The sequence below is a fragment of the Pseudonocardia halophobica genome (assembly GCF_027922425.1).
Taxonomy (GTDB): Bacteria; Actinomycetota; Actinomycetes; order Mycobacteriales; family Pseudonocardiaceae; genus Pseudonocardia; species Pseudonocardia halophobica.
Map to the genome: position 1 here is coordinate 1 of NZ_BSFQ01000026.1, position 57,225 is coordinate 57,225.

Genomic DNA, 57,225 nt, shown 5'->3' on the forward strand with positions numbered 1-57,225 from the left:
CCCACCGCCGCCGGGCTCGCCCTCGGGTTGGTCCGGGAGTGCGGGCGGGTCGGCGATCCCGAGCCCGTGCCCCCCGCCCGGCCGACGGCGCACGGCCGGGTCGCGGTGGTCGCGGTGCTGGGTGCCGCCGTCGCGGTGGTCGTCGGCCGGCCCGCGCTCGGCCCGGGCGGGCCCGTCACCCCGGCGCCCGCCACCCCGGCCGCGGCCGCCGCGGGGGCGGCCGAACCGGCGCCGGCCGGGATCCGGGACGCGACCGTGCTGCCCGCGCCGCCCGTGATGATCCCGGTGCTGGCCGAGGCGGTGGCGGGTGCGCAGGCCCAGGTCACCCGGACCCTGCGGGCCGCCGCGCACCCCGGCTCCCGCGCGGTCACGCAGACCCCGCCCCGCCCGCCCGCCGAGGCCCCGCTCCCCGGCCCGACCGCCGACACGGACGATCGGGACACCGAGGACGACACCCGGCACGGGACCTGGGAGAGGACCTGGGACGGGGACCGGCACGACCGCTGGGACGACTCGTGGGACGACGAGCACCGGTACGCCGACACCCACGGTGACGACGAGTGGGACGGCGACCGCTGGTCCTGAGCCCGCGCCGCAGCGGTCGGGCGTCTGGACAGCGCCCGCCACCGGGCCCATAGTGGGACGTCTCGCCGCGCGGGCCGTCCCCCCGAGCGGTCGGTGGGAACCCCTCGACGCGACGGGTGGTGACGGCCGGTGGTGCAGGTGGGCCCGCAGAACGGCAACGGCCTCGGGGGGCCGGGCGACGACGACCCGGATGCCGACCTGGGCTTCGTCGACGTCCCCCGGCTCGAGCTCGACCAGCTCCTGGAGCAGATCGTCGAGCGCGCCGAGGAGGTCATGGCGAGCCAGGGCAGGCTGCGCGGCCTGCTCCGGGCCCACCGTGCGGTGGGCGCGGACCTCGAGCTGCCCGTCGTGCTGCGGCGCGTCGTCACCGAGGCACGCGCGCTGGTCGGCGCCCGCTACGCCGCGCTCGGTGTGCTCGGCGCCGACGGCCACCTCGTCGAGTTCCTGCACGAGGGCATGGACGAGGAGGCGGTCCGCGCGATCGGCCGGCCGCCGCGCGGCGAAGGCCTGCTCGGCGCGCTGATCGACGACCCCCACCCGATCCGGCTCGCGTCCCTGCACGACGACCCGCGCTTCGCCGGGTTCCCGCCCGGGCACCCGCCGATGACCAGCTTCCTCGGGGTGCCGATCCGGGTCCGCAGCGAGGTGTTCGGCAATCTCTACCTCACCGACCGGCAGGCAGGCGGCGGCTTCAGCGCGGACGACGAGGAGCTGCTCCAGGCCCTGGCGACGTCGGCCGCGGTGGCGATCGAGAACGCCATGCTGTTCGCCGAGACCCGGCGCCGGCAGGCCTGGCAGGCCGCGTCGACGCAGGTCGCGACGGACCTGCTCGCGGGCGAGGAGCCCGCCGAGGTGCTGGAGGGTCTGGTCGCGACGCTGCGCGACCTCAGCGACAGCGACGGGGCGGCTCTGCTGGTGCCGGCCGAGGGCGCCGGCGAGTTCCTGGTGGCGGTGGCCGAGGGCGACTCCCTCGCCGAGGTGGAGAACACCCGGCTGCGGGCCCGGGACAGCGCGGCGGGCCGGGCGTTGATGGCCGGGATGGCCGTGGCGAGCTCCGACGCCCGCGCGGATCCGCGGCTCAGCGGGATCCCGCTGGGCCGGCTCGACGTCGGGCCCGCGCTGCTGGCGCCGCTGACCGCGGCCGGGGCCCCGCGGGGCGCGCTCGCGGTGTGCCGGCGCCGCGGCCGGGAGCCCTACCGGCGGGAGGACCTCGACGCCGTCGCCTCGCTGGCCGGGCACGCCGGCCTCGTCGCCGCCTACGCCCGCGTGCGGGTGGAGCAGGAGCTGCGCCGCAGGCTCGACGACCGGGACCGGATCGCCGACGACCTCAACACGTCGGTCATCACCGAGCTGCTCGCCGTGGCCACCGACCTCACCGGCCTCGCCGGCAGCGTGACCTCGCCGGTGCACCGCGCCAAGCTGCTGGCCCAGGCGGACCGCCTCGACCGCGTGGCCCGCGGGATCGGGTCGAGCGTGTTCGACCTCGACCGGCCGGAGGACCCCCGGGTCGGCTGACGCCGGTCAGCCCGCGGCGGGCTGGCCGAGCGCCGCGCGGGCCCGGACGATCGCAGCGCGCACGGCCTCGGCGGTGTCGTCGCGGTGCAGGTCGGTGAGGATGTCGCACACCGTGGCGAGCCGGTCCCGGATCCGCCCCGGCGGCACCGTCGCGACGGCCGCCCGCGCCTGGTCGAGGGCGGCGAGCCGGGCGGCCGGCGGGGCGCCCCGCCGGTCCAGGTCCAGGCAGAGCCGCACGAGCAGGGCGGCCCGCTCGGCCGCGACCCTGCTCGGGCGCACCGGCTCGGACACCTCGTGCATCGGACCTCCTCCCGCCGCCGGTGCGGCGGACGGCGGAAGCCTGACCGACGCGGCACGCCAACGACAGGGACCACCGACCCTCCCGGCAGGGCCGGGGGGACCCTGAGCCGGTACCCGGGCACGCCCGGGGGAGGGCGCCGCGGCGCTGGCTCCGGGGCCCTCGCCCCGCTAGGGTCCCGGTAGTCGTCAGCCTTGTGACGACGAGCGGGCGACGGGACGACGACGCGGAGGTGGGCCGTGCGCGCGGTGGTGTTGTCCGGCGGGCTCACCCACGACTTCCCCGCCACCACCGCCTGCCTGGAGACCCTGCTCGAGGAGGCCGGGTTCGCCGTCGAGGTCCACACCGGCACGGCGGGCGTCGACTCGGCCCTGGAGGCACTGCCCGGCGCGGCCCTGTTCGTCGTCAACGCCCTGCGGTGGTCCATGACCGGCCCCGGGACCCCGGACCGGTACCGGGACCGCGCCGCCGAGGAGGGCGCGAGCCCCTCCCCCGCGGCCCGCGAGGCCCTGGCCGCGCACCTCGACGCGGGCGGCGGTGTCCTCGGGATGCACACCGCCGCCCTCTGCTTCGACGACTGGCCGGAGTGGGGGGACGCGCTGGGCGGCCACTGGGAGTGGGGGCACTCGCACCACCCGCCCCTCGGCCCCGAGGTCGCCGTCACGGTGGCGGCGGAGCACCCGCTCGTCGCGGGCGTCGACGACTTCGCGATCGTCGACGAGGTGTACGGCGACCTGCGCACCCGGCAGGTCACCGGCCTGCTGCACGCGGCCACGCCGGGTACGGACGGGCCGCCGCGGCCGCTGCTGTGGGCCCGCGAGCACGGCGGGGGGCGGGTCGTCTACGACGCCCTCGGCCACCACCCGCCCTCCTACGAGGTCCCCGCGCACCGGGAGATCGTGCGCCGCGCCCTGCGCTGGACCACCCGTGGCTGACCCCGCCGGGCCGTCGTCCCCCACGCTGTCGCTCTCGGCGGGCAGCGTCCTCGAGCTCTCGCCCGACGGCGTGGTCCGCTGCGCGGCCGAGGCCGGGTTCCCGCTGGCCGGAGTGCGGTTCACCGATCCCCGCGCGCAGGCGCCGGCGGTCGCCGACGCGGTGCGGCGCACCGGTGTCCGGCTGCTCGACGTCGAGGTGGTGCGGCTCGGCCCCGCCGGCGTCACGGACGCGGACCGTCGGCTCGCCGACACCGCGGCCGTCCTCGACGCGGCCTTCCTGCTGACCGTCTCCGAGGACCCCGACGAGGGGCGGACCACGGCGTCGGTCGCCGCGCTCGCCGAGATCCTGGCCGGCTCCGCCACCCGGGTCACCCTCGAGCCCATGGCCTTCACCGCCGTCCGGTCCCGGGCGGCCGCCGAGCGGATCGCCCGCGCCGTGCCGGGCACCGTCGTGCTGCCCGACGCGCTGCACCTGCACCGCATGCGCGAACCCCTCGACGCGCCGTGGCCGGCCGAGCTCGTCGGCTACGCCCAGCTGACGGACGCCGGGCCGGGCGCGCACCCGGAGTCCGCGGAGCTGCTCGCCCACGAGGCGCGGCACGACCGGGTGCCGCCCGGCGACGGGGTGCTGGACCTGGCGGGGTTCCTCGCCGCGCTGCCGGCGGGCGTGCCGCTCGCCGTCGAGGTGCAGTCCGACGTCCTCGCGGCCGAGCACGCGCCGCTCGACCGCGCGGTGCTGCTGCGCAAGGCCGCGTCCGCGGTCGTCACCGGAGGGAGCTGAGGTGGGTCGTCCGATCGACGGCATGTCCGTGCTGGTCACCGGGGGTGGATCCGGCATCGGCGAGGCCGTGGTGCACCGGCTGGCCAAGGCCGGCGCCCGGGTCACGCTCTCCGGGCGCCGCGCCGCGAAGGTCGAGGCGGTCGCGGCCGCCGCCGGTGCGCAGGGGGTGGTCGGCGACGTCACCGTGGCGGCCGACCGGGAGGCCATGGTGGCCGCGGCGGTGGCGCACGGCGGCGGGCTCGACGCGGTGGTGCACGGCGCGGGGAACATGTACCGCGGCGCGCTCGAGGAGCTCACCGAGGAGGAGCTGCACGCCGTCTTCGCCTCCAACACGATCGGCCCGATGCTGCTCAGCGGGCTCGCCCTGCCGCACCTGCGGAGGTCGCGCGGCGCGATCGTGTTCTTCGGGTCCGTGCACACCCAGCGCGCCTTCCCCGGCGCCTCCCCCTACGCGGCCACCAAGGGGGCCCTCGAGACGCTGACCGGCGTGCTCGCCGCGGAGCTGGGGCCGCAGGGCGTGCGGGTCGGGTGCGTGCGGCCGGGTGGGGTGCTCACCGAGATCAACCAGCGCGCCGGGCTGTTCGACGACGCCCAGGCCGCCGAGCGCATGGAGTCCCTCGGCCCCGCCCACGCCCTCGGCCGCCCGGGCACCACGGACGAGGTCGCCGAGGCCGTGGAGTACCTGCTCGCCGCGGAGTGGGCCACGGGCGCGGTGCTCACGATCGACGGCGGCCTGAGCCTGGGCGTCACGAACGCCTAGCCGGGCCCCGAGCGCCGCACACACCCCGAGGAGGCCCGGCCGATGCGCGCCGCCGTGACCACCGCCCCCGGCACGATCGCGGTCGAGCAGGTGCCCGACCCCGATCCCGGCCCGGGCGACCCCGTCGTCGACGTGGGCGCCGTGGGGCTGTGCGGCACGGACCTGCACATGTTCCTCGGCGAGCGGCACGACACCGGCTTCCCGCTCCGCCAGGGCCACGAGGTGGGCGGCACGCTCGCCGCGCTGCCCCGCGGCTACGACGGCCCACTGCAGGTCGGGCAGACCGTCACCGTCGATCCCGCGATCCCCTGCGGGCGCTGCCGGCCCTGCACCCGTGGCGCCTGGCCGGCCTGCACCGCCTTCCGCGCGCTCGGTGTGGCGCTGCCGGGCGGCCTGGCCGACCGGCTCGTCGTCCCGGTCGGGCAGCTCCACGGCGCCGGCGGCCTGACCGCCGTCGAGGCCGCTCTCGTCGAGCCGTTCTCGATCGCGGCGATGGCGCTCGCCCGCGCCGAGCTGCGCGGCGACGAGCGGCTCGCCGTCGTCGGGGGCGGGCCGATCGGGCTGGCGATCACCGTGGCCGCCGCCGCGCGCGGGCACGCGGTGCTGGTCAGCGACCCGGTCCCGGCCCGGCGCGCGCTCGCCGCGGAGCTGGGCGCCGAGCGGGTCACCGCGCCGGACCCGGACGCGGTCGCGGACTGGACCCGCGGCGAGGGCGCCGACGTCGCGTTCGAGGCGTCCGGCACGCGGCCGGGGCTCGACGCCGCGCTGGCCGGGATCGGGCGCGGCGGGCGGCTCGTGGTCGTGGGGGTCGCCGCGCACGATCTCGTGGTGCCGGTGCCGCGGGTGCTGTTCGAGGGCGTGACGATCGTCGGCGCCCGGGCCGGCCTCTTCCCCGAGGCCCTCGAGGTCGTCGCCGCGCAGCGGGCGGCGGTGGCCCGGTTCGTCAGCCGCGAGGTCCCGCTCGCCGACGTGGCCGGCGCCTTCGGGTACGCGATCGAGCACCCCGAGGACGTCGTGAAGGTCCTGGTGTCGCCCTGAACGGGCTCAGGCGCGGCGCCCGCGGCGCGGCGGCGCCGACGCCCCGCCCGGCCCGCGGGCCAGCAGGGCGGCCGGGATGCCGTGGTCGGCGCGCAGCTTGCGCAGCGCGGGATCGGACTTCCAGAAGGTCTCGAAGTCCTCCGGCGCGAACTTCTCCGCGATCAGGTGCATGGCGATGTCGTGCCGCACGTACTCGACGGCCACCAGCACGACGGCCGGGTCGTCGGTGTAGACCCCCCACGCGTCCCCGTTCACGACCCCGCCGATCACGGCCTGCTCGCGGTCCGCGGCGACCACCAGCAGCCGGCAGCCGAGGTTCTCCAGGACCACCTCGGGCGAGGAGAACCGATGCGGGTAGGTGGTGCCGACGGGTTCGGGGTCCTCCCCGAAGGTCACGACGGTGACCTCGACGCCCTCCGCGTCGGCGCGGCGCACCGTGCTCTTCAGCGGCGCGATCTCGGCGGGCCAGCCGGAGAGGAACAGGTCGGTGCGTGCCGCGGCCACGACGTCCTCCGCCCGGGCGAGCAGGGACTCCCGGTCGGACAGGTTGTGCACCAACCGCACCTGTGACGGCGCCGCGACCTGCGGGAGCGCGGAGCTCAGGGCGTCGATCGACTGGTCGAACTCGCGGCGCAGGCGGTCCAGCAGCGCGGACGGCGGCAGCGAGATGTACCCGACGCCCTCCCCCGCCCGGACCTCGTACGCCGCACCCCGCGCGACGAGCTTCGCGAGCGTCTCGTACACCGTGGAGCGCGGGACGCCGGAGCGCTTGGCGACCTCGTAGCCGTTCAGCGGAATCCCCGCCGCGACGAGGGCGACGTAGGCCTTCGCCTCGTAGCCGGACATCCCGAGGCGCTGCAGCTCCTCGATCACGCTCTGCTGGGACATGTGGCCATCGTCCCATCCGGACCGTGCGGCCCGGGACTCCCCCGCGACCATGTCCGCTGCTCAGCCACCCTCGCGGGCCGCGGCCGCGTCGTCGACGCCGACCGAGTCCACCGACTTCGGCCGCGGCATGGACGCGAGCGCCGTCTTGGTGATGCCGCCGTCCACGGCGAGCGTCTGCCCCGAGATGTAGCCGGCCTTCGGCGAGCCGAGGAACAGCACGGCGTCGGCCACGTCGTCGGCGGTACCGAGCCGGCCCTGCGGCACCCGCGCCTGACGCAGCCGCCGGACCTCCTCGTCGGCGTAGATGGCGTCGGACATGCCGGCGTTGATGAGGCCGGGCGCCACACAGTTGACCCGGACCCCTTGGCCCGACCACTCGAGCGCCATGTGCTCGGTGAGCTTCACGATCCCGGCCTTGGACGCCGTGTAGGCGCCGGCGTTGGGCGCCGCGGCGATGCCGTTGATCGACGCCATGTTCACGATCGCGCCGCCGCCGGCCTCGATCATCCGCGCGGCCACGGCCCGGCCGACCAGGAAGGTGCCGGTCAGGTTCACGTCGAGCGCCGCCCGCCACTCCGCGGCGGGCAGTGTCAGCAGCGGGCCGAAGCGGGCGATGCCGGCGTTGTTCACGAGCAGCGACGGCGCCTCCGGCAACGCGGCGACGGCCGCGGAGACCGAGTCCTCGTCCGCGACGTCCACGACCGTCGGCACGCACGCCGAGCCGAGTTCGGCGGCCAGCGCGTCGAGGCCGGCGGCGTCGACGTCCCAGGCCGCGACCCGGTACCCCTCCTTGACGGCGTGCCGGGTGATGACGGCACCGATCCCGTTGCCGGCCCCGGTGACCACGGCCCATCCACGCGTCACGGCACACTTCCCCTCGTCGGACGTCCGCCCCCGCCGCACGCGGCCTCGATGCGGCGTTGGTTCCCTGACGACGCTAGCCCCCGGCCCGGCCGCGCGTCCACGTTTGCGGGCCGGAAGCGCCCCCGAGCGCGTAGTCGTCATGCTTCTGACGGCGTAGGGTGCGGGACGTCCCCGTCACGACGACGTTCCTGGGAGGCCCCGTGGGCGGCAGCATCCTGATCAGCGGCGGCACGCTCGTCGACGGCACCGGTGCGGCCGCACGGCCGGACGAGGCGGTGCTGATCCGGGACGGGCGGGTCACGGCGCTCGGCGCGCAGGCCCTCGCGGACGCCGGGGCGGGCGGGGTCGACGAGCGGATCGACGCCACCGGGAAGACCGTCATGCCCGGCCTGATCGACGCGCACACCCACCTCACGTTCGGCGAGCCCACCGGCAACGACGAGCTCTTCCACCACCGCACCGAGGCCTACAGCTCGATGCTCTCCGCCTACAACGCGCGCAAGGTGCTGCGGGCGGGCGTCACGAGCGTGCTCGACGCGGACTGCCTGTGGAACATCGGCTGCGAGCTGCGGGACGCGATCGAGGCCGGGATCGTCGAGGGCCCGCGGATGCGCGCGGGCGGCCAGGCGCTGATGACGATGCTCGGCGGCACCGCGGGTCGCATGATCAAGGACGAGGGCACGACCGGCTACGCGACCGTCGTCACCGGGCGGGACGTGATGGTCAACGAGATCCGCCGCCAGATCAAGTACGGCGTCGACTGGATCAAGATCATGGTCACCGGGCTGATCCCCTCCATGAAGGGGCCCGAGGTCAAGGTCTGGAACCTCGACGAGCTGCGGACCGTCTGCGACACCGCGCACGAGCTGAACACCAAGGTCGTGGCGCACTGCCGGAACTCGGACTCCACGCGGGACGCGGCGCGGGCGGGCGTCGACCTGATCTACCACGCCTCCTACCTGGACGACGAGGCGATCGAGGCCGTCGTCGAGGCGGGCTCGGCCATGTGCCCCACCTTCACCCTGCTCGGCAACCTCGCCGACTACGGCGAGAAGATCGGCACCGCGCCGGAGCTGCTCGACGTGTTCCGGGCCGAGATCGAGGTGACGGCCGCGCAGCTCACCAAGGCGCACGCCGCCGGCGTCACGTTCCTGACCGGCTCGGAGACGGGCTTCGCGGTGACCCCGGTCGGCGAGTGGCACGCCCGCGAGCTGGAGATGTTCGTGGAGTACATGGGCATGTCGCCGATGGAGGCGATCGTGGCCGCCACCCGCAACGGCGCCTTCGCCATGCGGACGGACGACGTCGGGACGCTCGAGCACGGCAAGATCGCGGACGTCCTGGTGATCGACGGCGACCCGCTCGCGGACGTGACGGTGTTGCAGGACAGGACCCGCATCCACGAGGTGATCAAGGACGGGAGGCGGATCGACCTGACCACCCCGATCCCGGAGCAGAAGCCCCGTTCGTCGGACCAGGTGCGGTTCCTCGCCGCCTGCCCGCTGACCCGCTCGCTCGCCCTCACCGAGGAGCAGCTCGAGCGGATGTCGCATGTCTGAGCCGGTCGACGGCCCCCGTGTGATCGACGTCCACGCCCACGCCGTGCTCGCCATGACCGAGGGCGCGGCGGGGGCGGCGGGACCGGAGCTGGGCACCTCCCCGGACGGCACGCCCTTCTACCGCGTCGGCGACTACCGGCTGCACGGCGTGCGGTACGCGGGCAGCCCGTTCATGGACGTCGACGTGCGGCTGGCGGCCATGGACGCCGCCGGGATCGACCTGCAGGTCCTGTCCCCGAACCCGATCACCTACTTCAACGGCCTGCCCGCGGCCGACGCGGCCGCGTACGCCCGTGCGCACAACGACGCCCTGGCCGAGCTCGTCGGCAAGCACCCGGGGCGGCTGCTCGCGACCGCGCAGCTGCCGGTGCAGGACGTCGCCGCCTCGGTGGCGGAGGCCCGGCGGGCCGTGCGGGACCTGGGGATGTCCGGGGTCTACATCGACACCGACCCGGCGGGCCGGACGCTCGACGACCCGGCGCTGGACCCGCTGTACGAGGCGCTGGTGGACCTCGACGTACCGCTGTTCGTCCACCCGTCGCCGCTGGGTGCGAACGGGCCCGCGGACGATCCGCGGCTGCGCCGGTTCGATCTCGACCTGATGCTGGGCTTCGCCTACGACGAGACCCTCGCCGTGGCGGCGCTGGTGTTCGGCGGGGTGCTGGAGCGGCATCCCGGGCTCGACGTGTGCGTGTCGCACGGCGGGGGCGCGGCGGCCTTCCTGTCCGGGCGCTTCGCCCGTGCCGTCGCGAAGCGGGCCTGGGTCGGCCAGGCCCTGCGCGACAACGGGTTCGACCACTACTACCGGCGGATCTGGTTCGACACCCACGTGCACGACCCGCAGTCGCTGCAGCTGCTGGTCGACCACGCCGGCACCGAGCGCCTGGTCTTCGGCACGAACTTCGCGGGCTGGGACTCCGGCGGGGACGACCACCCCGCCGGAGCCCTCGCGCAGACGCTGACGCGCAACGCCGCCCGCCTGCTGCGGCTCTGATGCTGATCCGGTGGAGCCGGGTGACGTCGCCGAACACGAAGGCATGGCGGCGCTCGGTCTCCTCGGCGGCGCCGTCGGTGAGGCCGAGGTGCCAGGCGCCGCACTCTGGGCCATCGACCAACTCGACGGCGTCGTCAACGAACAACCGTCGGCCCGACTCGATCGGCCAGCACCGTTCCCGGAGAGAGCTGTGGTGAGGTAGGACGGGAGACACGGCGGAGGGCCAGGAGGGTCGACCTGCGCCCGCTCGGCTCCGGTTCCGGTGGGTCCGGCCGCCGATGTGCACGGCTTCCGTCGCCGGAAGGAGCGTGGTCGGCATGGCTCGCACCCGCCGTCTGATCCTGAGCTCGCCCTCCGAGGTCTGGGCCCTGCTGTCCGACGGCTACCGCTACCGGGAGTGGGTGACGGGAACCCAGCAGGTCCTGGCCGTGGACCCGCACTGGCCCGAGACGGGTGCCCGCCTGCGGGTCCGCGTCGGCGTGGGCTCCCTGACCCTCGACGACACCTGCGTCGTCCGCATCTGCGAACCGGGACGGCGCCTGCAACTGGAAGCCAAGGCGGGCCCCTTCGGCGCCGCCCGCATAGTCATGAACCTGATCCCCTGGGGCGAGCACACCCTTTTCGTCCTCGACTGGCATCCCCTGCGGGGCCCTGGCACGAGGATGCACGGACTACCCGTGGACTACCTCGTCGCCATCCGCAACGGCATGATGCTGACCAAGCTTGCCCGGATCGCGGTGCGCGAGCACGGGCGCGCCGCAGCGGCACCGCATCGCGGTCACCGTCCATGACCGCAGGTACGGCCCGACGGAGGGCAGCGCCCTCGACCTGCACGCCGACCACGGCCGATCGCCCCGGGTCAGCGGGTGGTCGCGGCAACGGGCTCCAGGTACTTGTCCGGCCGGACGTCGACGTAGGTGGCGACCGGCACGTCGACGGTCACCGTGCCGGCGTCGCGGAACACGAGGCTGACCGGGACGCCGGAGCCGCTGCGCAGGGTCTCCCGCAGCCCCGAGAGCTCCAGGTGTGGCCCGGTCACCTGGCGGAGTGCCGCGACGTCGCCGGGAGGCAGCGGCACCTGCAGGCGCGGATCCGGCGGGGCATCGCCGTTCCGGAGGACGATCTGCTCGGCCACCTCCGCGCTGGCGCCGACGAGCACGTCCGCGGCCTTGCCGTCGTTCGCGATGGTCAGGAGGAGTGCGGCGTCGTCGCCGGCGATGTGCATGCTGCCGCGCCCGCCGGGGGACGCGATGACCACGTCGAGCAGCCGGAGCTGGCCGGCCTGCCCGTCGACGCCGGCGAGCTCGGTCCGGGCCTGGTCGAGCTTCGGCGGACCGGCCTGCGTCGAGCCGCAGCCGGCGAGCGCCAGCAGGGTGAGCAGGACGGTCCCGACGACTCCGGTGCGGTTCATGCCGGCTCCAGGGATCGGGCTCGAGTCGGGCTCGAGTCGGGCACGGGTGGGCTGGTGGGAGCGGGGTCACAGGGTGATGAAGCCGGTCCACAGGCCGACGACGCCGGTGACGCCCGCGGCCACGATGATGACGCCGAGTGCCATCTCGGTGACGGTGAACAGCCGGCGGCCCCGCTCGCTGCGGGCCTTGATGTAGAGCAGCATGGCCGGGGCGAGGATCACCGAGCACAGCAGCAGGAACTTCAGACCGGCTGCCTCGAAGAGGAACACCGTGTACGCGGTCGCGATCCCCGCGAAGATCGTCTCCTTCCGGCGGGTCCTGGCGTCGACGTTCTCGTAGGACTCGCCCGTGAGGCCGAGTTTGAGCGCGTAGGCGGCGGCGAGGAAGTAGGGGATCAGCGCCAGGCTGGTGGACAGGTCGAGCATGAAGTTCAGCGCGTCGGTCAGGACCAGTGTCGCGGCGAGGAGCCCCTGGATCGCCAGCGAGGTGACGACGAGCGCGGTGATCGGGGTCTTCTTGTCGTTCTCCTTGCCGAGGAAGGCCGGCAGGTCCTCGTTGCGGGCCGGGATGTACATCACCTCGGCGGCCATCAGGGTCCAGGCGAGGTAGGCGCCGAGGACGGAGACGATGACGGCCGCGCTGATGAACCAGCGGCCCCAGCTCCCGACGACGGACTCGAACAGGCCGATCATCGACGGCTGGCGCGTGCCGGCGATCTCCGGCTGCGGCATCACCGAGTAGCTCGACAGCGTGACCAGCGCGAAGATCGAGAGCACGCTCAGGAAACCCAGGACGGTCGCCCTGCCGACGTCCTGGCGCCTCCTGGCGTAGCGGGAGTAGACGCTGGCGCCCTCGATGCCGATGAAGACGAACGTCGTGATGATCATGGTGTTGCGGACCTGCTCGTTGAGCGAGCCGAGGTCGCCGTAGCCGGTGGCGATCCAGTTGGCGGAGAAGACGCCGGCGTCGAACGCCACGAACAGCACGACGATGAACACGAGGATCGGCAGGATCTTGAGGACCGTCACGATCCGGTTGATCACGGCGGCGTCGCGCACTCCCCGCGCGACAAGGTAGTGGAACAGCCAGACCCCGACCGTGGAGACCGCCACCGCGAGGACCGTGGCGCCGTCGCCGAAGGCGGGGAAGAACCCGCCCAGGGTCGCGGTGATGAACACCCAGTAGAAGGCGTTGCCGCAGACCGCACTCGCCCAGAAGCCGATCGCGGAGTTGAACCCGACGTAGTCACCGAAGCCGGCCTTGGCGTAGATGAAGACCCCGGAGTCGAGGTCGGGCTTGCGGATGGCGAGGTTCTGGAACACGAAGGCGAGCATCAACATCCCCGTCCCCGCGACCGCCCAGGCGATCAGCGACCCGAGGATGCCGGTCGCCACGCCGAACCGCGCCGGGAGCGAGAACACGCCCGCGCCGACCATGCTGCCCACCACCATGCCGGTCAAGGTGAGCAGGCTCATCTTCCCCGGCGCGTCGACCGGGGTGTCGGCTGCCGGCCCGGCGACCGAAGGATGCGTGTCGACCATGGTCAGCTCACTCCCGTCCTGGTGACCGGTCGGGCGGCACGGGCTCGACCTTCTCGATCGTGGAGCCGGCGACTCCGTCCAGCGCGCCCGGCCGATGCCGACGCACGGTGTGCGGGTCGATCAGAAGTCGACGGGGTCGCGGATGATCGGGCAGGTCATGCAGTGCCCGCCACCACGGCCGCGGCCCAGTTCCGCGCCGACGATCGTGATCACCTCGACGCCCGCCTTGCGCAGGATCGTGTTGGTGTGGGTGTTGCGGTCGTAGGCGAACACGACCCCGGGAGCCACGGCGACCAGGTTGTTGCCGCTGTCCCACTGCTGGCGCTCGTTGGCGTAGGCGTTCCCGCCGTTCTCCAACACCCGGAGCTCGGACAGGCCCAGCGCGTCGGCGACGACCTCGGGGAAGGATCGCTTCTCCTCGGTGATCTCGACCGGTTCCTTGTCGCCGGGTCGGAGGCTGAACGTGTGGATACCGTCGACGATCTCGCGGTAGGCCGTGGCGAGGTCCCGGTCGGCGAAGGTGAACACCGTGTCCAGGTGCATCGCCGCCCGCAGCTTGGGCATGCCCGCGACGATCACGCGAGTGGCCGCGCCGTTCTCGAACAGCGCCGCGGCGAACTGCGTGACGGCCTGCCGGGACGTGCGCTCACTCATGCCGATGGCGACCGCCCCGTTGCCGATCGGCATGACGTCGCCGCCCTCCATGGTGGCCAGGCCCCACTCGCGCTCGGGGTCGCCCCACCAGACCGGGGAGCCGGCGAAGTCCGGGTGGAAGGTGTAGATCGCCTTGTAGAGCAGGGTCTCGTCGTGCCGGGCGGGCCAGAACAGCGGATTGAGGGTGACCCCGCCGTAGACCCAGCAGGTGGTGTCGCGGGTGAACAGCGTGTTGGGCAGCGGTGGCATCAGGTACTCGCGTACGCCGGTCGACTCCCGGGCGAGGGCGAGGTACGCGGGACGGAAGTCCTCGGGCAGATCCGTCGTGGCCAGCCCCCCGATGAGGAACTCCGCCAGCCGCCGGTCGGGCAGCCCCTCGAGGAACTCCCGGGTGGCGTCGACCAGGCCCAGTCCGACCTCGTTGGCGACGATCTTGCGGTCCAGCAGCCACGTCCTGGCCTCGGGTACGGCCATCGTCTCGGTCAGCAGGTTGTGCAGCTCGACGACCTCGACCCCGCGGTCGCGCATCTTGTTGACGAAGTCGAAGTGGTCGCGGCGGGCGTTGTCCACCCAGATGACGTCGTCGAAGAGCAGGTCGTCGCAGTTGCGGGGGGTCAGCCGGGAATGCGCGAGACCCGGGGCGCAGACCAGCACCTTGCGCAGCACGCCCACCTCGGAGTGCACCCCGTAGGACGCCGAGGTGACGGGCGTCGACGCACTCGTTGTCGCGGGCTCCTCGCTCACTCCGGGCATGCCATCAGCTCCATGGTCGCTGCGTCCTCGACAGCGCGCGTACGCACCGCCGCCGTGCTCCGCTCCTGGGCCGATCCGGCCATCAGGCAAGCAGAGATCCCCGGTCGGCGCTCCCGCCGACCTTCCGCCCGACCGAACACAGTAGAGCCATCGGCCTGCATCAGGCCATATCCGAGCCGAAAGACGCTCCGCCCGGATCCACCGACGACCGGCGCTCCGGCCGGCCGCCGAGGGTCGGAGACACGCTCCGGTCGGTCCTAGTCCGTGCGCAGCGGGCGGCCGGCGGTCTCCCGGACCGCCAGCACCGCCGGCAGCGAGACCAGGGCCAGGACCATCACGTAGACCGCGCCGACCATGGTGCTGCCCGTGACCCCGCCCAGCCACGTCAGCAGGTACGGGGCCGATCCGCCGAACAGCGCCACGGACAGGTTGTAGGTGATGCCGTGGCCGGTCACGCGCACCTTCGTCGGGAACATCTCGGTGAGCGTCGAGTTGGTGACGGCCGCGTAGCCGCCCGCGAGGAAGCCGAACACCACGAGCCCGACCGTGATGAGCCCGAACGAGCCGGACGTGATCAGCAGGAACGCCGGCCAGGACAGCACGAGCAGCCCGACGCCGCTGATCAGCAGCACCGGCCGCCGCCCGACGCGGTCCGACCACCAGGACCCGAGCACCTCGGCGAGCAGGCACGCGGCCAGCGCGATCACGGACGGCGCGAAGGCCTGGAACCCGGTGAGCTGCAGGCTCTTCGACGCGAAGCTCGGCAGATAGCCGACGATCATGTAGAACGACGCCGCGTTCACCGCGATCAGCAGGAAGGACTTCACCAGCAGCCGGACGTTCTCGCGGCCGCTCAGCGCGGCCCCGATCGGGTTGGCCTCGCGCGCCCGCTCCTCCTTCAGCGCGAGGAAGTGCGGCGTCTCGTCGAGCCGGCGCCGGATGTAGAGCCCGATGACGCCCATCGGCAGCGCCACGAGCAGCGGCAGCCGCCAGCCCCAGGCCTGCATCTGCTCGGTGGACAGGACCAGCAGCAGGATCCCCGGGAACAGGCTGCCCAGCAGGGTGCCGACGACCGAGCCGACCGAGATCAGCCCGACGTACAGGCCGCGGCGGTGCAGCGGCGAGTGCTCGGCGATGAAGGACACCGCCCCGGAGATCTCGCCGCCCGCCGAGACGCCCTGCAGGAACCGCAGCGCGATCAGGAGGATGGGGGCCGCGACGCCGATCGACGCGTACCCCGGCAGCACCCCCATCAGCGTGGTCGCGACGGACATGAGCAGGACGGTGAGCGCGAGCGTGCGCTTGCGGCCGATCCGGTCGCCGAGCGCGCCCCACACGAACCCGCCGAGGGGCCGGGCGAAGAAGGCCACGGCGAACACGGCGAGCGAGGACAGCAGCCCCGTGGCCGGGTCGGCCGCCGGGAAGAACACCGCGGCGAGGGTGGTGGCGAGGACCGCGTAGGCGGAGAACTCGTAGAACTCCACGAACGAGCCCACGGTGCCGCCGAGGACCGTCCTCCGGACGGCGCGGGTCGTGGTCGGGTCGGGAACGGTGGCGGTCACGGGTGCTCCGGGGACGTCGTCGTCGGCGGGGGCGGGGGCACCCGCCGCACACGACGTTAGATACCTGACGACTACTCCGTCAACGGTCGCCGGCCACGCTCCCGGTGTTCAGAGCAACGCCTGGTACGCCCCGCCGTCGAGCGGCACCGCGGCCCCCGTGAGGTAGCCCGCGTGCACCGAGCAGAGGAAGGCGACGACGGCACCGAGCTCGGCCGGCTGCCCCAGCCGCCCGGCCGGGACCGTGGTCAGAGCCTGGTCCAGCGCCGGGGAGTCACCTTCGCCGTAGAGGCTGCGCACACGCGCGGTCTCGTGCAGGCCGGGCAGGACGGAGTTGACCGTGACGCCGTCCGCCGCGATCTCGCGGGCCAGCGTGCGCAGGAAGCCGGTGGCCCCGGCCGGGCGGCGTTCGACGGGGCGAGGTTCGGGTAGGGCTGCCGCACCGCGAGCGAGGTGATCGCGACGATCCGGCCCCAGCCCTGCGCGCGCATGCCGGGCACAGCGGCCTGGCACATCGCGATCACGGCGAGCAGGCTGCGGTCCACACCGGCGCGGTAGTCGGCCAGCGAGGCCGACAGCGCCGTGCCCGGCGCAGGCCCGGGACCGTTGACCACCAGGATGTCCGGCTCACCCGCTCGCCGGACGAACTCCTCCGCTCCCTCCGGCCCGGAGAGGTCGGCGACCAGCCACTCCGTCCCGCCGCCCAGCGCCCGCGCGGCGGCTTCGGCCCGTCCGGCGTCCGACCCGCAGAGGGTGACCCGGGCGCCCTCGGCCACCAGCGCGGCCGCGCTCGCGTAGCCGAGCCCGGCGGTCCCGGCGGCGACGGCCGCGCGCTTCCCCTCGATGCCCAGATCCATCAGCAGAGCTCCATCAGAAGATGTCGATCTCCTCGCCGGTGTCGGTGTCGTGCACCGTCAGCGCCCCCGACGGACAGGCGCGGGCGAGGTCGAGCGCCCGCGCGTCGCCCGGTTCGGGGGCGCCGGCCACCGGCGTGGCGATCTCCTCGTCGTCGAAGCGGAAGAGGTCGGGGGCGTCGGCCACGCACTTCCCCGAGCTCATGCACACGTCGCGGTCGACGTCGATCCGGTAGCTCATGCGCCTTCCCCCAGCAGGACGGGATAGGTGCCCCAGTAGGGCCGTGCGGTGGCGGTGTCGCGCTGCGGCGGATGACCGGGGTCGCGGCGCACCCCGGCCCGGAACATCCGCTGCACCGCGCCGGTGACCAGGCCGAACAGGTGCTCGTCCGGGTCCGTGCCCGGCCGCGCCACCACGCCCGCGGCCAGGTCCTGCCCGATGCAGACGTGCATGCCCGCGGCGAAGCTCAGCCCGAAGGGCGCCACGCCGGGCGGCGGGGTGCGGTGCGGGCGGAACTCGGCGGCGTCGGGACCGAAGAGCTCCGGGTCCCGGTTGAGCGCCTGCAGGTCGATGACGACCGTGGCGCCCTCCGGGATCTCGACGCCGGAGCGCAGGGTCACGGGCGCGAGCGCGCGCCGCATGCCGGTCGGGCTGGACGGGTTGAGCCGCACGGTCTCGTGCACCGCGCGCTGCACGAACAACGCGTCGGTCCGCGCCGCCCCGGCGTCCTCGGGATGCTCCTCGAGCCAGCCGAGGAGATGGTCGATGGTCCGCACGAAGGCGGTCGCGCTGGTGTGCGCGCCGGCGAGCAGGTAGAACGCGACCTCGCGGCGGATGACCTCCCACGGCAGGTCGAGCTCGTCCGCGTGCCGCAGCAGGGTGGTCAGGACGTCCCGCGGGACGTCGACCTCCTCGCCGGCGGCCTCGCGCGCCAGCAGGTCGCGGCGCCGGGCGGCGGAGGGGGCGAGGAACTCGGCGTCCCAGTCCTCCAGTGCCTGCGCGACGGCCGTGCGCAGGGCCTCCCGGTCCCCGGTCGCGTGGACCATCGTGGCGCCCTCGATGAAGCGGGCGTTGTAGTCGTAGAGCCGCCCGGTCTCCTCGGTGGTGCCCAGCGGCCGGTCGATCCCCGCGGTGAGCGCGGCCAGGTTGAGCATCAGCTCGTGCCCGAGGTGCACGAGGTCGACGCCGCCCGCGGCCTCGTACCGGGCCAGGGTCTCGTCGGTGACCCGCGGGAACAGCTCGCGCTCGTAGCGCTCGAACACCTCCCGGCGGAACATCCGGTTCTCCACGCGGCGCCGGTCGCGGTGCTCCTGCCCGTGCAGGTTGACCAGCACCCCGGACATGACGACCTCGCCGGCGTCGTACAGCGCCTGCCGGAGGTCCTTGCTGCGGTAGGCGTCGTGCGCGTCGGCGAAGGTGCTGAGGACGATCGGTGCGGTCTCGCGGGCGGTGGTGCTCACGCTTCCTCCTCGATGGCGGGGACGGTGGCCGTGCCCGCGGGCCCGGTGCCGAGCACCACGACGTCCGCCTCGACGCGGACGGGTCTGCGTACGGGTCCGGCCACGGTGCCGCCTTTCACGAGGTCCCCGGGGGCTGTCCGACCCTGACGTGTGCTCCGGACGGCGTCAAGACCCTAACGACGCCACGACCCGCGTCGCTCCCTCCCCGGCCCGCCGAGCTGCACGGGCTCCCCCAGGACCGCGTACCGGTGCTAGCGTCGTTAGGACCATCACGCCGAGGTGAACCGGGAACGCCGATGCAGACGATCACCCTCGCCGGCTACGCGGACGTCCGCGAGGCCTACCGCCAGCACGATCTCGAGCAGGCCCTGTACGACGCGGGCGGCGTGGTGATGGCGGACAGCCTCCTCGTGCTGCACGGCGCGGACCACCGCAGGCGCCGCCGGGTGGAGAACCGGCTGTTCCGCCGCGGCACGTTCCGGTACTGGGAGCGGGCCTTCCTGCGGGACGTCGTCACGGACACCCTGGCCCCGTTCGCCGCCGCGGGCCGCGCCGACCTGCTGGAGCTCGGCTACCGCACGATCATGAACCTCACCGCGATGGTGGCCGGGCTGGACAGGCCCACCGGCAGCGTCGAGGAGGTCGACGCCGCGGTCGACGCGCTGTACCGCTTCGCGAAGAAGTTCTCCGAGGGCGCCACGATCGTCCACACCACCCGCGATCCCGGAAAGGTGCGGGCCGAGGTGGCCGCGGCGTTGGAGGAGTTCGACGCGCTCTTCCTCCAGCCGTCGATCGCGCGCCGGGAGGCCCTGCTCACCCGGTTCGCCGCCGGGGAGATCACCGAGGAGGACCTGCCCCGGGACGTGCTCACCGCGCTGCTGCGCAACTGGGACGAGCTGGGGATCGACCGGGATGTCCTGCGCCGCGAGTGCGCCTTCTACCTGCAGGCGGGCTCGCACTCGACCGCCGACGCGTTCACGCACGCCGCGGACGACTTCTTCGCGTGGGCGAAGCGGGAGCCGGCCGCGGCGGACAAGGCCCGGCACGACCCGGCGCTGCTGCAGCGCTGCGTGTACGAGACGCTGCGGCTGCACCCCGCCAGTCCCGTCGCCCAGCGCCGGGCGCTCGCCCCGATCAGCCTGCGGGGCGGGACCGAGATCCCGGAGGGCTCGTTCGTGGTCCTCGACATCGCGGCGGCCAACCGGGACCCGAAGGTCTTCGACCGGCCCGAGGTCTACGACCCGCTGCGCGAGGTGCCCGCGGACGTGCCGCGGTGGGGCCACGCCTTCGGTGGCGGCATGCACGCCTGCATCGGTACCGAGCTGGCCGGCGGTGTGCCCGCGCCCGAGGGGCACCCGGTGAGCGAGTCCGAGCGGGTGCTCGGCACCGTCACCCTCATGCTGGAGGCGCTGCTCGCGGCGGGCGGGCGGCCGGATCCGGACGCCGCCCCGCAGCGCGACCCGCACTCGGCGCGCGACCACTTCGCGTCGTACCCGGTGGTCTTCGAGGGATGAGCGCGCGGGCGGTCGTCGAGAGGTTCCTCGCCGCGGTGGGGGCGGGCGACGCCGCGGCGGCCGCGGCCTGCTTCGCCCCGGACGCCACCTACGCGAACATGCCCCATCCACCGGTGCGCGGGCCGGAGGGGGTGCGGCGGCTGCTCGCCCCGATCCTCGACCGGTCCGAGTACGTGGAGTGGGAGATCGTCACGGCGAGCTACGCTGAGCACCGGGCCTGGCTGGAGCGGGTGGACCGGTTCCGGATCGACGGCCGCGAGTACGCCATCGAGTGCAACGGCGTGGTGGAGGTCGACCCGGCCACCGGGCTCATCGCGGCCTTCCGGGACTACGTGGACCTGCAGGTCTGGTGGGAGCGGCTCGGGGACGTGCTGGGATGACGCTGCAGGTCGGCGTCGGGCTGTGGACCGGGCAGGGCGCCGACGCCCGACGGAGCTACGGCGAGGTCGCCGAGCTCGCGGTGGCGGCCGAGCGGGCCGGCTTCGACTCCTTCTGGGTCACCGAGCACCACGGCCTGCCCGACGGCTACCTCCCCTCCCCGCTCACGGTGCTGGCCGCGCTCGCGCCCGTGACCAGCCGGATCTCCCTCGGCACCGGCGTGGTCCTCGCCCCGCTGCACCATCCGCTGCGCCTCGCCGAGGACGCCGCCGTGGTCGACCTGCTCAGCGGCGGGCGGCTCGTCCTCGGGCTGGGCATCGGGTACGCCGCCCACGAGTACCGGGCGTTCGGCGTGGACCCGGCGACCCGCGGCGCGCGGCTGGAGGCCCTGGTCGGCGCGCTGCGGCAGGCGTGGACCGGCGAGCCGTTCTCCTGCCCCGTCCTCGGGCTGGACGACGTCCGCGTCACCCCGGCGCCGGGGCGTCGGATCCCGATCTGGCTCGGCGGGTACGCGGCCGTCGCCGTGGACCGGGCGGGCCGGATCACCGACGGGCACCTCGTCGGGCGGGGCGAGCCGGCCATCGTGGACGCCGCGTCGGCGCAGCTCGGGAGCCCGCGCCCCGGGTTCACCCGGGCCGTCACCGTGGCCTGTGTGCTCGACGCCCCGGGCGGTGGCGCCGGCTCGGCCCGCGCGGCCTTCGCCGTCCAGCAACGGGCCTACGAGGCGATCCAGGCCGGGCGCACGGTGTACTCCCGCTCGGTCGCCGTCGGGGCGGACGTGGACGCGTACGTGCAGGTCAGTGGCGACGCCGACGCCGTCGTGGCCGGTCTGCGCGGCGTGCTCGCGGCACTGGGCGGCTGGCCGGACGTGCACCTCGTCCTGCGGCTGCTGTTCCCCGAGCCGCTGGAGGTGCAGCGGGAGCGGCTTGCGACGTTCGGCAGGGAGATCCTGCCCCGGCTCCGGGAGGGCACGTGAGGTTCGAGGACCGGGCCGCCATCGCCGACGTGATGGCCCTGTACTGCGAGCGGGTCGACGAGTACGACATCGACGCCGTCGCCGCGCTCTTCACCCCGGACTGCGTGACGGACTACGGGCCCGGCCGCGGCGGCCTGGTCACCGGGCGGGACGCGGTCCGGGACCGGATCGCCGCGGGTCAGGCGCAGTTCCGGCGCACCCACCACCAGCTCGGCCAGAGCCGGGTCACCTTCGACCCGGCCGACCCGGACCGCGCCACCGCCGTCACCTACGTGACCGCGAGCCACGAGGAGTGGGAGGGCCGGCAGTGGCGCGCCCACCTGCGCTACGTCGACGTCGTCGCCCGCACCCCAGCCGGCTGGCGGTTGGCCGAGCGCCGGGTGCACGCCGCGGTGATAGAGAACCGGCCGGAGATCGACTGGGTGTGGGTGCCGCGGCGGGAGCCGGCGTGAGACCTCGACGAGCCGAAGCGGCGTTAGGCTCCTGACGACCACAAGGGAGTCGCAAGGGCGCAGTTGTCGGTCAGGGCGCGGCATCCGGAATCGGGGCACGTGCCGATCCCCTTGCGACGGCCGGGTACCGACGTTAGGTTCCTAGCGTCGGTCGGCAGTGACCGGGGGCACATGCTCCCGGCCACCCACCACACGGCCGGTAGGTACAGGACGAGGAGGTCCGGATCATGGGCTCGATGGTCGGCGCGGCGGTGGTCCGCAAGGAGGACCCGGCCCTGCTCACCGGGCGTGGCACGTACGTCGACGACGTCCGGCTCCCCGGCACGGTGCACATGGCCTACGTGCGCTCCTACCTCGCACACGCCCGCATCCTGTCGGTCGACACCAGCGAGGCGGCGGCCATGCCCGGCGTGCTCGGCGTGTGGACGAACGCCGACCTGGAGGGCCTGCCGCCGAACCGGTCCGTGCCCGGCATGGAGCGGCCGTGCCTGGCGAAGGACCGGGTGCACTTCGTCGGGGAGTGCGTCGCGGTCGTCGTCGCGACGGACCGGTACCTCGCCGCCGACGCCGCCGAGGCGGTCCTCGTGGAGTACGAGGAGCTGCCGGTGATGGCGTCGATCGCCGCCGCGACCGCCGAGGACGCCGTGCCGATCATCGAGGGCACGGCCTCCAACGTGGTGCTGGAGCAGGTCCTCTCGGCCACGGACGCCGAGGAGGAGCTCGCCGCCGCCCCGCACCGGCTCGCGATCCACCTGCGCAACCAGCGCTGCGCCGCGGTGCCGATGGAGCCGACGGTGTGCCTGTCGGACTGGCAGAGCTCCGGCCTCACGATCTACGCCACCACCCAGACCCCGCACCACATGCGCAACGAGATGGCGCAGATGTTCGGGCTCTCGCAGCAGGAGGTCCGGGTCGTCGCGCCGGACGTCGGCGGCGGCTTCGGCGCCAAGGCCTCCTGCTACCCCGAGTTCATCCTCACCGCGGAGCTGTCGCGGCGGCTGCGGCGCCCGGTCAAGTACGTCGAGACCCGCAGCGAGAACCTCACCTCGATGGTCCACGGCCGGGCCCAGGAGCACGACGTCGAGGTCGGCTTCGACGACGAGGGCCGGCTGCTCGCCCTGCGCGTGCGGATCACCCAGGACTGCGGCGGCTGGCCCGACGCCACCGGCATCGGGCTGCCCACGCTCACCTCGTTCATGTCCGGCGGTTGCTACAAGATCCCGGTGATCGCGCCGAGCTTCCGCTCGGTCGTCACCAACACCACCCCGGTCGGCTCGTACCGCGGCGCCGGCCGGCCCGAGGCGTCGTTCATGATCGAGCGGGTGGTCGACCACGTCGCCGCCGAGCTCGGCCTCGATCCGCTGGACGTGCGGCGGCGCAACTTCGTCCAGCCCGGCGAGATGCCGTTCGCCACCCAGTTCGAGGGCATCGTCTACGACGAGGCGGACTTCCCCGGCGCGCTCGACAAGGTCCTCGAGCACGTCGACTACCCGCAGCTGCGCAAGGAGCAGGCCACCCGGCGGGACGACCCGTCGGCGTCGCTGCTCGGCATCGGGTTCTCCACGTTCGTCGAGATGGGCGGCTTCGGCCCCACCCCGCTGTTCGAGCAGTTCGGCTACGTCGGCGGCTGGGAGTCGGCCAATGTCCGGCTCAACGTCGACGGGTCCGCCGTGATCAAGGTCGGCACGAGCCCGCACGGGCAGGGCCACCAGACCGCCTTCGCGCAGATCGTCGCGGACGAGCTGCAGATCGACTTCGACCGGATCACCCTGATCCACGGCGACACCGCCACCGTGCAGGAGGGCATCGGCACGATGGGCAGCCGCGGCGTGCCCGTCGGCGGCTCCGCGGTGATGAAGGCCGCGATCAAGGTGCGGGACAAGGCGGCGCGGATCGCCGCGCACATGCTCGAGGCGGACGAGTCCGACGTCGAGCTGGTCGACGGCGAGTTCCGGGTCAAGGGCGCACCGGGCAAGTCCGTGGGCATGGGCGAGGTCGCGGTGCGGGCGTTCAAGCCCCACCTGCTGCCCGACGGCTTCGACCTCGGCCTCGACGAGACGGCCTTCCACGAGCCGCAGAACCTCTCCTACCCGTCCGGCGCCCACTGCTGCGTGGTCGAGGTCGACCGCGACACCGGCAAGGTGCGGATCGCCCGGTACGTCGCCGTCGACGACTGCGGCACGGTGATCAACCCGCTGATGGCCAAGGGGCAGATCCACGGCGGCGTCGCGCAGGGCATCGCCCAGGCGCTGCTCGAGGAGGTCTCCTACGGGCCGGACGGCCAGCCGCTGGCCGGCACCCTGGTCGACTACACGCTGCCCAGCGCCGTCGACCTCCCCCACTACGAGACCGACCACCTGGTCACGAGGACCAGCTTCAACCCGCTCGGCGCGAAGGGGCTCGGCGAGTCGGGGGCGACCGCCGCGCCGCAGGCCGTGGTCAACGCGGTGGTCGACGCGCTGTCCCACCTCGGCGTCCGGGACGTCGAGATGCCGTGCACCCCCCAGAAGGTCTGGCGGGTCCTCCAGCAGAACGGAAGCTGAGATGTCCCACCACAAGGTCCGGATCACGGTCAACGGCACCGCGGGCGAGGACGAGATCGAGTCCCGCCTCCTGCTGGTCCACTACCTGCGCGACACCCGCGGGCTCACCGGCACCCACGTCGGCTGCGACACCTCCAACTGCGGCGCCTGCACCGTGATGCTCGACGGGAGGACGGTGAAGTCCTGCACCGTGCTGGCGGTGGCCGCCGACGGAGCGGACGTCCTCACCGTCGAGGGCCTCGCCGGCGACGGCCGGCTGTCCCCGGTGCAGGAGGGCTTCCGGCAGTGCCACGGCCTGCAGTGCGGCTACTGCACCCCCGGCATGGTCATGGCGGCGACCGGGCTGCTGCTGGAGAACGAGGCGCCCGACGACACGGAGATCCGCGAGGGCATCGAGGGCAACCTCTGCCGCTGCACCGGCTACGACATGATCGTCGACTCCGTCCGCTGGGCGGCGGCGAACGGCGGCGCGGGCGAGGCCGCTTCGCGGCACGTCCACGGCGGCGGCGCCCTCACCCCCGACGAGGCCGGACCCGCACCGTCGGGCTCGCAGCCCGCCCCGGTCGTCACCCCCTGACGCCCCATCACCTGAGGAGGACCCCATGGCCGCAGTGCTGCGCGGGCTCGAGGGCAAGAACGTGCTGATCACCGGGGCGGCGAAGGGGCAGGGCTTCAGCCACGCCAAGGCCTTCGCCGACGCCGGCGCCGACATCGCCGCCCTCGACATCACCGAGCCGATCACCGACATCTACCCGCTCGCCACGGCGCAGATGCTCGACGACACCGTGCGGGCCATCGAGGAGAAGGACCGGCGGATCATCCCGCTGCCCTGCGACATCCGCGACGAGTCCCAGGTCGAGGCCGCCGTCGCGAAGGCATTGGACTTCTTCGACGGGCGCATCGACATCCTCGTCAACAACGCGGGCGTCGCAGCCTTGGACACCATCCAGGGCATGCGCTCGCACGTGCTGGACGCGGTGATCGACACCATCGTCAAGGGGCACATGTACGTCGCGAAGTACGTGGTGCCGAACATGATCGGCCGCCGCTCCGGGAAGATCGTCAACATCTCCTCCGGGGTGACCGGTTCGGGACACGCGCAGCTGTCGCACTACGTGGCCGCCAAGCACGCGATCCAGGGCCTGACCTCGGCCTGGGCCTTCGAGCTGGCCGAGTTCGACATCAACGTGAACTGCATCGCGCCCGCGACGATCCGGCCGGGCGAGGGCCAGGGCTCCGGCATGGTGCTGGGGCTGGCCGGCGAGGTCGACATGACCCCGGACGCCGCCTACGAGATGTTCTCCGCCGCCGGCAACATGCCCGGGCCCAAGTGGCGCACCGAGATGCAGAACATCACCGACGCCGTGCTCTTCCTGGCGTCGGACAACGCCGACCAGATCACCGGCCACATCCTGCGCGTCGACGCGGGGCAGGGCGCCAAGTAGAACCCATCACCGCAGTCGGGGGACGCGCATGACCACCACGGAGAACCGACCGACCAAGCCCGTCTTCGACCAGGACCAGGAGGCGATGCGCTGCCCGTACCCGCACTACGCGGAGCTGCGGCGCACCGCCCCGGTCTTCCACGACCCGGAGTACGACATCTACGTCGTGACCCGGCACGCGGACATCGAGAGGGTCAACACCCAGCCGCGGCTGTTCTCGAGCCAGAACCCGATGGGCCCCACGGTGTCCGGCGCGATCGCGGCGATCACCCGGGCGATGACGGACGTGACGCCGGAGTTCGCCGAGCGGGTCCGGGTGGTCATGAGCCGCGGCGACGTCCTGTTCACCCAGGACCCGCCGCACCACAGCCGGCACCGGCGGATCCTCAACAAGGCGCTCACCCCGCGGTCCGTGGCGCGCATCGAGCCGCAGATCCGGCAGATGTGCCACGCCCTCGTCGACCGGTTCGCCGGCGACGGGCAGGTCGACCTCGTCCCCGCCTTCTGCTCCCCCGCCCCGATCCACGCGTTGGCGACCCTGCTGGGTGTGCCGGTGGAGAACTCCGGGGACTTCCGGCGCTGGGCGGACGCGATCAACTCCACGATCGGCACCTCCATGACGGACGAGGAGCTGCTCGGCACGCTGGAGACGCAGATCGAGTTCTGGACGTTTTTCGAGAACGAGGTCGAGGACCGCCGGCTGAACCCGAAGGACGACCTGATCACCGCGGTGGTCCAGGCCCGCAACGAGGGCGACGCCCCGCTCACGCCCAACGAGATGGTCCGGTTCTTCAGCCAGCTCATCGGCGCCGGTGCGGACACCACGACCAAGCTGATCTCGTCGTTCATGATGATGCTCTGCGAGGACCCCGCGCTGATGACCCGGGTGCGGGAGCACCCCGAGGACCTGCCGCGGTGCCTGGAGGAGGGCCTGCGGCTGGAGTCGCCGGTGCAGGGCCTGTTCCGGGTCGCGACGGCCGACACCGAGCTCGGCGGGGTCCCGATCCCGGCCGGCGCGCACGTCTGGGTCGTCTACGCCTCGGGCAACCGGGACTCCGAGGTCTTCGACCGCCCGGACGAGTACGACGCCGACCGGGAGAAGCTCCGCTCACACCAGGCGTTCGGGCACGGGCCGCACTCCTGCATCGGGGCGCCGCTGGCCCGCGCGGTGGCCCGGATCGGGTTCGAGGTGCTCCTCGAGCGGCTCGACGACATCGCGCTCGCCGAGCCCGGGTTCGTCCCGCGCTACGACCCCAGCTACGTGATGCACGGGATGCAGTCGCTGCCGCTCACCTTCCGGGCCCGATGAGCCCCGACCCCGCCTCCGACCTCGCCGCCGAGCTCGCGGCCCTGCGGCGGAGGGTCGAGGTCCTGGAGTCGCATGACGCGATCCGGCGGCTGCGCAACAGCTTCCACGACTTCGTCAACACGGACCGGTGGGCGGAGATCGGCGGGCTGTTCACCGAGGACGCCGAGCTCGACTACGACTACCTCGGCCGAGCCTCGGGCCGCGCGGCCGTCGGGGAGTTCTTCGCCGCGATCCCGCGGCTGCTCCCCGCCGACGCGGGGGCGCCGTTCGTGCGGCAGTTCGTGCACGGGCACTCGGTCGAGGTGGACGGGGCCGCCGGGAACACGGCCACCGGCACCAGCCACCTGTTCGCCACCCCGATCTACCACGGCACGAGCTTCCTGTTCTCCGGGCGCTTCGCCGACACCTACGCCCGCGTCGACGGAGAGTGGCTCTTCGCCTCGGTCACGCTGGAGATCTGGTACTCGGTGCCGCTCGCCGAGGGGTGGGCGACCGGGGAGCGGCACCGCATGTCGTTGTAGGTCCCGGCCGCTCGGCGACTTCCTGTTTGGACTGCGCGCCCGCGGATACACCCGGCCATGGAGTCTCGCTCGCCGGCGGGTGCCGGGCGGGTCGGTCACCGGGCCGCGGCGGCGGTGCCGGCCCTGCTCGTGGCTCCGCTCCTGCTGATGGGGTGCGGCACGGTGTCCTCGGGCGCGGAGACCGTCGCCCGCGATTTCGTCGGCGCCGCGGCGGCGGGCGACGTCCGGACCGAGTGCGGCCTGCTGGCGCCCGCGACGCGGGACACGCTGGAGCACCAGCGCGGCGGCCCGTGCGAGACGGCACTGGCCCGTGTCGCGCTGCCGGGCGGCACGGTCGTCGGCGCCGAGGAGTGGGCCGACCGGGCGCAGGTCCGGACGACCGCGGACAGCCTCTTCCTCACCCGGACGTCCGGGGGCTGGCGCGTCGCCGCCGCCGGCTGCGTGCCGCGCGGCGAGGCGCCCTACATCTGCACCCTGGAGGGACCATGAGCGGCACCCGGGCACTCTTCCTGACCTACCTGCTGATCATCGGTCTCGGACTGGCCTGGTTCACGGCCACGGGGGTGCTCCACCGATGAGGCGCTTCCTCCGGGAGAACGCGCTGAGCCTCGCGTTCGGCCTCGGCTTCCTGCTCGTGCTCTGCGGGCAGGCCGTCGCCGGCCACGCGGACTACACCCAGCAGCAGCTGACCTCGGGCGGCGAGGACCCCGGCTTCTGGACGTACGTGACGTCGTCGAGCTTCGGGGTGGACGTCGCCGAGAACTGGCAGTCCGAGTACCTGCAGTTCTTCCTCTACACGATCGCGACGGTGTGGCTGCTGCAGCGCGGCTCGCCGGAGTCGAAGCCGCTCGGGGAGGCGGGCCGCGAGTCCGACCAGGAGCAGGCCGTGGGCCGGTACGCCCGGGACGACTCGCCGCCGGCGGCCGCGGCGGGTGGCCTGCGCACCAGGGTGTACTCGCGCTCGCTGGGCCTGGTCGTCGGGCTCGTGTTCCTGGCCTCGTGGACCGCGCAGACCGTCGCGGGGTGGGCCGCGTTCAACGCCGAGCAGCTCGCGGACCGCCAGGACAGCGTGTCCTGGGCCGGTTACCTGGCCGAGCCGGACTTCTGGAACCGCACGCTGCAGAACTGGCAGTCCGAGCTGCTCGCCGTCGGGTCGTTCGCCGTGCTGGCGGTCTTCCTGCGCGAGCGCGGGTCACCGGAGTCGAAACCGGTGGGCGCGCCGCACGACGCCACCGCCGACACCGGCTGAGCGGTCCCGCTCCCTCACACGACCCCGTGGAGCAGGTGCCAGGCCCGCGCGGCCACGTGCAGGTTGAGCCGCGTGTCCACGGCACCCAGGTCGAGCCCGCTGATCTCCCTGATCCGCCGGAGCCGGTAGCGCAGCGTGCTGCGGTGGATCAGGAGCGCGCGGGCGGTGGCGTCGTAGTTGCCGCCCTGCTCGAGGTACTGCCACACGGTGCGGACCAGCTCGGCGCCGTTCGTCGAGTCGTAGTCGAGGAGGGGACCGAGCCACTCCCGGACGTACCCGCGGACCTCGCCGTCGTCGCCGTCGACGGTGAGGACGCGGTAGATGCCGAGGTCCTCGTACCGGGTCACCCCGCTGGGCCGGCCGGAGCCGAGGCGCACGGTGAGCGCCCGCTGCGCCTCCAGGAAGGAGCGGGCGAGTCCGGCCGGGTCGCGGCAGACCGCGCCGACGCCGATCGCGCCCGCGCCGCTGCCGGCGCCGGCGGGCAGCCGGTCGGTCACGGCCCGGTGCAGCTCCTCCCACGGGCAGCGCCCGTTCGGCTCCTCGGGCTCGGGCGCCACCAGGACGAGGCCGTCCGGACGCCGGGTGAGCAGGGCCGTCCCGCCGAGGGCGGCCCGGGTGGCCTGCTCCACGGCGCCGACCAGGCCCTCCTGCGCCGGCCAGCGCAGCACCAGCACCCGGTGCGGGCCGGTGAGGTCGTGCCCGAGCGCTTCGGCCCGGGCCCGGGCGCCGGCGTCGTCGGTGCCGGCGAGCAGGTCGTCGACGAGGTCGCGGCGCAGCCGCAGCTCGGTCTCGACCAGGTTCCGCTGGTGGCTGAGCTCGACGGTCAGCATGAGGGCGCCGTGCTGCAGGACGAAGGCCTCGTACTCCCCCGCGTCGCAGCCGGGGTCGACGAGCGCGAGCACGCCCAGCACCTCGTCGCGCGGCCGGGCCACGGCCACCAGACGGTCGCGGTCGCGCACCGGGGCGGGGCTGCGGCAGGCCGCGTCGAGCAGGGCGGCGCGCCGCCGCCGCTCGGCCCGGCAGGGCTGCTCGGGACGCCCCGGCCCGGCCCAGGCCCGCAGCCCGCCGACGGCGTCCTCGACGGCCACGGGCAGGCCGGTCAGCCGATGGACCTCGGCCGCGATGCCCGCCTCCCCCGACTCCGCGGCGACCGCGGCGGCCAGCCGCTCCTGGGCGTCCCGCCGCCGCCGCAGGTCGGTGACGGCGGCGGTGAGCCCGGCGTTCGCCTCCGCCAACGACGCGTTGGCCCGGCGCATCTCCCGGGCCGCGGCGTGCTCGCGGCCGCGCAGCCGGGCGGTGCCGAGCGCCAGGTTCGTCTGCTGCACGAGCATCCGCAGCACGTCGAGGTGCTCCCGGGGCGGCATGTCGTCGCACGCGACCACGAGGTGCCCCTCGTGGGCGTCGAGGGCGCGCAACGCGAACGCCCTGGCCCAGCCGGTACCCGCCTGAGCGGCGACGTCGCCGTCGGCGTCGCCGAGCTCGGCCAGGCGCGCCGCCAGGTCCGGCCGGTCGACGCGGTGCCCGTCCGGGGAGCGGGCACCCCCGCGGCCCTCGTCGAGCAGCGTGGCGACCGGGCTGCAGGAGGTCAGCGCGGCAACCGCGGCCATGGCGCGGTCGACGATCTCGTCCTCGTCGAGCAGCTCCGTCAGGGCCGAGGAGAGGGCGACCAGCCGCCGCAGGTTCGCGTTCTCCCGGCGCAACGCCCGGTCGCTACGGCAGCACGGCATCACGCGCCTCCTCACCACGGCAGCGGGTTCGCCTACCCCCGGGCGGGCGGATCATGCGCGGGTCGCGGGCCCTGATCCCGCACCGTCCCGCCGGGCCCAGGCCCCGCCCGCGGTTTGGCGTCGCGGGGCCGGTGCCCCGCCGGGCCCGCCGGGGCGACCCTTGTCGTGTTGCGGCCGCTCCCCGGCCGCCGGCCCCCGGTAGGAGGTGGTGTCCGTCGAGATGCTCGCCAGGCAGCCAGGTAGGCGCCGGTCGGTCGAGACGCCCTTCGACCGGCCGGCGCCTCTGCGTGCGGGCGGCGTCAGCCCGAGAGGAACCGCACCGGCATCCGGCGGGGCCCGGTGATGAAGGTCGAGCGCTGCCACTCCACGGGACCCGTCGGCTCGAGCCCGGGCAGCGCGAGGATCTCGCGGAGCATCGCGTCGATCTCCATCCGGCCGACGTGTGCGCCGAGGCAGAAGTGCGGACCGCCGCCGAACGCGAGGTGGTCGTTGGGGGTGCGGCGCAGGTCCAGCCGCTCCGGGTCGGGGAACCGGGCCGGGTCCCGGTTGGCGGCCCCGTAGTACAGGACGACCTTGTCGCCGGCCGCGATCTCCCGCCCGCCGAGCACGGTGTCGCGGGTGGCCCGCCGGCGCATGTGGACGACCGGGCTCACCCAGCGCAGCAGCTCCTCGACGCCGGTGGGCAGCAGCCCGTCGGGGTCGGCGCGCAGCTCGGCGAGCTGGTCGGGGTGCGCGAACAGCGCCTCCATCCCGCCCGCCACGAGGTTGCGGGTGGTGTCCCCGCCCGCGTCGATCAGCAGCAGGAAGTACAGGGCGAAGTCCAGCTCGTCGAGCGGGCGGTCCCCGGCCGAGGCGTGCACGATCCGGCTCGCCAGGTCGTCCCCGGGGTGCGCGCGCTTGCGCTCCCACAACGCGTGGGCGTGCGCGAACATCTGCTCGACGGCCTCGGCACCGGTCGGGCCGGCCCGCTCCTCGTCCGGGCTCGCGTGGATCGCCTCGGTGAGGTCGTAGAGCGCGACGCCCTCGGCGTGCGGGATGTCCAGCAGCTCGGCGATCACGTACGACGGCATCAGCCCGGCGAGGTCGGTGACCAGGTCGCACTCGCCGCGCCCCTCGACCGCGCCGACGATCTCCCGGGCGAGCTCGCGGATCCGGGGCCGCAGCAGGCGGGCGGCCCGCGGCACGAAGTCCCGTGCGGCGATCCGCCGCAGCCGGGTGTGGTCGGCGCCGTCGGCCATCAGCATCATCTTGTGCACGCCGTCGCCCGGCTCGAGCGGGTCCGCGATCATGATCGTCGGCTCGGAGGAGAACGCCTCGGCGTCCCGGCCCACCGCCCGGACGTCGGCGTGCCGGGTCAGCGCCCAGAAGCCCGGACCGTCCGGCTCGGCGTGGCGGTGGACCGGGTCGTGCTCGCGCAGCCAGCGGTACTGCCCGTGCGGGTGGCCGCCGGCGAACGCGGCGGGATCGAGCAGGTCCACGAGGGGTGACGTCGTCGGCACGTGATCGACGGTATCCGGCCGGGCGCGCCGGGAGAAGGCTCTTTGATGCAGGTGTTTGACCGCGCCGCGCCCGGCTCGTAGCGTCCGGGTCGGGCACGCCGCGACGGGGCGGCGTGGGAAGGCGGTCCGCGTGATCACGACGTTCGACGACTACCCGCTCCACCAGACGGCCGAGCCGGTCGCGGTCCCCGGCACGGGCGACCGGAACTACTACGACCGGTACTTCTTCAACGGCTACGACCCCGACGGCGGCTTCTTCTTCGCCCTCGCGCTCGGCCTCTACCCGAACCGGCGGGTGGTCGACGCGTCGTTCAGCGTGCTCCACGACGGGGTGCAGCGCTCGGTGCACTCGTCGGCGCGCGCCCCGCTCGACCGGGCCGCGGCGACGGCGGTCGGACCGATCACGGTCGAGGTGGTCGAGCCCCTGCGTGTGCTGCGGGTGCGCGTCGACGCCCCCGACCAGGCGCTCGCCGCCGACCTCGAGTTCCGGGCCCGCACGCCCGCCGTCGAGGAGCCGCGGATCATCCGGCACACCGGGGTGACCCCGACGATGGACTACACCCGGCTGACCCAGTGGGGCACGTGGGAGGGCCGGTACCGCAGCGGTGACGCCGAGCTGACCTGCACCGGCGCGCCCGGGACGCGCGACCGGTCGTGGGGCGTACGGGCGGTCGGCGAGCCGGCCGGCGGGGCGCCGCCGACCGAGCCGCCGCAGTTCTTCTGGGTATGGGCGCCGCTGCACTTCGACGACCACTGCACCCACCTCGCGCTGGTCGACGACGCCGAGGGCCGGCACGTCTACGAGAGCGCCTGCGTGGTGCCGCTGCTGCCCGGGGCCGACGAGTCGACCCCGCTCGAGCACGCCCGGACCGCCGACGTCGAGATCGAGTGGGAGCCCGGCGCCCGGCTCGCCCGGGCCGCGACGCTGCGGACCGCGGGCTGGGACGGCAAGGAGCGGACCACCCGCGTCACCCCGCTGCTCACCTTCCGGATGCGCGGCATCGGCTACTTCCACCCCGCCTGGGCCCACGGCGTGTGGCACGGCGAGCAGGAGACCGGCGGCTCCGAGTGGCGCACCGCCGACCTCGACCCGGCCGCGCCGGAGAACGTGCACGTCCAGCAGCTGGTCCGGGTGGAGAGCGACGGCCGCAGCGGGATCGGGGTGTTCGAGCACCTCGCCATCGGGCCGCACCGGCCGTCGGGCTTCACCGGCACCTTCGACGCGCCGGCCGCGCGGTGAGCACCGCGGAGCTGCCCGCCCCCGTCGCCGATCCCGCGGCCGTCACGCCCGAGTGGCTGACGGGCGCGCTCGGCGGCCCGGCCGGGGTCACCACCGTGCGGGCGGAACGGATCGGGACCGGCCTGGTCGGGCAGAGCGTCCGGTTCCATCTCACCTGGGACACGCCCGGCGCCGGACCGGCGACGGTCGTCGGGAAGTTCCCGTCGCCCGACCCGAAGAGCCGCGAGCGCGGCCGCGCCGGCGGGGAGTACCGGCGCGAGGTGCGCTTCTACCAGCGCCTCGCCGCGGGCGCCGGGCTGCGGCTGCCGGCCTGCCGGCTCGCCTCGTACGACGAGGCGACCGGCGACTTCACGCTGCTGCTCGACGACCTGGCCCCGGCGCGGCAGGGCGACCAGCTCACCGGCTGCACACCGGACGAGGCGGCCGCGGTGCTGGCCGAGGCGGCCCGGCTGCACGCGGCGTACTGGGCCGACCCGCGGCTCGACGCCGAGGACTGGCTGCGCCGCCCCCACCCCGAGCGGGAGGCGACGGGTGCGCTGCTCACCCGGTTGTGGCCCGGCTTCCAGGCCGAGTACGGCCCGGACCTGCCGGCGGGCGGCGCGGAGCTCGGTGCCCGCTTCGTCGAGGCCCTGCCGGCCTGGGCCGAACGGGACACCGCCCCGCGCTGCCTCGCCCACGGGGACCTGCGCGTCGACAACGTCCTGTTCGGCGCCGGGAGGCCGGTGGTCGTCGACTGGCAGACGGTGGGGCAGGCGAGTGCGGCCAGCGACGTGGCCTACCTGCTCGGCGCGAGCCTCACCGTCGCCGACCGGCGCGCCCACGAGGACGCCCTGCTGGCCGGCTACCACCGCGCGCTCAACGCCCACGGGGTGCGGGACTACCCGCTCGCACGGCTGCGCGAGGACCACCGCCGGGCCACCCTCTGCGGCGTCGGCATGACGATCGGGGCGTCGATGCTCGTCGGCGTGGACGACCGCGGCCGGCGGATGTTCGCGACGATGGCCGAGCGGCACCTCACCCACGCCCTGGACCTGGGGGCGGAGGAGTTCCTGGGCTGACCGGGGCAGAGCAGGCCGGGCGCCGAGCTCCGCTCGGGAGGGGGCGCCCGACGGGCACGGCACGACACGTCCGACCGGCGTAGGCAGATGTACGTACGGTCATCGCCCGTCGCCGGGGCTAGCGTTGTGCGCCGGGCCACCTGCGGCGGCTCGACGGATCCCGAAACCATGCGCACGCGCTGCACCGGCGATGACGGGCCGACGACCCACGCCCGAGCGGGTCACCTCGTCGGTCCGTGCGCCGCGGTCGCGGCGGCCGCCCCACCGCGGTGCTCCGGAAGCTCGACGTCACCGACCGGTATCAGGCGAAAACGGGTTCGCCTCCCACCGGGAGACGGGCTCCGACCGGAAGGACCGCGACATGGACGTCACGAGAACGAGCCGGTACGAACGGTACGACGGTGGCTCCCCGGCGGCCGAGATCCCGATCTTCGAGGCGATGGCCCGGGAGATCATGCGGGTCCAGGAGCGGAACAGGCGGCGGGCCGGCCTCCGGTCGGTCCGCCGGGCCTTCCACGCCCGCCCGCTGCTGGGTGTCGAGGACGCCCGCCTGGAGGTCGGGCCGGCTCTCGGCCCCGACCTCCGGCAGGGCTGCTTCGTCCCGGGCGCCACGCTGCCGGTCACGGTGCGGCTCTCCGCCGCGAGCGGGATGCCGCGCCCCGACACCGAACCGGATCTGTACGGCCTGGCCGTACGGGTGCACGCGGACGGGGTGAGCCACGACCTGCTCATGACCAACTTCGAGGTCTCGCCGGCGGCGAACGCGCGCGAGTTCGTGGCGATGGCCGTCGCGACGGCCGGCCGGACCTCGCGGGCCGGGAGGCTCGTCGGGCTCCTCACGAGGCTGCCGCTGCGGGTCGGGCCGCGGGCGACGCTGCGCATCGTGCGGAACCTCGCGAGATCGGCCAGAACGGTGGACAGCCTCGCGGAGGAGACGTACTGGTCGCGCGGGGCAATCCTCTGGGGCACCGCCGGCCCGGTCCGGTACCGGCTCCGACCGCTCGTCACCCCCGCTGCGGCGAAGGTCGACGGTGCGAGCCGGCTGCGAGGAGACCTCGCCCGGCGGCTGAGCGCCGGCGAGGTGGTGTTCGCGTTCGAGGTGCAGCGGTTCGTCTCGGAGCGACGGACCCCGGTCGAGGACACGGCGAAGCGCTGGGACGCACCGTGGGAACCGGTCGCCCGGCTCGTGCTGCCGCAGCGGGAGTGCGCGAGCGCGGAGTCGGTGCTCGCCGAGCACCGCGTCGAACGTCTCGCCTTCAACCCGTGGAACACCACGGACGACTTCCGGCCCCTCGGGAACCTCAACCGGGCTCGCCGGGCGGCGTACGAGGCGAGCAGCGCCTGTCGCTCGGCGGAGCGGTACCCCGAGGACGAGCCCCGCAGGCAGGCCCTCGCCGCCGCGGCGGCGGGCACGGTGTTCCGCGTGGTGGACCGGGTCCGTCCGTGGCACGCGCTTCCGACGCCGCTCGCGCTGCTGAACCTCTCCCTCATGCGGCGGCGGCTGCGGCAGCACAACCTGATCGATCCGGCGCGGCCGGACTCGGTGGAGGTGCGGTCGCCGGCGACCCCGTCCGCGGAGGCCCGTACGGGGCGGACCTACACCGGGCGGGACAACGACCTGTCCGAGCCCGCGATGGGTTCGGTGGGCACGGTGTTCGGCCGGAACATGGCGAACGGGCCGACGGTGCTCGGATCGCCCGACCCGATCTCGGTGGCCGACCGGCTGATGACGCGCGGACGCTTCATCCCCGCACCGTCGCTGAACGTCCTCGCCGCCGCGTGGATCCAGTTCCAGGTCCACGACTGGGTCAACCACCGGCGCAGGCCCCTCGCGGACGACCCGATCAGGCTTCCCCTCCCTCCCGGCCGGCCGTGGCGGAACCGCCCCGGTGACGGCCCGCCCGATCGCGAGATGCTGATCGCCCGGGACGCGGACGCCGGGATCAACGCGACCTCGCACTGGTGGGACGGCTCGGAGGTCTACGGCGCGGACGAGGAGCGCGCCCGCGAGCTGCGGGAGGACAAGGGCCGGGGTGCGCGCCTGGTCCTCGACGGGGGTCACCTGCCGCTCGATCGCGGCCTCCCGCTGACCGGCTTCTCGGACAGTTGGTGGCTCGGGCTCAGCATCGTGCAGACGCTCTTCGCCCGTGAGCACAACGCCGTGTGCGATGCGCTCGAACAGGAGTACCCCGGCCTCGGGCCCGAGCGCACGTACCAGACCGCCCGCCTGGTGGTGTCCGCACTCATCGCGAAGATCCACACCGTGGAGTGGACCCCGGCCATCCTCGCGACCGAGGTGATCGACCAGGCGCTGAACGTGAACTGGCGGGGCGCGCAGAGCCATCTGCTCACCCGGTTCGGACTGCGGCTGCTCGATCCCCGTGCGGTCCACGGCATCCCCGGCTCGTCGCCCGGGCACGACGGGGTGCCGTTCGCGCTCACGGAGGAGTTCGTCACCGTCTACCGCATGCATCCCCTCATCCCGGACGACTACGTGTTCCTCGACCACGCGTCCGGCCGGGAGCGGGAACGTGCGGAGTTCCTGGACATCCACGGGCTCGGCGCCGAGAAGATGCACCGCCGGATCGGGCTGCCGGACGCGGTGTTCTCCTTCGGCAAGGCGAGCCCGGGGGCGGTCTCCCTGCACAACTTCCCGAACGCGCTGCGGGCGTTCGAGCGGGACGGGGAGATGGTGGATCTCGCGGTGGTCGACATCCTCCGCACCCGGACCCGCGGGGTTCCCCGGTACAACGAGTTCCGCGCCGCCCTGCACATGCCTCCGGTGCGCAGCTTCGCCGAGCTGACGGACGACCCGTCGACCCGGGCCACGCTCGCCGAGCTGTACGGCGAGGTGGACCGGGTGGACACCGTCGTCGGGCTGCTGGCCGAGCAGCCCCCGGCCGGCTTCGGCTTCAGCGACACGGCGTTCCGCATCTTCCTCCTCATGGCGTCCCGACGGCTCCAGAGCGACCGGTTCCTCACGGTGGACTACCGGCCGGAGATCTACACCGAGCTCGGCCTGGACTGGGTGGAGCGGGGCGGCATGGCGGACGTGATCCGGCGGCACTGCCCGGAGCTGTCCGGCACCGTGCCGGAGGGAAGGTCGGTGTTCGCCCCGTGGTCGTGAGCACGTCTCACACCGCCCGGTACCGCAGGACGGCCGTCGTGGCCCCGAGCCGGGCCAGTCCACGTGCCCGGGTCGGTCCGATGCTGCCGACGGGCATGCCCAGCCGCCGCCCGATCTGCCGGTAGGTCAGGTCGGGCTCGGCCGCCAGGAGGGCCAGGAGTTCCCGCTGGACGGGCGGCAACTCGGCGAGTCCGTGGCGCACGGCTTCCGCCGCCTCGGCCCGGAGCAGGGCGTCGTCGGGATCCGGATGGTCCGCCGGCGCCTCGGTGCCCGGCTCGTCGAGCGGGACCATCCGGAGGCGGCCGCGCAGGGTACGGAGGCATTCGTGGCGGGTCGTCGTCGCGATCCACCCCGGCAGCGCCCGGGGCTCGCGGATCGACGCCAGGTTCTCCCAGAGCCGCAGCCAGACCATCTGGGCGACGTCCTGGGTGTCGCGCTCGTCGAGCCGGAAGCCCCGGGCGACGCGGTGCACCACCGGGCCGTAGCGTTCGACCAGGGCGCGCCAGGCACCCTCGTCACCGGCTGCGGCGGCGATCACCACGGTGCGGACATCCGGGCCCGGCGCGGGATGACCCGGCGGGTATTCGTCACGTGGGGGCATCGGGTTGCCCTTCTCAGGTGCCGGAAGTGCTGGTCAGCACCACTTTCGGAGCCCCGGCAGGAGCACGTCCAAGCCCTTTCGGGAGCGGGGGCGAGACCGCTCGTGCGTACGCGGAGCCACGAGACCGTGCGGTCGAGCCTGGTACCTCCAGACCTGGAGGTCCTACGCTGGAGGTGGCGGTCCGGAGGTTCGGGCGAGGAGACGATGCAGCGGGACGAGGACCTGTCGACCATCCTGTCCAACGTCGCGGCGGACGCCCGCCCGACGACCCGGACCAAGATCGCGAACAGTCCGGAGACCAGGGCGTTCCTCGAGATCGGCCTGCACCTGCTGCGGGACGACCTCCTGGACCACCGCGGCCCCGACATGCTCGACGAGCACGACGCCGGCACCCGGCTCTTCGCCGGGCTCTCCCAGGCGCGGCTGATCGAGCGCGCGGACCGGATCGCCGCGGGCGAGGACCGCCCCACGATGCTCACGGTCGGGATGTTCCGGGACCGGTGGCGCTACAAGAGCCGCTACACCGAGGACCTGATCGCCTACCTCATGCGGCCGTCGCTCACGGAGAGGACGATGAACGAGTTGCGGGAGGCGGCGCTGAATCTGCCCGCCGGCCTGCCGTTCCCCCAGCTCGCACGCTATCTCGCGGACGCGGTGATGAGCGCGACGATGCGGGATCCGCTGTGGAGTCTGCAGACCATCGTCTGGGTCGCGTTGCCCAACCATCCACGGGTACAGCGCTATCTGAAGGCCCGGTACGAGCAGTGGATCGCCGCGTGGGCGTCGACCTACGAGCAGCTGGCGGCCCGGTACGACCTGCGACTGCGCCCCGGCGTGACCTGGCTCGACGTGGCCGAGATGTTCAACGCCGTCGCGGACGGAGCGAGGGTGCGGGGCATGGCGATGGGTGCGGTGGCGAGCCTCTCGTCCGGCGACAGCGTGGTCGTGGGAGCGATCCGCGCGATGATGCCCACGCTCTTCCTCAACGCGGAAAACCTCGCCGATCCCGGTTCGTGACGGATCTCGAAATACGCGGCACAATCAACGAGCCGACTGCCTCGACGAGCGCTTCCGATCGGCCTAAGCACATGTACGTACGGTCATTGATCGGGCCGAGGTCTAGCCTTGTGCACTGAGCCATGAAAGGAGGCGGCGATGAGTGCACAGGGCGAGTTCCTCCATCATTCCCACGGATCGAGGACGGGGCGTTCGCGCGCGGTGGCCACTCGGAGGGTTCTCGGCCCGCTGACCGTTGCCCTGATCGGCGCCTCCGCCTGGGCCACCGCCGGCCTCGTGGCGAGCCCCCTGGCGCAACAAGACGTGAAGCTCGCGGCAGCGGTCACACCCGCTGCGATGCAAGGGAGTTGCTCGGCGGGCTGGAAGATGATGAGCATTCCCGAGATGTTGCGCATGATCGAGCCACCGGCCACGCCCGACAACGTCAGGGCCACCGACGCGAACCGCGACAATTACCTGTGTGCCAGCCTCTCCGCCAACGGATTCCATGTGACGCGCTTCGTCGACAACGTGCGCACGACCAGTAGCGGGTCAGGGTGCAGCGGCGGCATGGATAACAACGGTATGCCGACGGGATGCAACGGAGACGGGATGAAGACGAAGGACAAGACTGGAGACGGAGACGACCCGACGCATCCGAGTGGTGGTGGAGACACCGGTCAGAGCGGGAAACCCGATCACGGCAACACAGGCTCGACCCATAGAAGTAAGTCGAGCTGAACCACTGGCGCAGGGTCTTCGCCGAGTCGTTCAGCGGCCGTCTCGCTCTGCGAGATGGCGGAGCACCGTGGTGGTCTTGGTGTTCTGCATGGGGTCGATCTGCAAGCCCCCCTTCCGGACGCGCTGCTCCAGGTCCTTCAGCGCGCCCTCGGGGTCGTCGGCCACCCGGATCGACACCTCGAGGAAGCGCACGTCCTCGTCGACCTCCCAGAGCTCGGCCGCGACGTCACCGTCGTCGTCGGGATCCCACTTGCGTGCCTTGATCGGGCCCAGCAGCTCGACCGCGTGGAGTGGAAGCAGCAGTTCGCCCGCCAACGCCCGCTGCTCGTCGGACAGGAGACGCTCGACGAACGGGTCCGGATCCTTGAGCTCGTCGAGCGTCTCGTCGTCGAGCATTCCGTCGAGGGAAGCGGACACCAGGCGCCGGTCCCCCGACCAGCCACCCTCGACCTTCGCGAGCTCACCGAGGCTTGATCTCGACAGTGTCGGGTTTTGTCGACCCGCCCGGCCGACCAGCGCGCTCACCCATTGATCCAGCCCTTCCGAGAGAACACGACGTCGACCCAAGAATCGCCCTCAGGTGCGCCACGACGTCAATACGTAGACGTGCGTACAGGCGACACCTCGAGAGCCGGACACAATGAATCGAGAAGTCCGCGTCACGGATCGTCAATGACGAGGCGGGTCCCGCACGAGGAGAACGACGGTGCAGCATGCTGTCTATTGGCATGAACAGATATGGGTGCGGTCAGCACACTGATGCCCCTACCGGAGCAGGGTCTTCCCGATGACGACCCACGAGGTCACGCTCTCGATCCCCCTGCAGGTCTCGGTACGGTTCGGTCCGCCCGATCCGTCGGGGACCGCCGGTGTCGTCGACGGCATTCGCGTCACTCCGGAGATCGCGCCGGCCGGCCTGGAAGCGGCACGTCCCTTGGACTACTACGCGGGCTACACCGGTTATGCGGCGGACTTCCTCGGGACGTCCGTGCCGCTGCCGACGCTGAGTTCCGAGCAGCGGCAGAACGCTGCCGAGAACGTCCTCGCCACTGCCGGGACGGACCCGACGGTCCTGCCGTACACACATTTCAGCCTCGTCATAAATCGACGCAGGCAGCTCGCCTACTACACCGCGGTCAACATCGACGGTGCACAGTCCGAGAAGCTCGAGCGCGGCCGTGACAAATGGTACTTCGATCCCCGGATAGCCGAGTCCGAGCAGATCGGGGAAGGATTGTACGCGCGGAACGCGCTGGATCGCGGCCACCTCGTCCGCAGGCTCGACCCCGTGTGGGGTCCGCAGGCGCGCCGCGGCAACGACGACACCTTCCACTTCACCAACTGCTCCCCTCAGCACGAGCGGTTCAACCAGTCCGACGAGCTGTGGCAGGGTCTCGAGAACTACATCCTCGAGCACGCCGATGCAGCGGAGCGGAAGGTCACCGTGTTCACCGGACCGGTGTTCGGTGTTGAGGACCCCCTCTACAAGGGTGTCCGACTACCCCTCGCGTTCTGGAAGATCCTCGTCTACGTGAAGGGCGGGAACGGGCCCGCCGCTGCGGGTTACCTGCTCGACCAGACCCGTCTCATCGAGGACATGCTCGGCCGGGAGGCGGCGTTCGACGCGGGTGTCTATCGGGTCCGCCTCAGCGACCTCATCGACAGGACCGAGTTGAACTTCACCCATCTGCAGCCGCACGAGCTGCCCCTCGACTCCGGTGGCTGGGAAGCCGCTCCGGAGCGCGTACGTATCCACGAGGACTTCGGCAACGTCGTTCTGTAGGAGTGGCCGCCCCGCTTCTGCGTCGAGCGCCACCGAGATCGTCAGGCCGGTGTGACCTCACCGGCTCCTGTCCGTTCGGGGAGGCACCGATGGATGTGCGGCAGCAGCAGGAGCGCGTGGCGGAGCGATACCGGCGAACAGCCGCCGAACGGGAGGAGATCCGGCGCCGCCAGGAGGCAGCGGGGACTCCGGTCGTCGTCGACGACGAGGATCAGCTCCGCGCCCGCGCCTCCCGGTTACTGGCCAACGGCGAGGTCGGCGCGAGCGCACTCTCGCACGCCCTCTCCGACGGGCACGCACTACGGCCGACCGTGTTGTTCGAACGGATCCTCGGGGCCGCGAGCGAACTGCAGAGCGTCAACTTCCTCGCCCGCGGGGAGCGTGCGGCGCGAGCCGTCGGGCGGATCTCCATCCTGGAGTCCGGGCGACTCGCCGGCTTCGGCACGGGCTTCCTCGTGGGCGAGCGGCTCCTCCTGACCAACAACCACGTCCTCCCGGATCCCGACACCGCCACCTCGTCGTTCGTCGAGTTCGATCTCGAGCTCGACGTCGACGGCGTGACGAAGCGGGCCGACCGGTACGACCTGGACCCGGCCACGCTCTTCGTCACACACGTCGATCTCGACTTCTCCCTCGTGGCGGTCGCACAGGGCGACGGAGGCCGGAGGCCCGGCTCGGTGCACGGCTGGCACCGACTGATCGCCAACCAGGGGAAGATCGTCATCGGTGAGCCGGTCAACGTCGTCGGGCATCCGAACGGCCGGGCCAAGGAGGTCGCGGTCCGCGACAACGCCCTGCTCAACCAGCTGCCCGACTATCTGCACTACCGCACCGACACCGAGCCCGGGAACTCCGGTTCCCCGGTCTTCAACGACCAGTGGGAGGTCGTGGCCCTGCACCATGCCGGCGTGCCCGGTCCGGACGGGCAGAGCTGGATCGCCAACGAGGGTGTCCGGGTCAGCGTGCTGCTCACGCATCTCGCCGACACCGAACTGCCCCCCGCACAACGCGGGGTGCTGACCGAGCTGGGGCCCCAGGCCGTGCCCAGCGGCGCCGTGCCGGGCGAGGTCGACCTGGCCCCCGCCGCCGTCCCTTCGCAGCGTCCCCGCGCGCGGCGGCCGGTGGGAAGCACCCCGCCCACGGAACGCCGGACGCCCGGCCTCATCGGCCGACCCCGCGGGCGCCGCGCCGTCGTCTTCCTCCACGGCCGGGGTCAGGAAGGCCAGGACCCCGTCCGGTTGCGGGCGACGTGGGCCGGGGGACTCGCGCGCGGGCTCGCGGCCGGTGGACTGGCCCCCCTCGACGCCGCCGACGTCTGGTTCCCGTTCTACGGGGACGCACTGATCTCCGCCCTCGACGTGCCCGAGCGGGCGGGCGCCCCGACGGCCGCCGAGACCTTCGCCCCCACCGAATCGTCCACCCGGGTGGTCTACGCCGAGCTCATCGACCAGGCGGCCGCGCGCGCCGGCATGCCGCTCGAGGAGCGCCGGACCGCGCAGGAGGGCGGGCTTCTCGGCGGCCTCGTCGAAGCGTTGCAGGGCCCGCTCTCGTGGCTGGCGGACCGGAGCGGTCTCGACGATCTCGTGATCGCGGCCGTCCTCCGCGACGTCGCGGCCTACCTCGATCGCGACTCCGTGCGAACCGCAGTGCTCGACGCGGTTCGGGCCTGCCTGCCGGACGACGGCGAGCTCGTCCTGGTCAGCCACAGCCTCGGCAGCGTCGTCGCGATCGATCTCCTGACACAGCTTCCCGATCGCCTCGACGTCCCGGTCCTGGTGACCGCCGGCAGTCCGCTTGGACTGGACGCCGTGCAGAAGCGGCTCCTCGCCGGTGGTCCCGTGCGCCCTGCGCGCGTCGGGTCGTGGCTCAACGCCTGGGCGGCAGCCGATGCCGTGGCCATCGGCTGCCCGTTGGGCGACGACTGGGATCAGGTCCGTGACGTGCGGACGGGCAATCCGAAGGACCGGGCGCACGACATCGCCGAGTACCTCGCCGATCCGGTCGTCGCGGGCGAGATCGGGAGATCAGTCCGGTAGCCCCGGGCGCGGCGGCCGACCCCTCCGCGGCCGCCGCGACCACGTGTCACGGCGCGATGTTCTGGTTGAGGCGGAACAGGTTGGTGGGGTCGTAGCGCCGCTTCAGCTCCACCAACCGCGCGTAGCGCCGTGCGCCGTAGGTGTCCCGCAGGGCTTCCTGGTTCTCGGTGAGGAAGTTGACGTACCCACCTCCCTCGCCGTGGCGCGCCGTCGCGCGGGCGAGGTCCCTGGCCCACGCCTGGTTCGCCCCGTCGTCCGCGGGGTCGTCCCAGATGCCGATGACGTTGAACGTGAACGCGGCGTCCCGCCCCGGGTAGGCCGTCGCCTCCGCCCCGACCCGCGCGACCGCGCCGCCCATCTGGTGCAGGTGGAACTCGCTCGCGGTCGACGGGCGGGCCCGGACGGCCTCGACGACGGCCCCGACCAGGTCGTCGGGGCAGCCGGAGGTGTACCCGCCGGCGAAGTGGTATCGGCGCCCGGCCGGGACCTTCGCGTCGAACGCCGTCTGCCAGACCGGGTACGGCATCGGCCCGAACGGGTCCGCGGCCGGGCCGAGGGCCCGCAGCGGCGCGAGCAGGTCCTGGGCTTCCCCCGCCGCGCCGCAGTGACACCCCACGACGGCGACGACGGGCCGATCCCGCAGGTCCGGCGGGACGAACGCCGCGGGCGGCGCGGTGAGGAAGCTCAGCAGCGTCCGGAAGTCGTCCGGGACCCCGGTGACGTACTCGCGGTAGAAGGCCACCACCTCGGCCGCCCGGTCCAGCGGGAACAGCGCCAGGCCGGCCGTGACCTCGGCGACGGGGTGCAGCGCGAACGTGAGCCCGGTGACCACTCCGAAGTTGCCCCCGCCGCCCCGCAGGCCCCACATCAGCTCGGGGTCGTGCTCGTCGTCCGCGCGCACGACCTGTCCGTCGGCGGTCACGACCTCGGCGGCGACCAGGTTGTCGCAGGCCAGCCCGTACCGGCGGGACAACCAGCCGATCCCGCCGCCGAGGGTCAGCCCGGCGACGCCCGTCGTCGAGACCAGGCCGCCCGGGGTCGCGAGCCCGTGGGCGGCCGTCGCCGCGTCGACGTCGCCCCACAACGCCCCGCCGCCGACGTGGGCGCGCCGCGCGGCCGGGTCCACCCGGATCTCCCGCATCCGGGACAGGTCGACGACGATCCCGCCGTCGTTGGTCGCGAACCCGGGCAGGCCGTGCCCGCCACCGCGCACGGAGAGCGGCAGGTCGTGCTCCCGCGCCAGGCCGACCGCCGCGACGACGTCGGGCACCGACCGGCAACGGACGACCGCGGCCGGGTACCGGTCGACGCAGCCGTTCCACACTCGCCGCACGCTGTCGAACTCCGGATCCGGCGGCCCGACCACCGTGCCGTCCATCCGGTCGGCCAGCTCCGCGAGCGCCGTCGCGAGGCCGGCGCGGTCGCTGCTCCTCGTCACCGTCATGGTGTGCTCCTCGGACTCGGCGCCGGGTCCCCGGTCGATCGGTCTCGTGCCCCGGCGCGGGTGGAGCGCGACGGTAGGGGCGCGGACTTTGCACCGGCTGAACAGCGACGTCGGACAGGAATCAGGACGATCGGCCGGCGCAGGCGGCCAGCCCGTCGACCGCGCCGAGGGTGGCGAACAGCGCCTCGGCCGAGCGCCGGGCCTCCTCCGCCGCGGCCGTGCGGCCGACGCGCCGGCGGGCCTCCGCGAGCTGGAGCGACAACCAGCCGGCCCACCGGTGGTCCCCCGGGCCGCCCGTCGCGCGGGCCACCGCGTGCTCGAGGAGCCGCCCCGCCTCGGCGTGGTCGCCGCCGTCCATGGCGATGTCGGCCAGGGCGGCGAGCATGCCGATGGTGCCGGGCCCGTCGCGTGTCTCGCGGAACCCGGTCGCCGCCAGCCGGACCAGGTCACGCCCGTGGGCGACGTCGCCCGCGGCCGCGGCGAGCAGGCCGAGGTTCCCCGTCGTCAGGCCGACGGCGCGGCGGTCGCCGAGCCCCTCGCGGAGGCGGAGCGCCTCGCGCAGCGCCGCCCGCCCTGGCCCGAACTCGCCGCGCACCCCGAGGAGACAGCCCTGGTGGTTCAGGGCGACCGCGCGGCCGACCAGGTCCTTCCGTGCGGTGAAGCCCTGCAGCGCCGCGTCGACGCACGCCGCCGCCTCGTCGAGCTCGCCCTCCGCACGGGCGAGCCAGGCGAGGTTGCAGCGGACGTAGCCCGCGGCCCGGTCCGCCGCGACCAGCCGACCCTGGAGCATCGTCTCCTCGAACACCGTGCGGGGTCCGTCGCGGTCGACCGCCACCCCGAGCAGGACCGGCGCGAAGAACGGTCGCCCGGGCCGGGGCAGTGCCCGGAGCATGTCCAGCGCCCGGAGCAGCTGCTCCCGCGCGATGCACCACTTCCCCTGCGACAGCGCGACGAGACCGAGCAGGTGGACGGCCGCGGCGGCGGCGCCGTCCGAGCGCCCGGCCGCGCCGAGGCACTCCTCGGCGAGCGCACACGCCGTCGCCCAGGCCCCGTCCATGAAGGCGAGCACCGCGCTCAGCTGGAGCGCCTGCGCGGGTTCCGGCTCGCGGAGCTCCCGCTGCACCGCCACGTGCCGCGCACCGAGCTCGGCCAGCCGTTCCCCGCGCCCGCACCGGACGTCGAGCACGGCGAGGGCGAACACCGCGGCGCCCCGCGCGGCACCGCCCTCGGGCGCCGCCGCCAGCGCGTCCTCCAGCCAGCGGGCGCCCTCGCGGAACCGGCCGCGGGCGAGCCAGTACGGCCAGAGGCGCACCGCCAGGTCGAGCGCGGCCCCGGGATCGTCGACGAGGGCGAACTCCAGCGCGGACCGCAGCTCGTCCGACTCGGCGTCGAGCACCGCGGTGCCGGCACCGGTCGTGGTGTCGCACCGGGCCGCGACGGTGCCGTACCACCCGAGGTGACGTCGTCGGGCCGACCGCGCCTCGCCCGCCTCCACCGCCGCCTCGGCGGCGTACTGCCGGAGGGTGGCGAGGAGCCGGTAACGGGTGGCGCCGGCCCGCGTCCCGGCCAGCACGAGGGACTTGTCGACCAGCCCGGCGAGGGCCTGGAGGGTCGGCGTGCGCCTCGTGCCGGGACCCTCGACGTCCCGGCCGCACACCGCCTCCACCGCCTCGAGACCGACGCTCCCGGAGAAGACGCCGAGGTGCCGGAACACCGTGCGCTCGGCGTCGTCGAGCAACCGATAGCTCCAGTCGACGGTCGCGCGCAGGGTCCGCTGCCGGTCGGGCGCGGTCCGGTGCCCGGGCCCCAGTACGCCCAGCGCGTCGTCGAGCCGGGCGGCGATCTGCCCCGGGTCGAGGGCGGGCAGGCGGGCGGCGGCGAGCTCGAGAGCGAGGGGCAGGCCGTCGAGGTCCACGCAGATCCGGGCGATCGCCCCGGCGTTGTCGTCCGTGAGCGTGAAGCGCGGCGCGACGGCCTTCGCGCGCTGCACGAACAGCCGCGCGGCGGCCACGTGCCCCACCCCGCGGGCCGTCGAGTCCGGCCCGGGCAGGGCCAGGGGCGGGATGCGCCAGGCGACCTCGCCCTCGGCGCGCAACGGCTCCCGGCTGGTGGCCAGGATCATCAGCCCCGGGCAGCGGCGCAGCAGCTCACCGGCCAGATGCGCGCACGGGTCGACCAGGTGCTCGCAGTTGTCGAGGACGAGCAGCATTCGCCGGCCGCCGAGCTGGCGGACCAGCGCGGGCAGCGGCTCGCCGCGCTCCGGCAGCGTCAGGCCCAGTCCGGCAGCGACGTGCTGAGCCACCAGCGCCGGCCTGGAGAGAGCCGCGAGCTCGACCAGCCGGACGCCGTCGGGGTGGCGGTCCCGCCGCCGTCGGGCGATCTCGATCGCCAACCGGGTCTTCCCCGCGCCGCCGGGCCCCGTGATCGTCAGCATCCGGGTCCGGTCCAGGAGCACGGCCGTCTCCTCGAGCTCCGCCCCGCGACCGATCAGCTCGGTGACCTCGAGCGGGAGGTTGTGCGGGTCCGCGGGAACGGGCTCGACGTCGACGGTCGATCCCGCCAGCAGGTCGCGGTAGAGCCGGCGGGTCCGCGGGTCGGGCACGCCGCCGAACTCCCGCTCGATCCCGTCGCGCAGCCGCTCGAACACCGCCAGCGCCTCGGCGTGCCGGCCGCCGGCGGCCAGCGCCCGCATCAGCGCCCGCGCGACCGGCTCGTGGAGCCCGTCCTCCCGCTGGACCGGCACGAGGATCTCGACCGCACGACCGTGGTCGACACACTCCGCGGCAGCCAGCGCGAGCTCGGTCCGGACGGCCAGCAGGGCGTCCCGGTGCGGCTGCGCCCAGGCCTCGTAGCGGTCCTCGGGCAGCAGCTCACCGGCACCGGCCGCGAGGACACGCTCGATCTCCTCGGGATCCGTCGACCCGCGGGCCGTGCGGGCCCGGCGCCGGAACTCCTCCAGATCGACGACGACCGGCCGTCCCGGCGCCAGCGCGACCAGCTCGCGACGCAGGACGATCCCGCCGCCGACCCCGACCGTGCCGAGCGCCCGCCGGGCGGCGTGCAGCACCTGGTGCAGGTTGTTGCGGGTGGCGGTCCCGTCGTTGCCCGGCCACCACAGCTCGCACAACCGGTCCTGGTGGACGCGCCGCTCCGGCTCGAGGGCGAGCAGCTTCACCAGGGTGCGGGCCTTGCGCAGCCGCCACGCGCCGTCGCCGACCCACCGAGCGCCGACGCCGACCGCGAAGCCGCCCAGGAGCCGGATCGACAGCGCCTCCCCTGCCGCCTCGTCCATGCTCGCCCCCTCCCCAGGAGCGTGGGCGAGTGTCCCGGGAACGGGAATCGGCGACAAGGAACGGCTCAGGCGGAGCGGGATCCGGGCGGACGGATGGCCAGGACCTCCTGGGCGAGTCGATCGATCAGGGGGTCGTTCTGGAAACGCCGTCCGAAGTCCGCGTAGGCGGTGAGCTCCCGGGCGATGACCTCGCCGATCGTCCCGGGGAGTACGAGTCGCGCATGGCGGGCGGCGCCGCGCAGCCGGGACTGGTCGTGAACGGCGAGCCGCCCGTCGGAGGCGCTGCTCGTGAGTGTGACCGGCACGCCGAGCATCGTGATCACGTCGGCCCTCCCCACCGTCGGGCTCCCGTCCCGGGCCGGGTCAGCCGGGGGAACGGGTGAGGTGGGCGACGACCGGGGCGAGCTCCCGGGTCGGTGAGAAGTCGACGTACTCGGTGTCCTCCAGCGCGATCGGCGCGTGGCCCGGTGACCAGTAGAAGGCCTGGCCGGCCGTGACCAGCTCGGCGCCCTCCTCGGAGCGCACCTCGATCCGTCCGGAGAGGACGTAGCCCCAGTGCGGGCACGGGCACAGGTCACCGGGCAGGCCCGCGAGAGCCGGACCGAGGTCGGTGCCACCCGGCAGCCGGACGAACCCGACCGTCATCTCGCCGCCGATCTCGTGGCCCTTGAGCTCGACCCCACCGCCGTCGATGACCGCAGGGGCCTCGGCACTGCTGATCGCGGGCATCCCGCACCTCCGTGTTCGTCGGAGGCGTCATGCTGCTCCGGACCGGTCTCGCCGCGGTCACCGCGCACTCACGCGAGATCGCTCGGCACGGCGGACCCAGCCGGTCATGCCGAGCTGCTCGAACACGGCCACCGCGGACGCTCTCAGGCCGGCGGCCTCGTCGGGACGGCCGTCGTAGGAGGCGACGAGGGCTGCGTCGTGATCGACGATCGCGCGCAGCGGCCGGGCGCCCCGCTCGTCGAGTGCGGTCCGGGCCCGGTCGAGGAGACGGGTCGCCTCGGCGGGGCGGCCGTCGAGTGCGGCCAGCCGGGCCAGGGTGAGGTGGATGTCCATCATCGGGAACCGGAAGTCGGCGGGCAGGGCCGTGTCGCGGGCGATCCGGTCGAGCACCGGGACGTCGGGATGGTGGTGCGGGCCGGGCCCGGCGACGAGCCACAGCGTCTCGACGGCGTCGCTCAGCGTCCGGAGGTGGTTCATGGCCCAGGCCGGGGCGCGCCGCAGGCCGGGGAGCACCCGTGCGCAGCGGCGCAGTGCCTCGTCCGTGCGGCCCAGCCGCGCGGCCGCCTTGGCCCCGCAGGCGCTCGCCGACGCCTCCAACCGCCGGCCCGGCCCGTTCGCCGTGGCGTAGGCCTGGTCGAGCTGCGCGAGCACGTCCGTCCAGCCGACGTCCGTGGCGTGGGCGATCGCGTCGAGCGTCCCGATGTCGTGGATCCGCTGCCAGCCCCATCCGGGGTAGCCGGACCGTGCGGCGAGTGCGCGCGCCTCGGCCAGGCCCGAGCGCGCGTCCTCGATCCGGCCGAGCGCGGCGTGGGCCCGGGCCAGCAGCGTCCGGTGATAGCCCTCCAGGGCGAGGCGGCCCCGGTCGTGGGCGGCGGCGACGGCGTCCTCGATCAACGGGACCGCGCCGTGCAGGTCGCCGAGGACGAGGAGCCGGACGGTCGGGTCCGCGGCGAGCGTGTCCGGGATGCGGTCGCGCCGACCGTAGGTCGCCGCCACCGCGAGCCGTGCGAGGTCGGGGCGATCGGCGAGCGACCCCTCGGCGAGCAGGATCCGCAGCGCCTCACGGCGGTCGGGGTGGTCGAGCGTGATCCCGGGGAACGTCGGGTCGGCGGCCTCCCGGCGGTCCAGCTCGTGCACCGTCAGCGTGGCCCAGACGGCGTCGCGCCGACCGCCCGCCAGCCGCAGTCCCCGGGCGGCGAGGCCCCACGCATGCTCGTCGCTGTCCGCGCTGGCCAGCGCCGAGGCCACCGTGGCGAGGTAGGCGGCGGCCGCGGCCGGGTCGCCCGCCGCGAGCCGCTCGGCCGCCTCACCCGCGGCCTCGACGGCCGCGTCGACGTTCCCGGCCCACACCTGGGCGAGGCCCAGCCGCGCGACGACCGCGGTCCACCGGTCGTCGTCCGGGCCCGCGAGGTCGGCCGCCATCGCGAGGAAGCGGGCCGCCTCCTGGTGGGCCGCGGCCGCCTCCGCCTCGTCGGCCGCCTCGATCGCCCGGCCGACGCCTGCTCCGCCACCCGGGAGCGCGGCGCCGGCGTGGTACTGCGCCGCGACCTCCCCCGCGCCGATCCCGGACGAGCCCGACGCCCGGTCGGCGTCGAGGCCCTCGGCGAGTCTGCGGTGCAGCCGGAGGCGCCGCGACGGGTTGAGGTCGGCGAGAACGGCCTGCCGGATCAGCGCGTGCCCGAACCGGTACCGGTCGGGTGCCGGATCGGGCTCGACGAGACCGGCCGCGAGGACCACGTCGAGCGCGTCGAGGGCGTCGTCCTCGGACAGCCCGGCCACCCGGGCGACCGTGGCGAACGGGAAGGGACCGTCGAAGGTGGCGGCGTGGTCGAGCAGGAGGTCGGCCGCCTCCGGCAGGCGCCTCCGGCGCCGGGCGAGGACCTGCCGGACCCCCTCCGGCACCGCGTCCGGCGCGACGTTCCCCGCGAGGAGCCCGTCCGGACCGGGCCGGACCGCCCCGTCCTCGCGCAGCTGCCGGAGCAGCTCCCGGGCGAAGAACGGATTGCCTCCCGTCCGCCGTGCGATCGCGCCGACCAGCGCATCCGACGCACCGACCCCGGAGACCGCGCCGAGCAGGTCCCGCAGCGCGAACCGGTCCAGACCCGCCAGCCGGAGAACGGTCGGGTCGGCCTCCGACCGCAGGGCGGCCAGCATGTCACCGAGGAGGGGGCCGGCCTCGTCGCTGCGGTACGCACCGACGATCACCATCCGCCGTTCGCCGACGTCGCGGGCGAGGTGCCGCAGCAGTGCCAGCGTGCTGGCGTCCGCCCAGTGGAGGTCGTCGAGGACGAGGGCGACGGGACGGTCGGCCGACAGCGTGACCAGGAAGCGGGCGACGCCGTCGAGGATCCGGATCCGCTCCTCGTCCGGGGACGGGTCCGCCCGGTGGTCCGCGGTCAGGCCTCGCCGGGCCAGCCCCGGCACCAGCCGGACCAGCACGTCCGCGAACGGCCCGGCGGCCCGGGCCAGCTCGGCGGGCGACAGGGCCGCGAGGTGGGCGTCGACGGCCTCGGCGACCGCACGGTAGGCGGGCTGCCACTCCCCCTCGAGGCTGCGCCCGCGCAGCACCGCTGCGCCCCGGGCCGCCGCCGCCTCGGCGAACGCGCGCAGCAGGGCCGTCTTCCCGATCCCCGGCTCCCCCGCCACCGCGGTGACGGAACCGTGCCCACCGCGAGCCGCCTCGAACCGGTCGGCGAGCACGTCGAGCTCGGCGGCCCGGCCCACGAGGCCGCCGACCCGGCCGGAACCCGGCACAACGGTGCGCGGCGGCCGGAGGGCCGGGTCCTGGCGGAGGATCTGCTCGTGCAGGGCGGCCAGCTCCGGGCCGGGTGGGATGCCGAGCTCCTCGGCAAGCCTCGCGCGCACGGTCCGGTAGGCGCACAGCGCCTCGGCCTGACGTCCGTCGCGGTAGAGCGCGAGCATCAGCTGCGCCCACCGACGTTCCCGCAGCGGAGCCCGTTCGACCATCACCTGCAGCTCACCGGCCACCGCGCGGTGGTGCCCGAGCGCGAGCTCGGCGTCGGCGCGGTCCTCGCAGGCCGACTCGTACAGCTCCTCGAGCCGGCGGCACTCCGTCTCGGCGAAGGGCAGATGGGCGTACTCGCCCAGGACCGGGCCGCGCCAGAGCCCGACGGCCGTGCGCAACGCCGCCTCCCCGCGGGCAGGCTCCCCACAGGCCATGGCGGCCCGCCCCTCCTGAACGAGCCGCTCCGCCACCTCGGCGTCCACCCGCGGGGCGGGCACCTCCAGCCGGTACCCGCCCGCAGCCCGCACGATCCGCAGCGCCGTCGGCTCCAACGTCCTCCGCAGCCGCAGCACGTAGTTCTGGACCGCGTTCACCGCGCCCGCCGGCACCCGGTCCGGCCACAGCACCTCCACGAGCCGGTCGCGGCCGACCGGGCTGCCCCGGTCCACCGCCAGCACGGCCAGCAGCAGCCGCTCCTGCCCGGCCCGCGGCGTCACGGGGCCGCCGGACCCGGTGACCTCGAGGTCACCGAGCAGGCGCAGGGCGACGCCGTCGACGCCGTGGGACATCAGGGCAGTGTCCACCCGTCGGGTCGACGGCGGGCGGTTCCTGTCGAGCAGACCGTCGACCGCCGGGGGCCGGGGTCGTCAGGTGATGGGCGACCCCCCGGTGACGCCGAGGACCTCCGAGGTCATGTAGCTGGACTCCTGCGAGGCGAGGAACACGTAGAACGGGGCCAGCTCGGCGGGTTGCGCGGCGCGGCCCATGGGCGCCTGCGCACCGAAGGAGTCCAGCTTCTTCTCGTCCATGGTGGCCGGGATCAGCGGGGTCCAGACCGGTCCGGGGGCCACGGCGTTGGCCCTGATCCCGCGGTCGACGAGGTTGTGCCCCAGGCCCTTGACGAAGTTGACGATCGCAGCCTTCGAGGTGGCGTAGTCGAGCAGGTGCGGGGAGGGCTGGAAGGCCTGCACGGACGTCGTGGCGATCACCGAGGACCCGGGGGGCATGTGCGGGACGGCGGCCTTGGCGAGCCAGAACAACGCGTAGACGTTGGTCTTCATCACGCGGTCGAACTGCTCGGTGGTGATGTCGTCGATACCGCCGTCCTGCGACATCTGGTAGGCGGCGTTGCTCACCAGGACGTCGATCCCGCCGAGCTCGTCGACCGCACGCGCCACGACCTCGCGGCAGGTCTGCTCCTCGCGCAGGTCGGCGGCCGCCGTGATCGCCGTCCGGCCCGCCTCGCGCACCCAGCGCGCGGTCTCCTCGGCGTCGTCCTTCTCCTCCTCCAGGTACGTGATCAGCACGTCGGCGCCCTCGCGGGCGAAGGCGATCGCCACGGCGCGGCCGATCCCGGAGTCGCCGCCGGTGATCAGCGCCTTCTTCCCCTCGAGGCGCCCGGTCCCACGGTAGGTCTCCTCGCCGTGGTCGGGCCGGACGTCCATGTCGGCGGTGCGCCCCGGCCACTCGACGGTACGGTCGCCGCTGCCCGGCGCGGCGTGCTGCTCGGTCGGGTCCTGCTGGCTGAACTGGTCCTGAGCCATCTCCGCCTCCATCGCGCTCCACGTTCGGCAGAGACGTTCCCCTCACGTCGGCGGTCAATCGCCGCCGTGCCGACGACACCCACGGCGCCGGGTCATCGGCCGGTGGGGTCCGGTCCCGAGCCGGACGTCTTGTCGCTCACGAACGAGCAGGGAGATGATCACCACATGATCGGACACGCGGATCTCGTCCACCGCGAACCTGCACGGAGAACGACGAAGGCCGGTGTCCCCGTCGAGTGGACACCGGCCTCCGCCGACCGTCGGGACGACAGGATTTGAACCTGCGACCCCTTGACCCCCAGTCAAGTGCGCTACCAAGCTGCGCCACGTCCCGGCCGCCCCCGTGAGGGCTCGATCAGCCTACCGCACCACCGATCGTCTCCCTGCACCGGCCCGGACCTCGCTCCCCCCAACTCGTCCGCGAACGAACCCGCCGGAGGCCACACGGTGGGGCACCACCGTGACGGTCCCCGTCAGTCTCGTTCGGACGGCCCGGCGGCACCACCGCCGTCCGTCGCCCCGTGAAGGCGACTTTCGTAGGTACCCGTCGGTAACCAGGGCTCGACCAGGCGTGATCGGGTGTGCCCGCTCAAAGGATGGGGATCGGCCCCGTGTCCGTGTCCCGGCCGGTCGGCGAGCGGTCCGGCAGCTCGACCCGGCGCTCCCCCGCCGGCGGCGTCTCGGGCGCGAGCGGCAGCACCGCGCACACCCGGAAGCCGCCCGCATCGGGCCCGCTCGCGAGCTCCCCGCCGACGGCGCCGACCCGCTCGGCGAGCCCCGCGAGCCCTGCCCCGCCGGTGCCGAAGGTGCCCCGCGCCGGACGCCCGGCGGGCCCGTTGACGACCTCGACGCGGATCCGGTCCGTGACCCGCCAGTCCACCTCGACCCGCACGGTGGAGCCGGGGCTGTGCCGGGCGGCGTTGGTGAGCGCCTCCTGGACCACGCGGTAGACGACCTGGTCGGGCGCCACCGGCAGGGTCCGGGCGGTGCCGAGGGCGACGAGCTCCACGTCGAGCCCGGTCTCGCGGGCCCGGTCGACGAGGCCGCCGAGCCCGGCCGCGCCGGCCGGGGCCGGCCCGACGAGCCCGAGCGCGCTGCGCATCTCCGCCAGCGCCTCCTTGGCGTGCGTCCGCAGCAGCTCCGCGGCCTCGCGGGTCCGCTGCTCCTCGGTCGAGGCGGACAACGCGGCCGCCCCGACCGCGATGAGCGTGGCGTGGTGGCCGACCGCGTCGTGCACCTCGCGGCCGATCCGGGCCCGTTCCTCGGCGCGGGCGGCGCTCTCCCGGGCGGCGACGGTGGCCTCGCGGGCGTCCTCCAGCTCGCGCAGGCTCGCCGTCAGCCGCTCCCGGGTGGCCGTGAGCAGGCCGAACCCGAGCGGGCTACCGGCGGAGAGCACGGCGAAGACCACGGTGAGGATCACCGACTGCCAGCTGAGGACCTCGCGCTGCAGCACCGGCACCACCGCGGCGAGGACGACCACGACCAGCCAGGGCAATGTGGCGCCGAGCCGGGTCCGGCGGCCGAGCGCGAACAGCGCGACGATCTGCGCGGGCCAGCCCAGCCCGCCGCAGATCGCCCACAGCGACCCGACGACGGCGAGCCACGGCCGCACGTGCCGCAGCGGCAGCAGTGCGCAGCCGACCAGGCCCGCGGTGACCGACCAGGCATACGGGCCGGGCGCGGCGAGCAGCACGAACACCGCCGGCACGCCGACCGCGACGACCTCGATCCCAACCCGCAAGGCCGGTCCACCCCGCCGCAGTACCCCCCGCACCACCCGCCGTCCGCCCCCCTGCGGCATTCACGCCCCCCAGCTCTGCGCGAGCAGCGCAGCCTGCACCCGGTTCTCCGCGCCCAGCTTCACCAGCAGCGCCGACACGTACTTCTTCACCGTCGCCTCGGCCAGCCCCAGCCGGCACCCGATGGTTGCGTTGGACTCGCCGTCGGCCAGCAGCCGCAGCACCTGCGTCTCGCGCAGGGTCAGGTCGGCCGGGCGCGGCGGCCGCGGCGCCGGCTCAGGGACGAGCCGCGGCAGCAGCCGGGCGGTGATCCGCGGGTCCAGCACCGCGCCCCCGGCCGCGAGGTCGAGCACGGCACGGATCAGCGCCTCGGGCTCGGCGTCCTTGAGCAGGAACCCCTGCACCCCGATCCGCAGCGCCTCGGTGACGTACTCGTCGAGGTCGAAGGTCGTCAGCACGGCCGCCGGCACGGCGTCGGGCCGCGCGCAGAGCACCCGCAGCGCGTCGAGCCCCGAGCGGCCGGGCATCTGCACGTCGGCCAGCACGACGTCCGGCCGGTGCTCGTCGACGGCGGCGATCAGCCCGTCGCCGTCGGCCGCCTCCCCCACCACTGCCACGGTCCCCCGTGCCTCCAGCACGGTGCGCAGACCCGCCCGGAGCAGCGACTCGTCGTCCGCCAGGACGACGCGCACGGGCCCGGAGGGACCGCTGGGGGAGTCAACGGTCATGCGGGGAGGGTAGTCGGTCGGGGATCGTCCGAGGGAGGACTCACCCTGCCGGGCCGGTCAGCGCCGCTTGCCCTTGCGCTCCCGCTTCTCCCGCACGCGGACCGACAGTCGGATCGGCGAGCCCTCGAACCCGAACTCCTCGCGCAGCCGCCGCTCCAGGAACCGGCGGTACCCCGCCTCGAGGAAACCGCTGGTGAACAGCACGAACGTCGGCGGCCGGGTGCCGGCCTGGGTGGCGAAGAGGACCTTGGGCTGCTTGCCGCCGCGCACCGGCGGCGGGGTCGCGGCGATCACCTCGGACAGCCAGCTGTTCAGCCGGCCGGTGGGGATCCGCTGGTCCCACGAGGCCAGGGCGGTCCGCATCGCGGGCGCGATCCTGGACATCGCCCGGCCGGTCAGCGCGGAGATGTTGATGCGTTCCGCCCAGCGGACCCGGACGAGGTCGCGCTCGAGCTCGCGCTTCATCGCGAGCCGGCGGTCCTCGTCGACGAGGTCCCACTTGTTGAACACGATCACCAGCGCCCGGCCGGCCTCCTCGACCATGGTCAGCACGCGCTGGTCCTGCTCGGAGATCGGCTCGCTCGCGTCGAGCAGCACGAGGGCGACCTCGGCCGCCTCGATCGCGGCCTGGGTGCGCAGCGAGGCGTAGTACTCCATGCCCGACGCCGTCTTGACCCGCTTGCGCAGGCCGGCGGTGTCGACGAACCGGAAGATCTCGCCGTCGAGCTCCACGAGCGAGTCGACCGGGTCGACGGTGGTGCCGGCGACGTCGTGCACGACCGAGCGCACCTCGCCGGAGACCCGGTTGAGCAGCGAGGACTTGCCGACGTTGGGCCGCCCGACCAGGGCGACGCGACGCGGCCCGCCGGAGGTCGCCCCGAAGGTCTCCCGCGGGGTCTCGGGCAGGGCCTCGAGGACCGCGTCGAGCAGGTCGCCGGAGCCGCGGCCGTGAAGGCCCGACACCGGGTACGGCTCGCCGAGCCCCAGCCGCCAGAGCGCCGCGGTGTCCGCGACGGCGCGCTCGTCGTCGACCTTCGTCGCGGCGAGCAGGACCGGCCGGTCGGAGCGGCGCAGCACGCGGGCGGCGGCCTCCTCGACCTCGGTGGCGCCCACCCGCGAGTCGACGACGAGCAGGATC

The 57,225-nt window shown here is 74.1% G+C and carries 49 protein-coding genes, 1 tRNA gene and 2 pseudogenes (1 of these 52 only partly in view); 28 read left to right on the forward strand and 24 right to left on the reverse strand.

Features of this window, described 5'->3' with window-relative positions:
• Both PKE99_RS24975 and PKE99_RS24980 read left to right on the forward strand, forming a co-directional pair.
• Positions 1–585, forward strand: a pseudogene (locus PKE99_RS24975) (hypothetical protein); the annotation flags it as partial.
• Between the two features lie 129 nt (positions 586–714).
• Positions 715–2,100 carry a GAF domain-containing protein gene (locus PKE99_RS24980; RefSeq protein WP_051736473.1) on the forward strand — a complete coding sequence of 462 codons (1,386 nt, stop codon included), beginning with the start codon at positions 715–717 and terminating at the stop codon, positions 2,098–2,100.
• 6 nt (positions 2,101–2,106) lie between these two features.
• On the opposite strand, the gene PKE99_RS24985 is transcribed toward PKE99_RS24980, so the two are convergent.
• Positions 2,107–2,400 carry a hypothetical protein gene (locus PKE99_RS24985; protein ID WP_037038595.1) on the reverse strand — a complete coding sequence of 98 codons (294 nt, stop codon included), beginning with the start codon at positions 2,398–2,400 and terminating at the stop codon, positions 2,107–2,109.
• 237 nt (positions 2,401–2,637) lie between these two features.
• Here PKE99_RS24985 and PKE99_RS24990 point away from each other — a divergent pair, with 237 nt between their 5' ends.
• Genes PKE99_RS24990 through PKE99_RS25005 form a run of 4 tightly spaced genes read left to right on the forward strand, consistent with a single transcriptional unit; the run spans position 2,638 to position 5,912 of the window.
• On the forward strand, positions 2,638–3,333 hold the full coding sequence (locus PKE99_RS24990; protein WP_037038594.1) for a ThuA domain-containing protein: 696 nt from the start codon (positions 2,638–2,640) through the stop codon (positions 3,331–3,333).
• The gene (locus PKE99_RS24995; RefSeq protein ID WP_037038593.1) at positions 3,326–4,114 is read left to right on the forward strand and encodes a sugar phosphate isomerase/epimerase family protein; all 789 of its coding nucleotides are present in this window, start codon (positions 3,326–3,328) and stop codon (positions 4,112–4,114) included. Before PKE99_RS24990 ends, PKE99_RS24995 begins: the two co-directional genes overlap by 8 nt.
• A 1-nt stretch (position 4,115) precedes the next feature.
• Positions 4,116–4,874: an SDR family NAD(P)-dependent oxidoreductase gene (locus PKE99_RS25000; RefSeq protein ID WP_231497979.1), complete on the forward strand. Its 759-nt coding sequence runs from the start codon at positions 4,116–4,118 to the stop codon at positions 4,872–4,874.
• A gap of 42 nt (positions 4,875–4,916) precedes the next feature.
• Positions 4,917–5,912 (forward strand): zinc-dependent alcohol dehydrogenase, encoded by a 996-nt coding sequence (locus tag PKE99_RS25005; RefSeq protein WP_051736472.1) that lies wholly within the window; start codon positions 4,917–4,919, stop codon positions 5,910–5,912.
• Positions 5,913–5,918: 6 nt separating this feature from the next.
• On the opposite strand, the gene PKE99_RS25010 is transcribed toward PKE99_RS25005, so the two are convergent.
• Both PKE99_RS25010 and PKE99_RS25015 read right to left on the reverse strand, forming a co-directional pair.
• On the reverse strand, positions 5,919–6,800 hold the full coding sequence (locus tag PKE99_RS25010) for a TrmB family transcriptional regulator (protein WP_037038591.1): 882 nt from the start codon (positions 6,798–6,800) through the stop codon (positions 5,919–5,921).
• Between the two features lie 60 nt (positions 6,801–6,860).
• A complete protein-coding gene (locus PKE99_RS25015; RefSeq protein WP_037038589.1) occupies positions 6,861–7,664 on the reverse strand; it encodes an SDR family NAD(P)-dependent oxidoreductase in 804 nt (267 codons plus the stop codon).
• A gap of 200 nt (positions 7,665–7,864) precedes the next feature.
• Here PKE99_RS25015 and PKE99_RS25020 point away from each other — a divergent pair, with 200 nt between their 5' ends.
• From PKE99_RS25020 to PKE99_RS25035, 4 genes are all read left to right on the forward strand, one after another.
• Positions 7,865–9,223 carry a metal-dependent hydrolase family protein gene (locus tag PKE99_RS25020; protein ID WP_037039136.1) on the forward strand — a complete coding sequence of 453 codons (1,359 nt, stop codon included), beginning with the start codon at positions 7,865–7,867 and terminating at the stop codon, positions 9,221–9,223.
• Positions 9,216–10,217 carry an amidohydrolase family protein gene (locus PKE99_RS25025; protein WP_037038587.1) on the forward strand — a complete coding sequence of 334 codons (1,002 nt, stop codon included), beginning with the start codon at positions 9,216–9,218 and terminating at the stop codon, positions 10,215–10,217. The genes PKE99_RS25020 and PKE99_RS25025 overlap by 8 nt, the downstream gene beginning before the upstream one ends.
• Before the next feature lie 10 nt (positions 10,218–10,227).
• Positions 10,228–10,419, forward strand: a complete 192-nt coding sequence (locus PKE99_RS25030) for a hypothetical protein (protein ID WP_156066885.1) — start codon at positions 10,228–10,230, stop codon at positions 10,417–10,419.
• A 115-nt stretch (positions 10,420–10,534) separates the two neighbouring features.
• The gene (locus PKE99_RS25035; protein WP_156066882.1) at positions 10,535–11,008 is read left to right on the forward strand and encodes an SRPBCC family protein; all 474 of its coding nucleotides are present in this window, start codon (positions 10,535–10,537) and stop codon (positions 11,006–11,008) included.
• Positions 11,009–11,076: 68 nt separating this feature from the next.
• Here PKE99_RS25035 and PKE99_RS25040 read toward each other — a convergent pair whose 3' ends face one another.
• The 7 genes and pseudogenes from PKE99_RS25040 to PKE99_RS25070 all read right to left on the reverse strand — a co-directional run bounded on the left by PKE99_RS25040 (position 11,077) and on the right by PKE99_RS25070 (position 18,451).
• Positions 11,077–11,628, reverse strand: a complete 552-nt coding sequence (locus tag PKE99_RS25040) for a copper chaperone PCu(A)C (protein ID WP_037038584.1) — start codon at positions 11,626–11,628, stop codon at positions 11,077–11,079.
• Positions 11,629–11,694: 66 nt separating this feature from the next.
• Positions 11,695–13,170: a basic amino acid/polyamine antiporter gene (locus PKE99_RS25045; RefSeq protein ID WP_197040374.1), complete on the reverse strand. Its 1,476-nt coding sequence runs from the start codon at positions 13,168–13,170 to the stop codon at positions 11,695–11,697.
• Positions 13,171–13,290: 120 nt separating this feature from the next.
• Positions 13,291–14,577: an arginine deiminase gene (locus tag PKE99_RS25050; RefSeq protein ID WP_051736471.1), complete on the reverse strand. Its 1,287-nt coding sequence runs from the start codon at positions 14,575–14,577 to the stop codon at positions 13,291–13,293.
• Between the two features lie 257 nt (positions 14,578–14,834).
• Positions 14,835–16,139: an MFS transporter gene (locus PKE99_RS25055; RefSeq protein ID WP_037038582.1), complete on the reverse strand. Its 1,305-nt coding sequence runs from the start codon at positions 16,137–16,139 to the stop codon at positions 14,835–14,837.
• A 108-nt stretch (positions 16,140–16,247) separates the two neighbouring features.
• Positions 16,248–16,993, reverse strand: a pseudogene (locus PKE99_RS25060) (SDR family oxidoreductase).
• Positions 16,994–17,006: 13 nt separating this feature from the next.
• The gene (locus tag PKE99_RS25065) at positions 17,007–17,231 is read right to left on the reverse strand and encodes a ferredoxin (RefSeq protein ID WP_037038580.1); all 225 of its coding nucleotides are present in this window, start codon (positions 17,229–17,231) and stop codon (positions 17,007–17,009) included.
• A complete protein-coding gene (locus tag PKE99_RS25070; protein ID WP_037038579.1) occupies positions 17,228–18,451 on the reverse strand; it encodes a cytochrome P450 in 1,224 nt (407 codons plus the stop codon). The genes PKE99_RS25065 and PKE99_RS25070 overlap by 4 nt, the downstream gene beginning before the upstream one ends.
• Positions 18,452–18,747: 296 nt before the next feature.
• Here PKE99_RS25070 and PKE99_RS25075 point away from each other — a divergent pair, with 296 nt between their 5' ends.
• From PKE99_RS25075 to PKE99_RS25125, 11 genes are all read left to right on the forward strand, one after another.
• Positions 18,748–19,965, forward strand: coding sequence for a cytochrome P450 (locus PKE99_RS25075; RefSeq protein WP_037038576.1), 1,218 nt, complete (start codon positions 18,748–18,750; stop codon positions 19,963–19,965).
• On the forward strand, positions 19,962–20,345 hold the full coding sequence (locus tag PKE99_RS25080) for a nuclear transport factor 2 family protein (protein WP_037038573.1): 384 nt from the start codon (positions 19,962–19,964) through the stop codon (positions 20,343–20,345). The genes PKE99_RS25075 and PKE99_RS25080 overlap by 4 nt, the downstream gene beginning before the upstream one ends.
• The gene (locus tag PKE99_RS25085; RefSeq protein WP_051736470.1) at positions 20,342–21,319 is read left to right on the forward strand and encodes an LLM class flavin-dependent oxidoreductase; all 978 of its coding nucleotides are present in this window, start codon (positions 20,342–20,344) and stop codon (positions 21,317–21,319) included. The genes PKE99_RS25080 and PKE99_RS25085 overlap by 4 nt, the downstream gene beginning before the upstream one ends.
• A complete protein-coding gene (locus PKE99_RS25090; RefSeq protein ID WP_037038571.1) occupies positions 21,316–21,771 on the forward strand; it encodes a nuclear transport factor 2 family protein in 456 nt (151 codons plus the stop codon). Before PKE99_RS25085 ends, PKE99_RS25090 begins: the two co-directional genes overlap by 4 nt.
• A gap of 227 nt (positions 21,772–21,998) precedes the next feature.
• Positions 21,999–24,314, forward strand: coding sequence for a xanthine dehydrogenase family protein molybdopterin-binding subunit (locus PKE99_RS25095; protein ID WP_037038569.1), 2,316 nt, complete (start codon positions 21,999–22,001; stop codon positions 24,312–24,314).
• Position 24,315: 1 nt separating this feature from the next.
• Positions 24,316–24,891: a (2Fe-2S)-binding protein gene (locus PKE99_RS25100; protein WP_081923597.1), complete on the forward strand. Its 576-nt coding sequence runs from the start codon at positions 24,316–24,318 to the stop codon at positions 24,889–24,891.
• 25 nt (positions 24,892–24,916) lie between these two features.
• Positions 24,917–25,759: an SDR family NAD(P)-dependent oxidoreductase gene (locus tag PKE99_RS25105; RefSeq protein WP_037038567.1), complete on the forward strand. Its 843-nt coding sequence runs from the start codon at positions 24,917–24,919 to the stop codon at positions 25,757–25,759.
• 28 nt (positions 25,760–25,787) lie between these two features.
• Positions 25,788–27,068 (forward strand): cytochrome P450, encoded by a 1,281-nt coding sequence (locus PKE99_RS25110; RefSeq protein ID WP_051736469.1) that lies wholly within the window; start codon positions 25,788–25,790, stop codon positions 27,066–27,068.
• A complete protein-coding gene (locus PKE99_RS25115; protein ID WP_037038565.1) occupies positions 27,065–27,589 on the forward strand; it encodes a nuclear transport factor 2 family protein in 525 nt (174 codons plus the stop codon). Before PKE99_RS25110 ends, PKE99_RS25115 begins: the two co-directional genes overlap by 4 nt.
• Positions 27,590–27,646: 57 nt before the next feature.
• Positions 27,647–28,078, forward strand: coding sequence for a hypothetical protein (locus tag PKE99_RS25120; RefSeq protein WP_051736468.1), 432 nt, complete (start codon positions 27,647–27,649; stop codon positions 28,076–28,078).
• An 85-nt stretch (positions 28,079–28,163) separates the two neighbouring features.
• Complete coding sequence (locus tag PKE99_RS25125) at positions 28,164–28,838, forward strand: DUF6766 family protein (protein ID WP_037038564.1); 675 nt, start codon at positions 28,164–28,166, stop codon at positions 28,836–28,838.
• Positions 28,839–28,852: 14 nt separating this feature from the next.
• On the opposite strand, the gene PKE99_RS25130 is transcribed toward PKE99_RS25125, so the two are convergent.
• Together PKE99_RS25130 and PKE99_RS25135 are read right to left on the reverse strand one after the other, a co-directional pair.
• Positions 28,853–30,565 carry a helix-turn-helix domain-containing protein gene (locus PKE99_RS25130; protein WP_037038563.1) on the reverse strand — a complete coding sequence of 571 codons (1,713 nt, stop codon included), beginning with the start codon at positions 30,563–30,565 and terminating at the stop codon, positions 28,853–28,855.
• 299 nt (positions 30,566–30,864) lie between these two features.
• Entirely contained in the window at positions 30,865–32,064 is a 1,200-nt protein-coding gene (locus PKE99_RS25135) for a cytochrome P450 (protein ID WP_081923596.1), read from the reverse strand.
• Positions 32,065–32,194: 130 nt separating this feature from the next.
• Here PKE99_RS25135 and PKE99_RS25140 point away from each other — a divergent pair, with 130 nt between their 5' ends.
• The 3 genes from PKE99_RS25140 (at position 32,195) to PKE99_RS25150 (ending at position 37,489) form a co-directional block, all read left to right on the forward strand.
• Positions 32,195–33,304 carry an Rv3169 family protein gene (locus PKE99_RS25140; RefSeq protein WP_037038560.1) on the forward strand — a complete coding sequence of 370 codons (1,110 nt, stop codon included), beginning with the start codon at positions 32,195–32,197 and terminating at the stop codon, positions 33,302–33,304.
• Positions 33,301–34,362 carry an aminoglycoside phosphotransferase family protein gene (locus PKE99_RS25145; protein WP_037038558.1) on the forward strand — a complete coding sequence of 354 codons (1,062 nt, stop codon included), beginning with the start codon at positions 33,301–33,303 and terminating at the stop codon, positions 34,360–34,362. Before PKE99_RS25140 ends, PKE99_RS25145 begins: the two co-directional genes overlap by 4 nt.
• Positions 34,363–34,723: 361 nt before the next feature.
• A complete protein-coding gene (locus PKE99_RS25150; RefSeq protein WP_037038556.1) occupies positions 34,724–37,489 on the forward strand; it encodes a peroxidase family protein in 2,766 nt (921 codons plus the stop codon).
• A 7-nt stretch (positions 37,490–37,496) separates the two neighbouring features.
• Here PKE99_RS25150 and PKE99_RS25155 read toward each other — a convergent pair whose 3' ends face one another.
• Positions 37,497–38,090, reverse strand: a complete 594-nt coding sequence (locus tag PKE99_RS25155; RefSeq protein WP_051736466.1) for an RNA polymerase sigma factor — start codon at positions 38,088–38,090, stop codon at positions 37,497–37,499.
• 204 nt (positions 38,091–38,294) lie between these two features.
• Here PKE99_RS25155 and PKE99_RS25160 point away from each other — a divergent pair, with 204 nt between their 5' ends.
• Both PKE99_RS25160 and PKE99_RS25165 read left to right on the forward strand, forming a co-directional pair.
• Entirely contained in the window at positions 38,295–39,107 is an 813-nt protein-coding gene (locus PKE99_RS25160) for a hypothetical protein (RefSeq protein WP_037038552.1), read from the forward strand.
• Positions 39,108–39,245: 138 nt separating this feature from the next.
• Positions 39,246–39,827 (forward strand): hypothetical protein, encoded by a 582-nt coding sequence (locus PKE99_RS25165; RefSeq protein ID WP_156066879.1) that lies wholly within the window; start codon positions 39,246–39,248, stop codon positions 39,825–39,827.
• 30 nt (positions 39,828–39,857) lie between these two features.
• Here the strand turns inward: PKE99_RS25165 and PKE99_RS25170 are convergent, their stop codons facing one another.
• A complete protein-coding gene (locus PKE99_RS25170; protein ID WP_156066876.1) occupies positions 39,858–40,352 on the reverse strand; it encodes a hypothetical protein in 495 nt (164 codons plus the stop codon).
• A 262-nt stretch (positions 40,353–40,614) separates the two neighbouring features.
• Here PKE99_RS25170 and PKE99_RS25175 point away from each other — a divergent pair, with 262 nt between their 5' ends.
• Positions 40,615–41,610, forward strand: a complete 996-nt coding sequence (locus PKE99_RS25175; RefSeq protein WP_037038545.1) for a DNA/RNA non-specific endonuclease — start codon at positions 40,615–40,617, stop codon at positions 41,608–41,610.
• 89 nt (positions 41,611–41,699) lie between these two features.
• On the forward strand, positions 41,700–43,646 hold the full coding sequence (locus PKE99_RS25180) for a serine protease (protein WP_037038542.1): 1,947 nt from the start codon (positions 41,700–41,702) through the stop codon (positions 43,644–43,646).
• Positions 43,647–43,692: 46 nt separating this feature from the next.
• Here PKE99_RS25180 and PKE99_RS25185 read toward each other — a convergent pair whose 3' ends face one another.
• From PKE99_RS25185 to der, 10 genes are all read right to left on the reverse strand, one after another.
• Positions 43,693–45,090, reverse strand: a complete 1,398-nt coding sequence (locus tag PKE99_RS25185; RefSeq protein WP_051736465.1) for an FAD-binding oxidoreductase — start codon at positions 45,088–45,090, stop codon at positions 43,693–43,695.
• A 121-nt stretch (positions 45,091–45,211) separates the two neighbouring features.
• The gene (locus PKE99_RS25190; protein ID WP_051736464.1) at positions 45,212–48,382 is read right to left on the reverse strand and encodes an ATP-binding protein; all 3,171 of its coding nucleotides are present in this window, start codon (positions 48,380–48,382) and stop codon (positions 45,212–45,214) included.
• Positions 48,383–48,447: 65 nt separating this feature from the next.
• Positions 48,448–48,705 (reverse strand): hypothetical protein, encoded by a 258-nt coding sequence (locus tag PKE99_RS25195; RefSeq protein ID WP_037038539.1) that lies wholly within the window; start codon positions 48,703–48,705, stop codon positions 48,448–48,450.
• Between the two features lie 40 nt (positions 48,706–48,745).
• Positions 48,746–49,111, reverse strand: a complete 366-nt coding sequence (locus tag PKE99_RS25200; protein WP_037038537.1) for a cupin domain-containing protein — start codon at positions 49,109–49,111, stop codon at positions 48,746–48,748.
• A 57-nt stretch (positions 49,112–49,168) separates the two neighbouring features.
• Positions 49,169–52,645 carry an ATP-binding protein gene (locus PKE99_RS25205; protein WP_156066873.1) on the reverse strand — a complete coding sequence of 1,159 codons (3,477 nt, stop codon included), beginning with the start codon at positions 52,643–52,645 and terminating at the stop codon, positions 49,169–49,171.
• Positions 52,646–52,723: 78 nt separating this feature from the next.
• On the reverse strand, positions 52,724–53,620 hold the full coding sequence (locus PKE99_RS25210; RefSeq protein WP_037039116.1) for an SDR family oxidoreductase: 897 nt from the start codon (positions 53,618–53,620) through the stop codon (positions 52,724–52,726).
• Between the two features lie 260 nt (positions 53,621–53,880).
• A tRNA-Pro gene (locus PKE99_RS25215) sits at positions 53,881–53,954 on the reverse strand.
• 255 nt (positions 53,955–54,209) lie between these two features.
• On the reverse strand, positions 54,210–55,361 hold the full coding sequence (locus tag PKE99_RS25220; RefSeq protein ID WP_051736463.1) for a sensor histidine kinase: 1,152 nt from the start codon (positions 55,359–55,361) through the stop codon (positions 54,210–54,212).
• A gap of 60 nt (positions 55,362–55,421) precedes the next feature.
• Positions 55,422–56,087 (reverse strand): response regulator, encoded by a 666-nt coding sequence (locus PKE99_RS25225; RefSeq protein WP_051736462.1) that lies wholly within the window; start codon positions 56,085–56,087, stop codon positions 55,422–55,424.
• A gap of 57 nt (positions 56,088–56,144) precedes the next feature.
• A protein-coding gene (gene der / locus PKE99_RS25230; protein ID WP_197040373.1) for a ribosome biogenesis GTPase Der crosses the window boundary here: on the reverse strand, positions 56,145–57,225 show its 3' portion. It continues 374 nt past the right edge of the window; 1,081 of the gene's 1,455 nt are visible here — the last part of the coding sequence; the start codon falls outside the window, past its right edge; the stop codon is at positions 56,145–56,147.

Bases quoted from the DNA above. Each gene is read 5' to 3' on its own strand.
- PKE99_RS24985 (WP_037038595.1), bottom strand. From the start codon at position 2,400: ATGCACGAGGTGTCCGAGCCGGTGCGCCCGAGCAGGGTCGCGGCCGAG.
- PKE99_RS25005 (WP_051736472.1), top strand. From the start codon at position 4,917: ATGCGCGCCGCCGTGACCACCGCCCCCGGCACGATCGCGGTCGAGCAG.
- PKE99_RS25010 (WP_037038591.1), bottom strand. From the start codon at position 6,800: ATGTCCCAGCAGAGCGTGATCGAGGAGCTGCAGCGCCTCGGGATGTCC.
- PKE99_RS25025 (WP_037038587.1), top strand. From the start codon at position 9,216: ATGTCTGAGCCGGTCGACGGCCCCCGTGTGATCGACGTCCACGCCCAC.
- PKE99_RS25035 (WP_156066882.1), top strand. From the start codon at position 10,535: ATGGCTCGCACCCGCCGTCTGATCCTGAGCTCGCCCTCCGAGGTCTGG.
- PKE99_RS25040 (WP_037038584.1), bottom strand. From the start codon at position 11,628: ATGAACCGCACCGGAGTCGTCGGGACCGTCCTGCTCACCCTGCTGGCG.
- PKE99_RS25045 (WP_197040374.1), bottom strand. From the start codon at position 13,170: ATGGTCGACACGCATCCTTCGGTCGCCGGGCCGGCAGCCGACACCCCG.
- PKE99_RS25050 (WP_051736471.1), bottom strand. From the start codon at position 14,577: ATGCCCGGAGTGAGCGAGGAGCCCGCGACAACGAGTGCGTCGACGCCC.
- PKE99_RS25065 (WP_037038580.1), bottom strand. From the start codon at position 17,231: ATGAGCTACCGGATCGACGTCGACCGCGACGTGTGCATGAGCTCGGGG.
- PKE99_RS25075 (WP_037038576.1), top strand. From the start codon at position 18,748: ATGCAGACGATCACCCTCGCCGGCTACGCGGACGTCCGCGAGGCCTAC.
- PKE99_RS25080 (WP_037038573.1), top strand. From the start codon at position 19,962: ATGAGCGCGCGGGCGGTCGTCGAGAGGTTCCTCGCCGCGGTGGGGGCG.
- PKE99_RS25085 (WP_051736470.1), top strand. From the start codon at position 20,342: ATGACGCTGCAGGTCGGCGTCGGGCTGTGGACCGGGCAGGGCGCCGAC.
- PKE99_RS25095 (WP_037038569.1), top strand. From the start codon at position 21,999: ATGGGCTCGATGGTCGGCGCGGCGGTGGTCCGCAAGGAGGACCCGGCC.
- PKE99_RS25100 (WP_081923597.1), top strand. From the start codon at position 24,316: ATGTCCCACCACAAGGTCCGGATCACGGTCAACGGCACCGCGGGCGAG.
- PKE99_RS25105 (WP_037038567.1), top strand. From the start codon at position 24,917: ATGGCCGCAGTGCTGCGCGGGCTCGAGGGCAAGAACGTGCTGATCACC.
- PKE99_RS25110 (WP_051736469.1), top strand. From the start codon at position 25,788: ATGACCACCACGGAGAACCGACCGACCAAGCCCGTCTTCGACCAGGAC.
- PKE99_RS25115 (WP_037038565.1), top strand. From the start codon at position 27,065: ATGAGCCCCGACCCCGCCTCCGACCTCGCCGCCGAGCTCGCGGCCCTG.
- PKE99_RS25120 (WP_051736468.1), top strand. From the start codon at position 27,647: ATGGAGTCTCGCTCGCCGGCGGGTGCCGGGCGGGTCGGTCACCGGGCC.
- PKE99_RS25125 (WP_037038564.1), top strand. From the start codon at position 28,164: ATGAGGCGCTTCCTCCGGGAGAACGCGCTGAGCCTCGCGTTCGGCCTC.
- PKE99_RS25130 (WP_037038563.1), bottom strand. From the start codon at position 30,565: ATGCCGTGCTGCCGTAGCGACCGGGCGTTGCGCCGGGAGAACGCGAAC.
- PKE99_RS25150 (WP_037038556.1), top strand. From the start codon at position 34,724: ATGGACGTCACGAGAACGAGCCGGTACGAACGGTACGACGGTGGCTCC.
- PKE99_RS25155 (WP_051736466.1), bottom strand. From the start codon at position 38,090: ATGCCCCCACGTGACGAATACCCGCCGGGTCATCCCGCGCCGGGCCCG.
- PKE99_RS25160 (WP_037038552.1), top strand. From the start codon at position 38,295: ATGCAGCGGGACGAGGACCTGTCGACCATCCTGTCCAACGTCGCGGCG.
- PKE99_RS25165 (WP_156066879.1), top strand. From the start codon at position 39,246: ATGAGTGCACAGGGCGAGTTCCTCCATCATTCCCACGGATCGAGGACG.
- PKE99_RS25175 (WP_037038545.1), top strand. From the start codon at position 40,615: ATGACGACCCACGAGGTCACGCTCTCGATCCCCCTGCAGGTCTCGGTA.
- PKE99_RS25180 (WP_037038542.1), top strand. From the start codon at position 41,700: ATGGATGTGCGGCAGCAGCAGGAGCGCGTGGCGGAGCGATACCGGCGA.
- PKE99_RS25185 (WP_051736465.1), bottom strand. From the start codon at position 45,090: ATGACGGTGACGAGGAGCAGCGACCGCGCCGGCCTCGCGACGGCGCTC.
- PKE99_RS25190 (WP_051736464.1), bottom strand. From the start codon at position 48,382: ATGGACGAGGCGGCAGGGGAGGCGCTGTCGATCCGGCTCCTGGGCGGC.
- PKE99_RS25200 (WP_037038537.1), bottom strand. From the start codon at position 49,111: ATGCCCGCGATCAGCAGTGCCGAGGCCCCTGCGGTCATCGACGGCGGT.
- PKE99_RS25205 (WP_156066873.1), bottom strand. From the start codon at position 52,645: ATGTCCCACGGCGTCGACGGCGTCGCCCTGCGCCTGCTCGGTGACCTC.
- PKE99_RS25210 (WP_037039116.1), bottom strand. From the start codon at position 53,620: ATGGCTCAGGACCAGTTCAGCCAGCAGGACCCGACCGAGCAGCACGCC.
- PKE99_RS25225 (WP_051736462.1), bottom strand. From the start codon at position 56,087: ATGACCGTTGACTCCCCCAGCGGTCCCTCCGGGCCCGTGCGCGTCGTC.